51 protein-coding genes, 1 tRNA gene, 1 pseudogene and 1 riboswitch (1 of these 54 running past the window's edge) are annotated in these 57,671 nt (G+C 59.0%); of the genes and pseudogenes, 21 read left to right on the top strand and 32 right to left on the bottom strand.

The features are described from left to right. The 6 genes from phnH to U9R61_RS15070 all read left to right on the top strand — a co-directional run. Nucleotides 1-470: the 3' portion of a phosphonate C-P lyase system protein PhnH gene (phnH, locus tag U9R61_RS15095; RefSeq protein ID WP_322489635.1), read on the top strand. Its footprint begins 157 nt before the window's first position; only the last 470 of its 627 coding nucleotides appear in the window; the start codon falls outside the window, past its left edge; its stop codon occupies nt 468-470. 105 nt (nt 471-575) lie between these two features. After that, nucleotides 576-1,748 (top strand): carbon-phosphorus lyase complex subunit PhnI, encoded by a 1,173-nt coding sequence (locus tag U9R61_RS15090; protein WP_322489634.1) that lies wholly within the window; start codon nt 576-578, stop codon nt 1,746-1,748. A 68-nt stretch (nt 1,749-1,816) separates the two neighbouring features. Further along, complete coding sequence (locus U9R61_RS15085) at nt 1,817-2,683, top strand: alpha-D-ribose 1-methylphosphonate 5-phosphate C-P-lyase PhnJ (protein ID WP_322489633.1); 867 nt, start codon at nt 1,817-1,819, stop codon at nt 2,681-2,683. Further along, on the top strand, nt 2,680-3,519 hold the full coding sequence (locus U9R61_RS15080; protein WP_322489632.1) for an ATP-binding cassette domain-containing protein: 840 nt from the start codon (nt 2,680-2,682) through the stop codon (nt 3,517-3,519). Before U9R61_RS15085 ends, U9R61_RS15080 begins: the two co-directional genes overlap by 4 nt. A 15-nt stretch (nt 3,520-3,534) precedes the next feature. Then, nucleotides 3,535-4,221: a phosphonate C-P lyase system protein PhnL gene (locus U9R61_RS15075; RefSeq protein WP_322489631.1), complete on the top strand. Its 687-nt coding sequence runs from the start codon at nt 3,535-3,537 to the stop codon at nt 4,219-4,221. A gap of 348 nt (nt 4,222-4,569) precedes the next feature. Further along, nucleotides 4,570-5,790, top strand: a complete 1,221-nt coding sequence (locus U9R61_RS15070; protein ID WP_322489630.1) for an alpha-D-ribose 1-methylphosphonate 5-triphosphate diphosphatase — start codon at nt 4,570-4,572, stop codon at nt 5,788-5,790. Here the strand turns inward: U9R61_RS15070 and U9R61_RS15065 are convergent. Next, on the bottom strand, nt 5,728-6,240 hold the full coding sequence (locus tag U9R61_RS15065) for a hypothetical protein (protein ID WP_322489629.1): 513 nt from the start codon (nt 6,238-6,240) through the stop codon (nt 5,728-5,730). The genes U9R61_RS15070 and U9R61_RS15065 overlap by 63 nt on opposite strands. Before the next feature lie 225 nt (nt 6,241-6,465). Between U9R61_RS15065 and U9R61_RS15060 the strand changes: the two genes are divergently transcribed. Next, on the top strand, nt 6,466-6,894 hold the full coding sequence (locus tag U9R61_RS15060) for a hypothetical protein (protein ID WP_322489628.1): 429 nt from the start codon (nt 6,466-6,468) through the stop codon (nt 6,892-6,894). Nucleotides 6,895-7,050: 156 nt separating this feature from the next. Then, a complete protein-coding gene (locus U9R61_RS15055) occupies nt 7,051-10,356 on the top strand; it encodes an EAL and GGDEF domain-containing protein (RefSeq protein WP_322489627.1) in 3,306 nt (1,101 codons plus the stop codon). A gap of 504 nt (nt 10,357-10,860) precedes the next feature. On the opposite strand, the gene U9R61_RS15050 is transcribed toward U9R61_RS15055, so the two are convergent. From U9R61_RS15050 to U9R61_RS15040, 3 genes are all read right to left on the bottom strand, one after another. Then, a complete protein-coding gene (locus tag U9R61_RS15050) occupies nt 10,861-11,829 on the bottom strand; it encodes a MoxR family ATPase (protein WP_322489626.1) in 969 nt (322 codons plus the stop codon). Between the two features lie 232 nt (nt 11,830-12,061). Beyond that, complete coding sequence (locus U9R61_RS15045) at nt 12,062-13,453, bottom strand: hypothetical protein (protein ID WP_322489625.1); 1,392 nt, start codon at nt 13,451-13,453, stop codon at nt 12,062-12,064. Between the two features lie 321 nt (nt 13,454-13,774). Continuing rightward, complete coding sequence (locus U9R61_RS15040) at nt 13,775-15,139, bottom strand: CAP domain-containing protein (RefSeq protein ID WP_322489624.1); 1,365 nt, start codon at nt 15,137-15,139, stop codon at nt 13,775-13,777. A gap of 184 nt (nt 15,140-15,323) precedes the next feature. Between U9R61_RS15040 and dps the strand changes: the two genes are divergently transcribed. The 3 genes from dps to U9R61_RS15025 all read left to right on the top strand — a co-directional run bounded on the left by dps (nt 15,324) and on the right by U9R61_RS15025 (nt 17,854). Beyond that, on the top strand, nt 15,324-15,815 hold the full coding sequence (dps, locus tag U9R61_RS15035) for a DNA starvation/stationary phase protection protein Dps (protein ID WP_322489623.1): 492 nt from the start codon (nt 15,324-15,326) through the stop codon (nt 15,813-15,815). A gap of 4 nt (nt 15,816-15,819) precedes the next feature. Continuing rightward, on the top strand, nt 15,820-17,127 hold the full coding sequence (locus tag U9R61_RS15030; protein ID WP_322489622.1) for an extracellular solute-binding protein: 1,308 nt from the start codon (nt 15,820-15,822) through the stop codon (nt 17,125-17,127). Nucleotides 17,128-17,311: 184 nt separating this feature from the next. Beyond that, nucleotides 17,312-17,854, top strand: a complete 543-nt coding sequence (locus U9R61_RS15025; protein ID WP_322489621.1) for a zinc ribbon domain-containing protein — start codon at nt 17,312-17,314, stop codon at nt 17,852-17,854. Between the two features lie 258 nt (nt 17,855-18,112). On the opposite strand, the gene U9R61_RS15020 is transcribed toward U9R61_RS15025, so the two are convergent. The 10 genes and pseudogenes from U9R61_RS15020 to U9R61_RS14980 all read right to left on the bottom strand — a co-directional run bounded on the left by U9R61_RS15020 (nt 18,113) and on the right by U9R61_RS14980 (nt 23,383). After that, complete coding sequence (locus U9R61_RS15020; protein ID WP_322489620.1) at nt 18,113-18,307, bottom strand: hypothetical protein; 195 nt, start codon at nt 18,305-18,307, stop codon at nt 18,113-18,115. Then, on the bottom strand, nt 18,294-18,479 hold the full coding sequence (locus tag U9R61_RS15015) for a hypothetical protein (protein ID WP_322489619.1): 186 nt from the start codon (nt 18,477-18,479) through the stop codon (nt 18,294-18,296). The genes U9R61_RS15020 and U9R61_RS15015 overlap by 14 nt, the downstream gene beginning before the upstream one ends. Nucleotides 18,480-18,701: 222 nt before the next feature. Beyond that, nucleotides 18,702-18,959, bottom strand: coding sequence for a hypothetical protein (locus tag U9R61_RS15010; RefSeq protein WP_322489618.1), 258 nt, complete (start codon nt 18,957-18,959; stop codon nt 18,702-18,704). 18 nt (nt 18,960-18,977) lie between these two features. Beyond that, on the bottom strand, nt 18,978-19,727 hold the full coding sequence (locus tag U9R61_RS15005) for a PQQ-binding-like beta-propeller repeat protein (protein WP_322489617.1): 750 nt from the start codon (nt 19,725-19,727) through the stop codon (nt 18,978-18,980). Nucleotides 19,728-19,750: 23 nt separating this feature from the next. Then, a pseudogene (locus U9R61_RS19970) lies at nt 19,751-19,834 on the bottom strand (hypothetical protein); the annotation flags it as partial. A 6-nt stretch (nt 19,835-19,840) separates the two neighbouring features. Then, nucleotides 19,841-20,068: a hypothetical protein gene (locus U9R61_RS15000; protein WP_322489616.1), complete on the bottom strand. Its 228-nt coding sequence runs from the start codon at nt 20,066-20,068 to the stop codon at nt 19,841-19,843. A gap of 409 nt (nt 20,069-20,477) precedes the next feature. Then, complete coding sequence (locus U9R61_RS14995) at nt 20,478-20,882, bottom strand: acyl-CoA thioesterase (protein ID WP_322489615.1); 405 nt, start codon at nt 20,880-20,882, stop codon at nt 20,478-20,480. Continuing rightward, nucleotides 20,875-21,765: an ABC transporter substrate-binding protein gene (locus U9R61_RS14990; protein ID WP_322489614.1), complete on the bottom strand. Its 891-nt coding sequence runs from the start codon at nt 21,763-21,765 to the stop codon at nt 20,875-20,877. Before U9R61_RS14990 ends, U9R61_RS14995 begins: the two co-directional genes overlap by 8 nt. A 23-nt stretch (nt 21,766-21,788) precedes the next feature. Then, nucleotides 21,789-22,169: a hypothetical protein gene (locus U9R61_RS14985; RefSeq protein WP_322489613.1), complete on the bottom strand. Its 381-nt coding sequence runs from the start codon at nt 22,167-22,169 to the stop codon at nt 21,789-21,791. 255 nt (nt 22,170-22,424) lie between these two features. Further along, nucleotides 22,425-22,570, bottom strand: a riboswitch (cobalamin riboswitch). A gap of 246 nt (nt 22,571-22,816) precedes the next feature. Then, nucleotides 22,817-23,383: a hypothetical protein gene (locus U9R61_RS14980; protein WP_322489612.1), complete on the bottom strand. Its 567-nt coding sequence runs from the start codon at nt 23,381-23,383 to the stop codon at nt 22,817-22,819. 642 nt (nt 23,384-24,025) lie between these two features. On the opposite strand from U9R61_RS14980, the gene U9R61_RS14975 reads away from it, so the two are divergent. Both U9R61_RS14975 and U9R61_RS19965 read left to right on the top strand, forming a co-directional pair. After that, on the top strand, nt 24,026-24,370 hold the full coding sequence (locus U9R61_RS14975; RefSeq protein WP_416208861.1) for a hypothetical protein: 345 nt from the start codon (nt 24,026-24,028) through the stop codon (nt 24,368-24,370). Then, entirely contained in the window at nt 24,288-24,677 is a 390-nt protein-coding gene (locus U9R61_RS19965) for an RCC1 domain-containing protein (RefSeq protein WP_416208860.1), read from the top strand. The genes U9R61_RS14975 and U9R61_RS19965 overlap by 83 nt, the downstream gene beginning before the upstream one ends. A 179-nt stretch (nt 24,678-24,856) precedes the next feature. Here the strand turns inward: U9R61_RS19965 and U9R61_RS14965 are convergent, their stop codons facing one another. From U9R61_RS14965 to U9R61_RS14945, 5 genes are all read right to left on the bottom strand, one after another. Then, entirely contained in the window at nt 24,857-25,579 is a 723-nt protein-coding gene (locus U9R61_RS14965; protein ID WP_322489611.1) for a M23 family metallopeptidase, read from the bottom strand. Beyond that, nucleotides 25,576-26,031, bottom strand: a complete 456-nt coding sequence (locus U9R61_RS14960; protein WP_416208859.1) for a discoidin domain-containing protein — start codon at nt 26,029-26,031, stop codon at nt 25,576-25,578. Before U9R61_RS14960 ends, U9R61_RS14965 begins: the two co-directional genes overlap by 4 nt. 5 nt (nt 26,032-26,036) lie before the next feature. Beyond that, nucleotides 26,037-26,306: a hypothetical protein gene (locus U9R61_RS14955; protein ID WP_322489609.1), complete on the bottom strand. Its 270-nt coding sequence runs from the start codon at nt 26,304-26,306 to the stop codon at nt 26,037-26,039. Nucleotides 26,307-26,812: 506 nt separating this feature from the next. After that, nucleotides 26,813-27,352, bottom strand: coding sequence for a hypothetical protein (locus tag U9R61_RS14950; RefSeq protein ID WP_322489608.1), 540 nt, complete (start codon nt 27,350-27,352; stop codon nt 26,813-26,815). Nucleotides 27,353-28,444: 1,092 nt separating this feature from the next. Beyond that, nucleotides 28,445-29,116 (bottom strand): hypothetical protein, encoded by a 672-nt coding sequence (locus U9R61_RS14945; protein ID WP_322489607.1) that lies wholly within the window; start codon nt 29,114-29,116, stop codon nt 28,445-28,447. 629 nt (nt 29,117-29,745) lie between these two features. Here U9R61_RS14945 and U9R61_RS14940 point away from each other — a divergent pair. Beyond that, entirely contained in the window at nt 29,746-29,910 is a 165-nt protein-coding gene (locus tag U9R61_RS14940) for a hypothetical protein (RefSeq protein WP_322489606.1), read from the top strand. A gap of 1,098 nt (nt 29,911-31,008) precedes the next feature. Here the strand turns inward: U9R61_RS14940 and U9R61_RS14935 are convergent. The 3 genes from U9R61_RS14935 to U9R61_RS14925 all read right to left on the bottom strand — a co-directional run bounded on the left by U9R61_RS14935 (nt 31,009) and on the right by U9R61_RS14925 (nt 33,324). Beyond that, nucleotides 31,009-31,083, bottom strand: a tRNA-Lys gene (locus U9R61_RS14935). Nucleotides 31,084-31,542: 459 nt separating this feature from the next. Then, nucleotides 31,543-32,277, bottom strand: a complete 735-nt coding sequence (locus tag U9R61_RS14930) for a PIG-L deacetylase family protein (RefSeq protein ID WP_322489605.1) — start codon at nt 32,275-32,277, stop codon at nt 31,543-31,545. A 435-nt stretch (nt 32,278-32,712) separates the two neighbouring features. After that, nucleotides 32,713-33,324, bottom strand: a complete 612-nt coding sequence (locus U9R61_RS14925; protein ID WP_322489604.1) for a 2Fe-2S iron-sulfur cluster-binding protein — start codon at nt 33,322-33,324, stop codon at nt 32,713-32,715. A 129-nt stretch (nt 33,325-33,453) separates the two neighbouring features. On the opposite strand from U9R61_RS14925, the gene U9R61_RS14920 reads away from it, so the two are divergent. The 3 genes from U9R61_RS14920 to ribA all read left to right on the top strand — a co-directional run bounded on the left by U9R61_RS14920 (nt 33,454) and on the right by ribA (nt 36,287). Then, entirely contained in the window at nt 33,454-34,320 is an 867-nt protein-coding gene (locus U9R61_RS14920; protein ID WP_322489603.1) for a GNAT family N-acetyltransferase, read from the top strand. Nucleotides 34,321-34,452: 132 nt separating this feature from the next. Next, nucleotides 34,453-35,673 (top strand): MFS transporter, encoded by a 1,221-nt coding sequence (locus U9R61_RS14915; RefSeq protein WP_322489602.1) that lies wholly within the window; start codon nt 34,453-34,455, stop codon nt 35,671-35,673. Continuing rightward, nucleotides 35,670-36,287, top strand: a complete 618-nt coding sequence (ribA, locus tag U9R61_RS14910; protein WP_322489601.1) for a GTP cyclohydrolase II — start codon at nt 35,670-35,672, stop codon at nt 36,285-36,287. Before U9R61_RS14915 ends, ribA begins: the two co-directional genes overlap by 4 nt. Before the next feature lie 438 nt (nt 36,288-36,725). Here the strand turns inward: ribA and U9R61_RS14905 are convergent, their stop codons facing one another. From U9R61_RS14905 to U9R61_RS14890, 4 genes are all read right to left on the bottom strand, one after another. After that, complete coding sequence (locus tag U9R61_RS14905; RefSeq protein WP_322489600.1) at nt 36,726-37,499, bottom strand: hydroxypyruvate isomerase family protein; 774 nt, start codon at nt 37,497-37,499, stop codon at nt 36,726-36,728. 138 nt (nt 37,500-37,637) lie between these two features. After that, the gene (locus U9R61_RS14900; protein WP_322489599.1) at nt 37,638-40,808 is read right to left on the bottom strand and encodes a S41 family peptidase; all 3,171 of its coding nucleotides are present in this window, start codon (nt 40,806-40,808) and stop codon (nt 37,638-37,640) included. 92 nt (nt 40,809-40,900) lie between these two features. Beyond that, nucleotides 40,901-41,701: an SDR family NAD(P)-dependent oxidoreductase gene (locus tag U9R61_RS14895; RefSeq protein WP_322489598.1), complete on the bottom strand. Its 801-nt coding sequence runs from the start codon at nt 41,699-41,701 to the stop codon at nt 40,901-40,903. Nucleotides 41,702-41,959: 258 nt separating this feature from the next. Further along, nucleotides 41,960-42,904: a hydroxymethylglutaryl-CoA lyase gene (locus U9R61_RS14890; RefSeq protein ID WP_416208858.1), complete on the bottom strand. Its 945-nt coding sequence runs from the start codon at nt 42,902-42,904 to the stop codon at nt 41,960-41,962. A 294-nt stretch (nt 42,905-43,198) separates the two neighbouring features. On the opposite strand from U9R61_RS14890, the gene U9R61_RS14885 reads away from it, so the two are divergent. Continuing rightward, the gene (locus tag U9R61_RS14885) at nt 43,199-43,720 is read left to right on the top strand and encodes a hypothetical protein (RefSeq protein WP_322489596.1); all 522 of its coding nucleotides are present in this window, start codon (nt 43,199-43,201) and stop codon (nt 43,718-43,720) included. 382 nt (nt 43,721-44,102) lie between these two features. Here the strand turns inward: U9R61_RS14885 and U9R61_RS14880 are convergent, their stop codons facing one another. The 4 genes from U9R61_RS14880 to U9R61_RS14865 form a co-directional block, all read right to left on the bottom strand. Next, a complete protein-coding gene (locus U9R61_RS14880; protein ID WP_322489640.1) occupies nt 44,103-45,419 on the bottom strand; it encodes an RtcB family protein in 1,317 nt (438 codons plus the stop codon). A gap of 103 nt (nt 45,420-45,522) precedes the next feature. After that, a complete protein-coding gene (locus U9R61_RS14875) occupies nt 45,523-46,359 on the bottom strand; it encodes a PAS domain S-box protein (RefSeq protein ID WP_322489595.1) in 837 nt (278 codons plus the stop codon). Next, complete coding sequence (locus U9R61_RS14870; protein ID WP_322489594.1) at nt 46,349-47,146, bottom strand: PAS domain-containing protein; 798 nt, start codon at nt 47,144-47,146, stop codon at nt 46,349-46,351. The genes U9R61_RS14875 and U9R61_RS14870 overlap by 11 nt, the downstream gene beginning before the upstream one ends. A gap of 251 nt (nt 47,147-47,397) precedes the next feature. Beyond that, nucleotides 47,398-49,350 (bottom strand): alpha-amylase family glycosyl hydrolase, encoded by a 1,953-nt coding sequence (locus U9R61_RS14865; protein ID WP_322489593.1) that lies wholly within the window; start codon nt 49,348-49,350, stop codon nt 47,398-47,400. A 404-nt stretch (nt 49,351-49,754) separates the two neighbouring features. On the opposite strand from U9R61_RS14865, the gene U9R61_RS14860 reads away from it, so the two are divergent. Both U9R61_RS14860 and U9R61_RS14855 read left to right on the top strand, forming a co-directional pair. Further along, on the top strand, nt 49,755-50,528 hold the full coding sequence (locus U9R61_RS14860) for an ABC transporter permease (RefSeq protein WP_322489592.1): 774 nt from the start codon (nt 49,755-49,757) through the stop codon (nt 50,526-50,528). Nucleotides 50,529-50,566: 38 nt separating this feature from the next. Then, nucleotides 50,567-51,610: an ABC transporter substrate-binding protein gene (locus tag U9R61_RS14855; RefSeq protein WP_322489591.1), complete on the top strand. Its 1,044-nt coding sequence runs from the start codon at nt 50,567-50,569 to the stop codon at nt 51,608-51,610. A 49-nt stretch (nt 51,611-51,659) separates the two neighbouring features. On the opposite strand, the gene pepF is transcribed toward U9R61_RS14855, so the two are convergent. Next, nucleotides 51,660-53,468: an oligoendopeptidase F gene (gene pepF, locus U9R61_RS14850; protein WP_322489590.1), complete on the bottom strand. Its 1,809-nt coding sequence runs from the start codon at nt 53,466-53,468 to the stop codon at nt 51,660-51,662. Nucleotides 53,469-53,921: 453 nt separating this feature from the next. On the opposite strand from pepF, the gene U9R61_RS14845 reads away from it, so the two are divergent. Then, entirely contained in the window at nt 53,922-54,254 is a 333-nt protein-coding gene (locus U9R61_RS14845; protein ID WP_322489589.1) for a hypothetical protein, read from the top strand. Nucleotides 54,255-54,450: 196 nt separating this feature from the next. Here the strand turns inward: U9R61_RS14845 and U9R61_RS14840 are convergent, their stop codons facing one another. Next, nucleotides 54,451-57,321 carry a hypothetical protein gene (locus U9R61_RS14840; RefSeq protein ID WP_322489588.1) on the bottom strand — a complete coding sequence of 957 codons (2,871 nt, stop codon included), beginning with the start codon at nt 57,319-57,321 and terminating at the stop codon, nt 54,451-54,453. Between the last annotated feature and the right edge of the window lie 350 nt (nt 57,322-57,671).

Raw genomic sequence — 57,671 nt, 5'->3', positions numbered from 1 at the left:
ATGTAACCGCCGTTGCCGCCGGTATGAGCCTGCTCGACCAGACGGTAAGCTTCGTCCATGCCACCGGAGAAGAATGGTTGCCGGTCGATCATCCGCTGACGCGCTGGATCGCCCTGCGCACTAACGCTCGTCCGGCAGAGCCTTCTGCCGCTGATTTCGCACTCTTGCACGACCCAGCCGGGACGGCGCTGTTTGGTGAACTCGCGGCGGGATCGTTGCTCTACCCCGAACGCAGTTGCACCGTCTTTCTCAGCGTACCGGAGATTGTGCTCAACGGTGAAACGCTGTGTCTGCGCGGGCCAGGGATTGCTACGACGGCCACGGTTGGTTTGCGCGGCGTGGCTCCGACCGAGCTGGCCACTATTGCATCACGGCCAAGCCAGTTTCCGCTAGGGATCGAACTGTTTCTGATCGATCAGCAGGGGCGGTGCTTGGGGTTGCCGCGCACAACGCAGATTGAGGTCATCTGAGGTATTTTTACCGCAGAGGGCACGGAGGACACAGAGGATGGGGAGCGAAAGTGTGAGCCACGACCTCCAACCATTCATGTCATGCGATAGATATAAGGAGCCGGTATGGGATACGTTGCGGTGCGCGGGGGCAGTGAAGCCGTTGCCCGCGCCGAAGAGTTAGTCGAGTGTTTGCGCTTGCTTGGCGGCAGCACGCCGCTGCAATTGCCGCAGATCCGCGACCAACTGCGCCACGCCGTGAGCCGGGCCATGCACGAGGGTGCGCTCTATGCACCGTTGCTGGCGGCGCTGGCAGTCAAGCAGGCTGAAGGCGATAGTATTGAAGCAGCGTTTTTGCTGCGCGCCTACCGCACCACCTTGCCGCGGGTGATGGCCTCGTTACCGGTGTCGGGGCGCGAGATGTTCTGTCTGCGCCGGATTTCGGCTTCGTTCAAAGATATTCCCGGCGGCCAGATGCTGGGGCCGGCCACCGATTACCTAATCCGCTTGTTGCAGCCGGCGCTGGCCCACGAAGACGTGCGGGCTGTGATTGCTGCCGCCGAACGCTACGCGGCGCTGGTTGAGGCTGGCAAACCCCAACCTGGCGCGTGGGGCCGCTTCCCCAAAGTGACCGAGTATATGCGGCAAGAGCAGATGATTGTGGATATGCCTGCCGAACCGGCGCACGAAGAGCCGTTTGACATTACCCGCGAACCGCTTACCTTCCCTTGCCCGCGCAGCGCCCGTCTGCAAGCGATGGCCCAAGCCGATACCGGCAGCCTGATGAGTCTGGCCTATAGCAGCACACGTGGCTACGGCGATGCTCACCCGACACTGGTCGAGCTACGCTACGGCTACCTGCCGGTGCAAGTCGCGCACCCGCTCACCGGCGAACCGGTCACGATTGGCGAAATTGAAGCGACCGAGGCTGAAATCGCCTCGAAGGCGCATAGCGTGACGAGTCACGCCGAACCGCCGCGCTTCAACGTCGGCTATGGCTTCGCCTTCGGCCAGAGTGAGCTCAAGGTGATGAGTATGGCCATTCTCGACAGCGTGTTAACGCAGGCCCGCGCCGGCAGCCTCGCCGGTGAGTCGGGGCCGGCAGCGGATGAAGAGTTCGTCTTGCTGCACACTGACGGGATCGAGGCCAGCGGCTTCGTCGCCCATTATAAGTTGCCGCATTACGTCACCTTTGCCGCCGACCTCAGCGTGCTGGATCGGGCGCGTGAACATCACGCCCAGCACCAGAGCCGGCTCGGCCAGTTGGTTGATCAGGTGCTCACCAGTGATTCACGCTAGGGTTGGGTTGTAGACATCCAAGGGTAACAAACCGCCGTGTTCCATGCTAAACAAGGACAGAGCACGCCATGAGCGAAACTTCCGATCAGCTTTACAATTTCGCCCTGCTCGATGAAGATGCCAAACGCGAGATCCGGCGCAAGCTGTTGAAGGCGGTCGCCATTCCCGGCCACCTTGTGCCGTTTGCTAGCCGCGATCTGCCGATTGCCCGCGGCTGGGGTACCGGCGGGTTGCAGATTACGCTGTCGATCATCACCCCAGACGATACGCTCAAGGTGATCGATCAAGGCGACGACGAGAGCGTCAATGCGGTCAATTTGCGCCGGCTGATCACCCGCACTACCGGCGTCACTACCACCACCGACACCGCTGCAGCGACGATCATCCAAACCCGCCACCGCATCCCCGAAGAGCCAATGCGAGCCGATCAGATTCTGGTCTTGCAGGTGCCGATGGCTGATCCGCTGCGCTGGGTGGAACCGAACCTCGAACGGGCCACGATCATGCACAGCGAAGCCGACTACGGCAAGATGTGGGTCTATATGTACGAGAGCGTGGTGCGAGCCGGTGATCTGCGCATCGCCAGCCAGTATCCGGTGATCGTCAACCGGCGCTACCTGATGGACACCACCCCCATCCCACGCTGGGATGTGCCGAAGCTGCACATGGCTGAAACCCTTTACCTGTTTGGGGCCGGGCGCGAGAAGCGCATCTACGCGGTGCCGCCCTACACTGTGGTCGAGCCGCTCCAGTTTGAGGATTACCCCTTCCGCACCGAGTACCGGCCCGGCCAGCGCTGCGCGCGTTGCGGGGCCGAACGCACCTTTCTCACCGAGCATTTCGTCAGCGATAGCAGCGGCGGACGGTGGGAAACTACCTGTTCCGACGCAGCGTACTGCGCGAAGCGCGTGGCGCAGATGGAGGCGACGGCATGATCGACGATTGGATTTTACGGGTCGAGCAGCTCTCGAAGCACTTTGGGCCAACCTGCCCTGATTGCCACCGCCTGACCGGCCCCGACACCGGTCGCTCGCAGTGCCCGCGCTGTGGGACGGTCTGGGCCTGTGTTGAGGCGAACTTGCAATTGAACGTAGGTGAAGTATTGGGCATCGTCGGCGAGAGCGGCAGCGGCAAGAGTACCCTATTGCAGATGATCTATCTGGCCTTGCGCCCCGACAGCGGCCACATCTGGTACCGCGACAACGGCGGGCCGCCGCGCGACCTCACCACCCTCGACCGCTACGAAGCGCGACTGTTCCGCAACACCAAACTCGGCATCGTTTACCAGCGCCCCGAACTGGGCTTAAATATGCGCTTTTCGGTAGGAGGCAACGTCGCCGAAAAGCTACTGCTGGCCGAATGGCGGCACTTTGGCCGAATCCGCGCCCGCACCGCCGAATTGATGGTCAAAACCGAACTGCCGCCGGAACGGATCGACGACGAACCACCGACCTTCAGCGGCGGCATGTTGCAGCGCGTGCAGATCGCCAAAGCACTCGCCAGCCGGCCCAGCCTATTGCTGCTCGATGAAATCACCAGCGGGCTCGATGTCTCGGTGCAGGCCCGCGTGCTCGACCTGCTGCGCCGGATTCAATGGGAAGACCGGATCACCATGCTACTGGTGTCACACGATCTCGGCGTGGTGCGCCAACTGGCCCGCCGCACGATTGTGATGAAGAACGGCCATGTTGTCGAAGCAGGGTTGACCGACCAAATCCTCGAAGACCCGCAGCATCCGTACACCCAACTGCTGGTCTCGTCGGCATTGTAATCAAGGCTACGCACTATGAGCCACCCACTGCTTGAAATTCGTAACCTGCATAAATCCTTCACCCTGCACCTGATCGACGGGCACGAAATCACGCCGGTGCGCAACGTAAACCTCAGCGTCGCTGCCGGCGAACACCTGCTCATCTACGGGCGCAGCGGCATGGGCAAGACCAGCATCCTCAAGTGCATCCACCGCACCTACCTGCCGACTTCCGGCCAGATCTGGTTTGACTCGCACCAATTTGGCCGCATCGACCTCAGCCGCGCTGCCGAGAGCGTCATCCTCAGCCTGCGCGAGCGCGAGATCGGCTTCTGCTCGCAATTCCTGCGCGTCCTGCCTCGTGTTTCGGCGCTCGATACCCTCTGCGAACCGCTCTATCGGCAGGGGATGGATCGCGCAACCGCGCAAGAGATTGGCCGGGAATGGCTGCAACGGCTCGGCATCTCGCCTGCGCTCTGGCAAGCCAGCCCGCTCACCTTCAGCGGCGGCGAACAACAACGGATCAATCTTGGGCGAGCCTTTATCGCTTGCCCGCGCCTGTTGCTGCTCGACGAGCCAACCGCCAGCCTCGACGAAGCGACCAAGCAGGTGGTGATTGCGATGATCCGGACCGCCCAATCCGAAGGCACCGCGATCATCAGCGTCTCGCACGACTTGGCCGGGCTAGGGGCGCACGCCACCCGGCAATGGACGTTCGCGTAGGGTGCGAGTACGATTGCGAGGGGGTGCGTTTGTCATTGCGAGGGCGCGCCAGCGCCCGAAGCAATCTCCCGCTGCGGTGCCTACGAACGCTGTACGGGATGTGTTGCTGGCATTGCGAGGGCGCGTAGGCATCCTGTATTGCAGGATGCCTTCCCCCGCAGCAATCGCCTCCTTCGGCGGAAAGGGGCCGCTCCCGTGCTCGTGGAGGATTGCTTCGCCGCCTCCGGCGGCACGCAAGGACAGTAGGAGAGCGGCGGCGCGCAAGGACAACAGAGGAGCGGCCGCGCGCAATGGCCTGCCAACACCGGCAATTCCATTATTCACGAACACATGATTACGAGGCAACCTATGCAGTATCTCTTCACCAACGCGACTGTTGTCTTGCCCGATCGAGTCGTTGAAGAGGGTTGGGTGGTGATCAACCAAGGTCGGATCGGGACGATTGGACGCGGCGTGCACCCGTATGCGGCAACGATGCCGCAGTTTGATCTCGACGGAGCGTATTTGTTGCCCGGCCTGATCGATCTGCACTGCGATGCGATCGAAAAGCTGGTACAACCCCGCCCGGGCGTTGAGATCGAAGCCGGGATCGCCCTCCACGCTGCCGACCGGCTCTTGCTAGGGTGCGGCGTGACCTGCCAATTCCACGCCTTATCGCTCGACGACGCCGAATTCGGTGTGCGCAGCGATCGCTTTGTCAGCGACTTCCTTCACCGGCTCAGCGCCGAACGGCACTGCGGCGCGCGCCATCTCGTGCATGCCCGGGTCGAGGTTAGCAGTGAGCGCGGCCTTGAGGCGCTGAAGACAATGCTGGGCCATCCCTTATTGCGGCTGGTCTCAATCATGGATCACAGTCCGGGGCAGGGGCAATATACCACCGAAGCTGCGTTTCGCCATTACGTCGCCAAGACCACTGGGCGCAGCGATGCCGAGATCGACGAATTATTGGCCCGCAAGCGAGCGGCGCAGAGCGATGTGCCCAACCGGATCCGGCAAGTGATTGCATGGGCGACGAAGTATGGCTTACCGGTCGCCAGCCACGATGACGACACACCTGAACGGGTGGCGCAGTGGGTGGAGTTGGGGGTGAAAATTGCCGAATTCCCCACCACCTTAGCCGCGGCCCAAGCGGCGCATGCCGCCGGGATGACGGTGGGGATGGGAGCGCCGAACGTGCTGCGCGGCAAGTCAAGCGGCGGCAACCTGAGCGCATTAACCGCGATCGAGGCCGGCGTCGTTGACTGGCTGTGCGCCGACTACTATCCGGCCTCTCTATTGCCAGTCATCTTCCGCCTCGCCGACCGCGGCACCCTTAGCTTGCCCGCCGCAGTGGCGCTGGTCAGCCATCACCCGGCCCGCGCCGCCGGCATCGGCCATTTGATCGGCAGCATCCAGCCGGGACTGATCGCCGACCTGATCGTCGTGCGCCGCATACCCGATCCGGTGGTGCAGCAGGTCTTTGTTGGCGGTAAACCGGTCTACACCCTCCAAAAACAAGACACACCTTTACCCGTTACTGTCCACTACCGGACGAATGAAGAATTGCTGCCCCCACACGATTATTGTTAGCAACGACCGGCGGAACAGCCACTCGGGGCCAATGGCAAAGAGAACGGCCAGCGGCACGCCGCTCAGCCAGCGGCCCCATTCGGGTGGCGGCTGGCCATCAACGGCAAACATGCCGAAATAGCGAATACTGTAGCCGTTAAAAATCCCGATCGCTTCGAGCGCCGCCACCGCCAGCCAAAAGATCAACGCCGAAGCGCCCCACCGCCGGGTGAGTGTACCGGTGGGCCAGAAGATGATCTCAAGCAGACTAGCCAATACATACACGGTACCCAGCACAAGGATGGTGATGTAACCGCTGCTCTGTAACGTCGAGATCATCCAGATCACAAACCGTTGAAAACCCTCGCTATGACCCAGTAGCCACTCAGTGATGAAGACATTGCTCTGAAACCACCACCAACCGGCAAGGGGGAGCACAACAAGGGCCAGAAGCAATTTCAGATATCGCATAGTCGTTCATTCATAAAGAGTAAAAATCAACCCAATTATCATTATAGGGGCAAGTTGCAGATTGCGCGGATACGAGGGCTGGGTCTGGCATACCACAGCCAAGGTGCCACCTTTTACCCATCCTGACCCCAGCGTTGCTTAGAGCCTAACCGGATGCTGTTATAATATAAAGAGACGTTGCAATGTAACGTCTTTGTTTATTTTTCCATGAGGTGAGTGCTGCCTATGTCTGCTATCACCGAAACGCTCGATCGCGTGTTTGACCGGCTGCTTTTGTTGCCGCCGCAGCCGGCGCTACCGGCCCCGCTCACAGAAACGGTTGATGAAACGCACGAAGAAGAGCTTGACGACGCACCGCCGGCGACGCCGGGCGAGCGCGCCTTCAGCATCTCGCTCTTCATCTCGGCCACGCGCTGCACCCTGCAATACGTGCTCTTGCCCATCGCGCTGCCCCTGATCGGCCTCACCACCGACATCTCTTTGCCGTTGGTCATTCTGCTCGATCTCTTAGCAATCACAATGTTGGTGCGCAGTTTGCGTTACTTCTGGCAAACCCGGCACCCGCGCCGGTTCGATATGTTGCCGCTTTCGTTGGTCATCCTGTTTATTATCTTCTTCTCGTTAGGCTTTGATATTTGGCAATTACTCACGTAACCATATCCCCTCCGGCTGCACTGTCGCCTGTCGGCAGCCTTTTCCCGCAAAGGAATGCCGGCAGGTATTTCTTTCGCGGCTGCAACGGAATGTAGTAAACGCGGTATACTGGCCTGCAGCGGACTAGACAACACGGCATCCGAGTACACAACGCTTATGATTGACGATACCGCATCTGTACCATCTCCTTTTCTGAACAGTGATGTCGTAGCTGCGACTCTCAACACGCTGCTGGAATGTATCGCCGAAATAGTCATCATTCTCGCGCCTGATCAGACCATCCGCTTTGCCAGCCCGGCCCTGACCAACCTGCTCGGCCATCCGCAAGCCCTTGTGGTCAACCGATCCCTCTATGATTTTGTTCACGTCGATGACCACGACCTGTTGCAGCGCCATCTCGCCCAATTAGCCGATCGCCAATGCCAGCACCAACCAATCCGGGTACGTCTACAGCACGCCGAGGGCGGCTGGCGCATTTTCGAGCTGCGGTGCTGTAACCGCCAGCACCAACCCGAAATCGGCGGGATCACTCTCAGCGGCTATGATGTCACGGCGTTCCTCGCCGCCGATTATGCGCTGCGCAACAACGAATTTCGCTACCGCCAATTGCTTGAATTGGCCCCGCTGCTGATCATGATCAGCAACCTTCCCGAGGGAATTATCCGCTACTGTAACCCAGCCGGCGCACGCATCTTTGGCGTGGACGATCCAGCCGAGCTGGTCAACCAACCCCTGACCGAATTTCTCTCTGGCGAAGATCACGACCTGATGCACAAGCGCCGTCAGGCACTGCGCAACGGCCAACTCCTCCAACCGGCCCGGTACCACATTTATGCCCGCGATCAAATGGTGCGCGTGGTGGAGGTGCAAGGCACGTTGATCGAAGGCTCTGGCGAAATACAGGTCTTGACGATCGGTTACGATGTCACCGACCGAGTGGAAGCGGAACGGCAATTAAACTTGCGGGCGCGGGTGCTGTCGCAAATTAACGAGGCGGTGATCGTGACTGACCGCAGCGGCGCGATTGTCTATCTCAACGAGATGGCGGCGTACCTCTACGCCGTTCAACCGGAAGCGATCATCGGCCAGCCGCTGAGCCGTCTGTTTACTGCTGAACCGCTGCCGTACCAGCCGGTGCAACCTTCAGTGCAGAACTTCAGCACAGGCTGGCGCGGTGAATTAATCCATCGCCTGCCAGACGGGCGGGCTATGATGGTGGAGGTTAGCATCGATCCGCTCTACCACGACGAGTTAGCCAACGGCGGCGCGCTGATCGTGGTGCGCGATATTACTGCGCGCAAACAGACTGAAGAACGGTTGCGCCTGCTCGAATCGGTGGTGGTGCATACCAACGACGCCGTGATCATCCTCGACGCTGAACCGCTGCATGCACCCGGCCCATTTATTCGCTATGCCAACGCGGCCTGTAGCCAACTGACCGGCTATGCCACCAATGAGCTGATTGGCCGTAGCTTGCGCATCTTGCACGGCCCAGCTACCGATTTAGTGATGCTCAACCGGCTGTGGGAAGCGATAGAGCAACAGCAGCCAGCTCGCTTTGAATTGCTCTACTACACGCGCGCTGGCGAACCGATTTGGGTCGATCTCAGCTTGTCGCCAGTCACTGACGAATATGGCAAAGCCACGCATTTTATTGCCTTGCACCGCGACATCAGCGCGCAGAAGCTGGCGGCATTCCTCGAACATGACCGCTCGGCAATTTTGGCCTTGTTGCTCCAACACGCACCAGTCACCGCCGTGCTGAACCGGCTGGTAACGCTCATCGAACGGCAACGACCCAACTGGCTGGTGTGGGCTGAATTGGACGGGCACCCCGCTGCCGCTAGCAAACCATTGGACGGTGAAGCCGACCTGATTGGGCCGCGCCTGCGCCAGATTATCGCGCGGCATAACCAAAAAGCGCCTATCGTGCTGGATCTGCATACTCATTGGGATCAATTGCGTCATTTGAGAGCCAGCAGCGGCTGGATTTGGCCGCTGGCCAAAGCGCACGGCGCGCTCGCCATCTTCCACCAGCAAACCGATTGGTTAAGCGAGAGCGATCAAACGCTATTGCGCATCGCAACCGAGCTCTTCAACTTAATCGCTGAGCATGCTAACCTCAATGCGCAGCTCAACTATCAAGTGCGCTATGACACGCTGACCGGCTTGCCAAACCGCAATCTGTTGCAAGAGCGGATCGATCTCGCCCTGCGCGATGCGCGCGAGCGGCGCCATATTGTGGCGCTGCTCTTTATCGATCTCGATGGGTTTAAGCAGGTGAACGATTCGCTGGGCCACCCAATCGGTGATCGGTTCCTCAAACATGTGAGCAATGCCTTCTCTGCATGCGCCCGCCCCCAAGATACGCTGGGCCGCATGGGGGGCGATGAGTTTCTGTTGCTGATGCCTGATCTGCCTGATGCACGATTAGCCGATATTGCCGCTCAACGCTTGCTTGATGCGTTGCAAACGCCGCTCCTTCACGATGGGAATGAATTGCGCTTAACCGCCAGCATCGGGATCAGCCTCTTCCCGCGCGATGGCGTCGATGTGGTGACCCTGCTCAAGAATGCCGACAGCGCCATGCACCGCGCCAAGGAACTCAAACGCAGCGGTTTTCTGCATTACCGGCCCGAACATAGCCGGCGCGCCCATACTCGCCTTGCGCTGGAAGCCCAACTGCGCCGCGCGCTGGAACGGCACGAACTAGCGGTGTACTACCAACCGCAATACGATTTAGTCAGCGAAAGCATCACCAGCGTCGAGGCGCTGGTGCGCTGGCACCATCCGCAACGCGGCCCGATTGCTCCCGGCGAGTTTGTGCCGATTGCCGAAGAGAGTGGTCTGATTATCGAGATTGGTTCGTGGGTGCTGCGCGAAGCCTGCCGGCAAGCAATGGCATGGCAACAGGCTGGCTATCCGCTCTTGCGCATCAGCGTCAACGTCTCGGCCCGCCAACTATTGCGGCCTGAGTTTGTGGCCGAAGTGGCAGCGGTCTTGCACGCCACCGGTCTGCCGGCTCAGTATCTCGAACTAGAGATTACCGAAGGCGTGATGCTTGATGACCCGATCTACGCGGCGCGCCAGATCGACCAGTTGCGCCACATGGGGGTGCGGATTGCGCTCGACGATTTCGGCACCGGGTATTCGTCGCTCGCCTATTTGCGCCAGCTCCGCCTCGATGCGCTCAAGATTGACCAAGCGTTTGTGCGCGCAATCGATGAACAACAAAATGTTGTTACCAATAGCCGCGCTTTATTGCGCGCGATTATCAATTTGGCGCATAGCCTTGGACTGGCCGTCGTCGCTGAAGGGGTCGAAACTGATGAGCAGCGGGTCGCGTTGCTCAGTATGGGGTGCGATGTGTTGCAAGGCTACCTGATTGCGCACCCCATTCCCGCCGATGAGGTGTGGCCCTCGATTATGCGGTTGCAAGGGCGGCATACGTCAACTGATTGAAGACGCCAAGGGGGCAAATGCGCAGAGATATTTAACGCAAAGGCGCCACGAACGCAGAGGGCGCAAAGATGGTTGGGGATGGTGATCATCCTCCGCGACCTCTGCGCCCACTGCGGTGAACTATCCTCTCCCCTCCCTCAGCGGGTTGAGGGGCGGGCAGAACATGTGGCCGATCACAATCGTTGGTTGATCGCTGTGCAATGCCTCAAAGTTCAGCTCTCCGCTCCCCTCTCCCGCGCCAGTAGGAGAAGGGCTGGAGGTGAGGGCGAAACGGTGCATCGCAATACTATCAACTACTTTCAGAGCTCATACGTTCTGTCCGCCCTTGAACCATCCGGCGGAGGGGGTCAAACTCCTCCCCCCAGCGGGGGAGGCAGAGAGGGGCCAATCCAAAGCCGCAAAGATGTTCTACGCAAAGCCGCCAAGCCCGCAAAGGATCGCAGAGGTTCATCTATTCCCTCTGCGCCTTTGCGGTAAACCTTATTCTCCTCCGGAATATGAGGATCACACCCCCTCTACCGGCGCTGGGATTTGGGCGAGAATGCGTTCGAGAATCGCGGTCGCAGTCTGCCCGCGCAGCCGCGCTTCGGCAGTAAGGATAAGGCGGTGGTTAAGAGCCGGGACCACTATCGCTTTGACATCATCGGGTAAGACAAAACTCCGGCCGGTCATAGCCGCCCACGCCTGCGCCAGATGGGCCAACGCCAGCGAACCACGTGGGCTAGCGCCTAGCTCAATATCGGGATGATCGCGAGTGGCGCGGGCAATCGCCACCAGATACTGGCGCACCGGCGGGCTAATCGCGACGCTGCGCACCGCCGCTTGCAAGCTACGCACCGTCTCGGCGGCTACGACTGGCGGCTGTGCGGCAACTGCACTTGGCGCCAACGAGCGCTGCACAATCTCCTCTTCCTCAGCCGCGCTCGGATATCCCATCGCCACTTTGATCAAGAACCGGTCGAGTTGGGCCTCCGGCAAGGGAAAGGTGCCTTCTAGCTCAATTGGGTTCTGAGTGGCGATAACCAGAAACGGGCGCGGCAGCGGGCGCGTCTCGCCGTCGATCGAGACCGTCCGCTCTTGCATGGCTTCGAGCAGCGCGCTTTGGGTGCGTGGCGTCGCCCGGTTGATTTCGTCGGTCAATACGATCTGGGCAAAGATCGGGCCGGGACGAAACTGAAACTCGCCTAACTTTTGGTTATAAAACGAGAGACCAGTCACATCAGAGGGCAACAGGTCAGGGGTGAACTGGATGCGCTGGAAGGTGCAGCCGAGCGCGCCGGCCAACGCCCGCGCCAGCGTCGTCTTGCCAGTACCGGGCACGTCTTCGAGCAAGACATGCCCTTCGCAGAGCAGCGCTGCTAACAAAAGGTCAATAATCGCTTCCTTGCCGACAATGATCTGGCCAATCCGAGCGCGAATGGCGGTTGCGACCCGGTGAATCTCGGCAATGGCGGTTTCCGAAACGGTGGACACGATGCAACTCCTTGCCGGTCAAAGGCTCTCAATGGTATCGTACCACGATCCCAGCATCGCCGGTGCGCCGGTTGATATGGAGTGCGGCAGTGCAACTACCGCCCCGCTCCATGCCTTCACCCCCATGCTGGAGTGTGGCAGTACAACTGCCGCACTCCACATGTTCACTGCTGCCAGTGATTGCTGGAACACAAGGTGCAGTGAACCGCCAACCAACAACATTACCCCCATATCAAGGCCGCGCCATCAGCAGATAGTACCCCTCGCGCCCGCCATTGCTGGCCGCAAACACCGGATTGTCCACTGTCACCAAGGCGCGCGTATTGGCGGTGTTCGGCGTCACATTCACCACCAGCACCAGCCGGTCATTGGTAAGCGCCGCCGCGATTGCCGGTGAACTCCCCGCTGTCGCCCCCGGTGCAGCCAGCGCCGTCCACAGCTGGCGTTGGCCGAAGTCAGGACTAACCACTAATGCAAACGGCTCGCCCAATTCGTAATTGCCGAGGGTCTGGCCAAAGAGTTGCATCGTGCTGCGGCCTTGCAGACAGCAAGCGGTATCACCCACAACCAGCAGCGTCCCGTCAGCCGCCGCTGTCAACGCCCGGATCGTGATCGAATTGCCCTTGCCATCATTCAGGCGAGTGAGCAGCCACTGCCCGCGCAACAGCGCGCCGGTCGCCGGATCGAACCGGCCATACCAAGCCAGCGATTTTGCGCCGCTGAGATTGAACGGATTGTTGTACTGGTCGAACGTGATCAACTCGCTCGCGCTCAGCACGCGGCTCAGATCGGCAGGATCGCGGCCAAAGATGGAATTGCCGCCATCGGTGAAGCCAGCGAAATAGAGCAGACCATCCGCCCCTAGCGCCAGACGCCGTCCTTCGCTGTCGGCAGCCAGATTCGCACCCTTGACAGCCGCAGCGCTAAAGCCGTAGCGCTGCCATGCCACGCTGCCATCAGTGAGACGGTAGGCGCGCAAAAAGGCCACTTTCAGATCAGAAGCCGCTTGGGTGTAGCCAGTGGCAACCAGCAGCCCATTCGCCGTATCGAGCGCAATATCGGCGACCGCAGTGCCGGCCACGACAATCGCCAACGGCGAGCCGCCAGCCGGCGGATAGACCAGCACCGTTCGATCGGCGGCTCGCAACGCCGCCACCTGGCCATCAGCGCCAATCGCACAACGCGCGATCGCACCCGGCGTCGCCCGCCACCGCACCGCCGCCAGATCGGGTTCCAACACGATCACTCCGTCCGGCCCGCACGCGACGGCGCTGCCATCGACGGCTAACGCCGCGTGGTTGAGTGTCGCAGCGACTCGCACCACCCTGCCGATCGTCCGCCCATCGGCGGCAATCTGGATCAACGCGCCAGTCCCGCCGCCCGGCACGATCGTCTCTGGCGCGTCGGCCAGCGCCGGCACATTCCCCGCCAGCACCAATGCGCCGGCAGGGACAAACCCCACCGCGACCAGCGTATCATCTTGCGCACTCCCCAGATAACCGGCCACCGTAGGCGGCGGAGCCTGCACCAACGGCACCCACACCGTCACCGGGTTGGCTTGGGCTTGGACGGAAGCGAGTGTAACGACGAACAGCAAGGAGATAATGAGCAGAAATTGACGCATCCCAAACACCTTATGTTACGGCGAGAGCGCAGCAGGCGATCACGCCGCTGTATCTCGCCCCAAGCAAGCTGCTCCAAACGCGCAGTCCAACACACACCGGTTAGCAACCTCTTGCCCCAACGATACGTTCACGAATGCCCAGCATCGTCCCACGCTGGAGTGCGGCAGTGCAACTGCCGCCCACTCAGCGCCTTCACCTCCATGCTGAAGTACGGCAGTCTAACTGCCGCCCCGCTCAACACATCCATACCGCCCGATTATGGAGTGCGGCAGTGCAACTGCCGCATTCCACAGTTATCATTTCACATCAACCGGTAACGCTCACCACCCCGTCTGAAACTGCCACTGATAGGTAAACGGTCGTCCATCGTAGCTGCCGGCCACTATCACCTCAATCGTTGCCAACGCCGGCAGCGGCTGTGTGGGTATGATCACGATCCCCTTATGGCCAGCAGGCAAATCGGTCGAAACCGTATGCGGCAACGTCGCGCCGCCCACCACCCGCAGCTCGGTCGCCGTGACCACTGGAGCATTACCAAAGTAGCGCCAGTGCAGCGTGATCGGATAGATGGTCGCCGGCACCCCTTGTTGGTTGGCCCCCGGATAACGCACCGGCCAGCCGGGATAGTCAATCCCTTCGTTGAAATACGACAGTACATCGAGCGCTGCCGCACTCTGCCTGCCGCTTGCCGCCGTGTAGAACCCAAACCCTGTGCGCTGGAGCGTTGGATAAAGCATCCAGAGCCGGTGACCAACCGACCTCATCCAGCCATCAATCGGATCGGCCGGTTGCCACGAAACACCCCCTCCTATCCACGCATTCCCCTTCTGCGCGCAGATTTGCCCCGCCGGCGAGGCATACGGCAGCACCGGGTTTTGGTCATGGGTGAGGTGATTATTTTCCGCCATATAGCGGGCATGTTGCCAACAGTTATCGCTCAGCGCCGCCTCTTCCTGCACCGGAGCTAGGCCGGCGAAGGCCCGATAGGCATTGAGCCGATCCAGCCAATGGCGCGGCAACACCAGCGGAGGCGCAAATGCTTCGCGGCCAAGCAAGCCCAGCAACACCACATCTGGCCCAAGCTGCGTATGCAACTCAAACCGTGCCCGCTCAAACCACTGCGTTAGCACTGTATCACCCGACGAGTTTGTCTCCATCCGTGGTTCGGTCAGTGGCAAGCCAAACAGTGCCAAACTCTCCGCTTCACTCAACCCCGGTCGCCCATCAAACTCAAGCCCATGCGTTTGCCAATACCGCAGAAATGCATCACATACGAGATGTTGAGTTTCGGCAAAATAACGACAACCGAACTGTTGCGTCACCGGGGCTTTCGGTTCATTCTGCCACGGCATGCCGCGTCGTTGCAACAGATCGTCACCTAACCGACCGAGCAAGACATCATACGGACGCGCCAGCTCTGGGTGAAGTTCAAAGCGATTGCGTTCAAAGATTTGCACCTTGCGAACTCGGCCTTCAACCTCTTGCTCAAACACCGGCGTGATCGGAAAACCAAATACCGGTAAGCCGCCATGTTGCTGCCAGTACTCGGCAAACCGACCTTCAATACAATCGGGCACTTCAGCGAAACAGATGCGGGATTGGGCCTGTGCGGATTGCGCAGGCAACAACGCCAAGAGCATCACAACACTGGCGATCAGGTTGATCAAGCCTCGCCAACGCCACATTGCAGCCCCCGCACAACGCACTCAACCGGCAAGTATGCAGGCTATTGTACCAACCCGACATTGGCATAACCAGCCTGACTTTGGTATGATGTAAGTACTATGATGACGCCCTCACCTGCGATCATCGCTATTCCCAGCCGCATCGGAGCGGTTTGGCATGGATGGCACGACAAGGAGGGAACCAATGACTCAGACCACGGAATTTGCCACCCGGATCGATCTGCCGCTTGAGCGGCGGCGGTCGCTGATTACGATGCTCAACCAGCAACTGGCCGATACGTTCGATCTGATGAGTCAGACCAAACAGGCACATTGGAACGTCAAAGGGCCGCATTTCATGGAGTTGCACGAACTGTTTGACGAGTTGGCCGGGCATCTGAACGGGTTTGTCGATGCGATCGCCGAGCGGGTGACGGCGCTTGGCGGCACAGCCATGGGTACCGTGCGCCTCGCTGCGGCAGCGTCACGCTTGCCGGAATATCCCACCGACATCACTGACGGCATGGCCCATGTGGCAGCGTTGGCCGACCGCTTTACCGCCTACGGCAAGACCACGCGCCAAGCGATTGATTTCGCCGCCGAAATGGGTGATCAGGCGACCGCCGATCTGATGACTGAGGTTGCCCGCACCATTGACAAGGATCTCTGGTTCCTCGAAGCCCATTTGCAGGGATAGCACTGTGACCCTTCGTATTGCCCGCGCCGCGGCGCTGATCTGCGTCGCGGCGTTGATTTGCGCCGCCTGCGCTGCGCCAGCGCCAGCGCCAACCCCAGCGCCTACGGCGACCGCCGCGCCAACCGTGACCCCAGCGCCCACGGCAACTACAATGCCCACCGCAATGCCAGCCCCTACGGCAACCCCGGTGGCGCGCCAATTGACGATCTGGGTCGCCGAACCGGCTGAGGCCCAATCTGCGATTGCCGCCGAGTTGCAACAGGCTGCGCAAGCCGGCAACTTCCAACTCGCCATAATTCCCCGCGACCCCGACGGATTGCTGCTCAGCCTCGCCACCGATCGCCTGCTCGGCCTGCCGCCGCCCGACCTGATCTGGGCCGATCAAGAGGCGCTGGTAGGGTTGTTAGCCGATAACGCGCTAGCGCCGATTGGCATGGAGCTGCCGGCTGACCTCTTGCCCGGCCTGCGCACGCTTGCCAGCAATGATGACACGCTGTGGGGCGCGCCGATCACCGCCCAAGATATGCTGCTGCTGCTTTACCAGCTCGATCGCTCGCCGCCGGCGACGGCTGCCGATTTGGTGGCGGCAGCACAAGCGGCCCGCACATCCGAACGGGCCGGATTTGTGCAAGGCTGGGGGGCGGCGCGCTGGCTAGCGCCGTGGTTCTACGCTGCCGGCGGCGCCTTTACCACCCCCGACGGCGCTGAGCCAACCCTTGATACGCCAGCGATGACGGCCACCCTCACACTATTGCGCGATCTGTACCAAGCGGCGCCGCGCAACGGCGACAGCTATGCCCGCGGCCAACGGCTGCTGGCCCAAGGGTTTGCCGCGTATGCGATCGATGGCGACTGGGCATGGCCCACCTACCGCGCAATCAGCGACACCTTCCAGATCGGGATTGCGCCGTTGCCAGCGTTCAACGGCAATCCGGCTCAACCGTTGATCGGCGGCAGCCTCCTCATGCGCCACCGCGACGGTCAGGCCACACCAGCGGAAGTCGCGGCGCTGGCAGCAACACTTTACCAGCCAGAAGTCCAACTCCGGCTGAGCGCGGCGCTGGGCCGGTCGCCGGCCCGCCGTGAACTGTTAGCCGATCCCAGCATTCACGCTGACCCAACCCGCGCCGCCGCTGCGACGCAAGCCGCTACCGCTCCCGGTCTGCCGCCGACACCGGCAGCGCGCTGCGCCATCTTCGGGGTTGAATCGTACCTGTACAGCGCCACCACTGGCGATCCGCCTATCAAAGATGTGCCAGCGCGCATGCAACGCGAGGCGCTAGCATGCCTGCGCCAGTTTGCGCAACCCTAATCAGTAACGCAACGTCATATTGGCAAGGTTGCTATGCAGTACAGCAGTTGCACTGCCGCACTCCATAACCGAGACGGCAGATACTGTTTGATTGCATCCCAACGAAGAACCAGCGATGGTTCGCCTCAGCGCAATCATAGACGATACAAGGTATCGTTGCGTATTGGCTTAGAAAGGGGGCGCTATGCACTGCCCACACTGCAATACCACCCTCCCCGACGACGCCCGCTTCTGCATTGAATGCGGCGCAGCAGTGCGCGTTGCCACCGGTGAAACAGTTCAATTGCCGAGAGGCGATGCCTCGACCATCATCTGCCCGCACTGCCGCTTCGTCAATCCGGGTCACGCCCGTTTTTGCGTCTACTGCGGCGAGCCGGTGCAGGGCAGCAGGCAAGCGCGCACGGTGGCGGCCCCCCAACCCAAACCGGCCCGTGGCGACCACGAATTGGGCATCACCTTATTGTTGATCGGGGCCGCGTTATTGATCCCAGCCATCTTCCGGCTACCGCCGATGATCTGGCCAAACATCTTAATGGTACTCGGCATCATCCAACTCATCTTTCACTTCCAGCGCGGTACCACCACTGCCGGCATCCGCAATGCGATCTGGCTGTTTGGGTTAGGGGTCTTGTTCCTGATGCCGCGCCTCTTCTTCCCCGGCCTGCTCTTGCTGGTGGGATTGACCTTCCTGATGGAAAGTTGGCGGTGGAAGGGAAAGGCGCCATGATGCTTTTGGAATAGGACACGGATCGACTTCATCCGTTTCCTATTCCTGATCGCGGTAGCACCAACGGCATCTCGATTCGCGGCAGCAGATGCTCCTCATTGCGCGCCTGAATGGTCGCGACCAGCTTCTGGAGCTTCTGGATCGAGGAGCGATCACCGCGCCCCACGAACGGTCGAGCCAGCGGCGCAGACGGGGTACAACTCACGTTGGGCGCTGCGCGAAACCTATGCCCGCCCCGCTTCGCCGCCCCACGGCATATTATCCCGGCGAGTAGCGCGCGATGACGTTCGCGACATACTGGCGCACTCGTTCTTGCAACGTCGAATCGAGGTAGGGGTACGCCATCGCCAGCGTCAGCACCAATTCGCCCGAATCGTGCCAGATCGCGTTACCGCCGCTGTTATAGGCAATCATCGGCGGTTCATCGCCTTGGGTTGAATTATGCGGCCCCATCCGGGTTGCTCATACCCCGTTGCAGATAGTAGGGCATCTGGTAGGACGTCAGCGTGATCAAGTCCGCCACCTCAGCGCGCAGGCGCTGCACCTGATCGGGAGGCGGGTTGGCAACCGGCGTGGTGAGATCGAGGGTCACGTAATCGGTCAGCGGGCGGGTAGTGGTGACCACCGGTGACCACCGGTGGGGTAGGGTCGGGTGGCGGCGGCAAGGTGCGTGTGTAGACCAGCGGCGCCGGGCACGAGGTGCCAGTGCATCGGCCAATACCGGCCAAGCCGCCCTCAATTACCCGCCAGTAGATCATATTGTTAGCGATCACGGCCCCGACCCGGCTTACACCTTCGCCAACCCGCGGCGAGGGGAAGGGATACGCCCGATCAGCCGAGTTGCCGCTCAGCGGGAAGAAAGGGTTTGGCCCCTCTGGCCCACACCCGGAATTCGGGCCGCCGCCGCATTTCCGGCCAAATATTCGAGACCGTCCCGATATGCACCAGCGTCCCGCTTCAGCATTGCCGGTTCGTCGGAGGTCAAGCGAAACTCGTAGTTGAAGGTAGAAGCGGGATAATCGGGTGCGCGCAGACCGGTAATGCTGTTAAGATTCTGCACATTCAGCAAACCCAACTCAGCGTCATACTGCGACGAGACATGCACCGCGTAAGGGCTGGTGGTCTAGATGCCTTGGCGAGCGCGGTAGATGAGGTAGACGGTATCGGTCGCACCGGCGCGCACCACCGGCGGGCTTGGGATCTCGTTGTCGCCAAAGGTATAGAGCACCGGCGCCGTGCCCCGCACCGCGCCGATTGCAGCATCTAACACGAAAAAGGTCTGCTTGTGCGGATTCGCGTTGAGGTAAGCGGTAATGCGCGGGCCCACAGCAGCCCAATCAGCAGCCCAATCAGTGTTCACCGCACCGGCTTGGTTCATCGTCGCGCCGCCTTCACTGAGCAATTGCCACAGCGAATAGAGCGGTTGCGAACGGTAGATCACCGCATCGCCAACCACGACCGGATAGCGATCGGTGAGGCTCTGGCCATAGAGGCGCGTCTTCCAAACCAGCGCACCGGTCGTGGCGTTGACAGCGAAGGCATCAATCGCTTCGTTACCAGCGAAGATCAGCGTACCGTCACGGCTGAGAGCCGGCGTCGTCAAGATCGGTGCCTCCGACACGTGCTGCCACACTTGCGCACCATCACTGAGGCGAAGCGCGGTGAGCCGGCCATCGGTCGCCGCGACTACAACATGGCCACGTGCAGCATCGAGCAGCGGCGCAGTGGCGCTCGGGCCGGTAACACGCTGCCAGCGCAGAGCGCCGGTGGCCGCATCGAGGGCAAACGTGGTACCGCCGTGCGTGCTAAACACCACCGTATTGTTACTCCCGCCGAATGGCGGATCGGGCTGCCATCGCCGGCAAACGTCCACAATGACGCGCCGGTGCTCGCATTGCGCGCATAGAGCACGCCGTCCATCCCGCCGATAAACAGGCGACCGCTCGCCACCACCAGCTGGGCCCGCGAAGCAAAAGGCACCTCATATCACTTCCAGATATAGCAGTAGGGCGGATCAACGTGCAACGGGGTGTAGTTGCTGCGCTGGGCATCATAGGCGAGTTGCGGCCAATCGGCGGTAGCGATTTGGGAGACGGTCGCCACGCCATCATCACTCTTGTCATGTGAATAGACGGAAGCGGCGGCGCGCCAAGGCTGGCTCACACCGGCCAGTAACCTCGCCTGAAGCGCAACCATCACTATGACCAACATCATTCCGGCGCATCCTGATGATACCCTTTCGCGAGGCGCTTACGTTCCGAGATCAGAGGCGATAGCGTGGGTCATCGTTGCGCAGGGGTGCAGCGTGGCAGGCAGTCATATTGTAGACGATATGGCGGGCAGGGCAAAGAGGGAGCGCAACTTTTGCTAGTTACTGCTACCGCTCAAACCATAGCGCCGGCCATACTTGGCCGGCGCGCTAGCGATAGGTTGTGAGTGGAACGTTACTTCAGCTTTTCCAACTCGGCAACGTACCGCTCCAGATACCCGCACAAGGAAGTATGCCCGAACCCTTGAACAATGTACTGGATCGGTCTGCTCTGCTACTATCTCTACCGCTTCAACCAGTTCGGTTTGGCATTCGGGGCATGATGGCCTCCACCTGCAAGGATGATCCACCCTGTCACTGCCCGGCAGGCGCCGCCGGCTCTAGTTGCGGCACAGGAACCGGTTTCCCATCATCGCCAATCGCGACCAAGACACACTCGGCTTGGCAGGCCAGCACTCGCTTCTCATGATCCATCGGCTCCCACCACATCTCAACCGAGATATGCATCGAGCTGCGCCCGGTACGGACAAGACGCGCAATCAATTCGACGATCGACCCCTCACGCACCGGGTGGCGAAAGTTGACCTCGCTCAGGTGAACCGTTACCACTTTGTGCCGGCACCAGCGGGTGGCGCAGACAAAAGCGGCTTGATCGATCCAAGCCACCGCTTGCCCGCCGAAGAGCGTGCCATAGTGATTGGTATCGGCGGGAAAAATGGGGAAAACCATGCGCGTTTCGACGCAGTGTGACTTATGCATAGCACATCTCCGTCAATCGAGTTGGGTGCAAGAGCATTGCCAGCCGTTCGACCAGATCGACAATTCGCGGCGTAGGGCGAATACTGAGCGGGCGAGCGTCAAGCGCATAGACCCGCTGCTCGCGGATGGCCGGGATTGCACGCGCCTCACGCGGCAGATTGGCGGTCTGCCAACATCGCTCGGCGGCTGCGGACGTATGCCCGGCTAACAGCAACACGATCACATCGGGTTGGGCAGCATACATCTGCTTCCAGCTCACCGGAACCGAATGGCCATCTGCCCGGCCCAAAAACTCATTCCCGCCAGCCTTTCGCACGATCTCCGCTGCCCAATGACCGGCGGTAAACGGCGGGTCAAGCCACTCCAGCGCCACCACTTTCGGGCGCGGACGGCCAGTGTTAGCCATCTGCACCCGCGCCAACCGCGCCTGCATCTGGTCGCACAGCCGCCGGCCTCGCTCCGGATACCCTACAGCTTCCGCAATAACCATCACATCGTGATACAGGTCATCGAAATCAGACATCGCCAGCGAGACGATTTGGCTATCAGCCGGCAAGCGCTGGCGCAGCGAGCACACGTTATCAAACGAGGCCAGTCCGGGATCGCACAAGTCTTGGGTGATGATCAGATCCGGTGCAAGCGCAACAAGGGCCGCTTCATCAAGCGTAAAGAGATTCTCACCCCGGCGCAGTCGCGTCGCTAGCGCCCAATCGAGTTCGGCCACCGTGAGGCCGGTGGGGATCGCCGAGCGGGTCACACGCGGCAAGCCGACGACGACCTCAGCCGGGAAATCGCACAGATGGGAAACGCCAACCAGGAGATCGGCCAAACCGAGGCGGCAGATTATCTCGGTGGCTGGCGGCGTGAGTGAAACAATGCGCATAGCCTCATTCCTCTCGCTATTCGTTATTGGTGCAGGCGCGCGATCAAGCCATTGAGATCGGTCACATCAACCTGAATGGTCGCAAACAGATCTGACACCTCCCAAGCCGATCCGGCCCGGCGCACATACAGAGGCCGCCACCGGGAAAAACGGCAGAAACCGATCTGCTCCATCCGCTCATCCATCGACGCTTTGGCCCACTGCTCATAATCGGCGCCGAGACCGTGCATCAGCAAGGTGAGATGCAACACGCGCGCCCGATCGTGAGCGATTCGTTCCATATAACTCAGCGCAAGGCACGGCGACTGATGGATCAACTCGGCAAAATCACGGTACTGACGCACTAGCCGGCGCTCGATCCTACGAAACTCGGCGCAAATATCCCGCACATCACACTGCAACATCGGCCAGCTCCTTTCGGACTGCACCCACAACAGGCGCAGCGCTCACGGCCAATCAAACCAACAACCTACCCACCGGCACGCCACTGCCGGCAACGAATAAGCACAATCGATTAAGGGAAACAGGAATCAGCGCAACCTCGCGCTCTAAGCAAAAACCCCGATCTCCTTCCAGAGATCGGGGCAACATGATCCGGTGCAACGCGCGAGCGCGTTCAAGGCGCACGGGGCATGTCCGTCCTCCTTTGCTCGAGAAGGGCTGAACAAACGCATCGCGGCAGGCGTCCTGGCTTCCGGCTCATAAGAACCGGTTACAGTTGCGGCACAGCGCTGGACTTTCACCAGCTTCCACCTTTACGCCCTAGCATCCGGGCTAACGGGTCACCGCGACGGTATTTGGTTGGCGATGTACACAGATATAGAACTATAGTATAACGCGCCCGCCTTCAGCCTGCCCATCGTCAGCGTGAACACCTGACCACACTGCGTAGAAAAGAGATAACCGGGGGAGAGAAGTCGTGATACAACGTGCTCGCCGCAATTCCCGGCGACATGGCAAGCTATGCGGGAAACAATCGTAGACAAGTAAAGATGTTGCTACCATCCTCATCGTGGTACAATTTGACTGCCGCACTCTCGATCAACGAACCTTACCTCTCACCCCGGCTGCGATCATACTCCCAAATCGCCAGATCGACCTCTTGCACCAGCCACCCCAACTCAGCCGCCAACCGTTTCACCGCGCGCAGGTAGCGTTTGTAATCAGCCACTGAGAACGTTCGCTTCGCTTCACCAAAGATTTGCCGCCAGCCGCGAAAATCAATCACCGCATATGTTTCTGGAAACACCAGCGCCAATATCGCCGAAGCCACCGGTACGCCCACACCGCGTAAGCTGCCCAAGATGCCTAACCACAACTCAACTTCATCATCTTCATCAGGATGCGAGACTGACAACGCAGCGCCGGTCACGATCCGAATCACATCTTCGATGTTTGCTGGCCGGATCCCCGCCTGCCGTCCATACTGACCGTGCAGTTTCCACGAGAGAATGGCGTCAAACTCCGCCGCCGTCAAGTAGAACGGGCAGCGTTCACTGCGCAGACGAGTATATACCTCTTTGAGCCGATCGGTCTCGGTATAGTCAATGCTTGTCGTCCGGTATGGAATGAGCTGTTCGGCAGTTATCATTGCAGCGCCTAAGATAGGATCGCGCACCAGTCTCCTTGCGCGAGAGCGAGAAACGAGTGTCTTTATTGTACCTCGTTGACTAAACATTCGCCTACCCTCTCAGAGGCCAACTACCCCTGCCCAACCTACTCATAGTCTGGCGTAAATTGCCCTCTCCCTATCCCATCCGCGGCGCCTTACGTATGAGCGCAGATGCGGTTGATGGCCTTGCAATACGCCAGTTTGCTCTCATCCCTAGCCCCTTGCTCACGAGCGCGTTCAAGGGTGGACAGAACAGGTGAAGGACCGGACTAGGGGTACGAAGCCCGCTGCGCGGACTGAGACCCTCACCCCAGCCCTTCGCCCACTGACACGGGAGAGGGGAGTCGATCTCTTTAAGGCATCGCACAGCGATCAAATGTTCTGCCCACCCCTTAACCGTCATGCAGGCGGAAATACTCTGCCCTGCCCATGGTGATACCCACAGCGCCAAGCATCACACTCGCAGTCGCACATGAACAAGAGAAACATCCCTGCCTCATTGCGCAATAGATGCCGGCATGTTGCGCCGGTTTGGCAAACTAGCCGGCTGCCCTAGGGACAGGCGCTGAGTGACGCCGTCGAACAGCGCCTGCCGGTATAAGTCTCCGTTCGTTGTCCGGTCATGCGTTCCGAGAGAGGAGGTTCGCTATGCGTCGTCCAGTGGTATGTTCGGCTCCGCTGTCGATCGTGCTCGTCCTCGCCTCGTTCGCCGTACCATCCGCATTGCCCATCGGCGCACCGCGCGCGGCAGCGGCGACATTCAACGAACCGCCGGCGCCGCAGGGGATCGGATTTAGCCAAGTGGTTGCAGGCGCTGGTCACACCTGCGGGTTGGCGGATAACGGTATGGGTCTATTGCTGGGACAGGAATGCCTCCGGCCAACTCGGCGATGGCACCACGGAAGACCGTCTGACACCAATCGCGGTGAGCGGCCTGACCGGCGCAGTTGCGATTGCGGCAGGTTCTGCGCATACCTGTGCAGTCCTCGCTAACGGCTCAGCCCGCTGTTGGGGCAACAACGACAACGGCCAGCTTGGCAACGGTACCACAACCGATCGGCTGACGCCGGTGGCGGTCAGCGGTCTGACCGGCGCAATCGCCATCGCAGCGGGTTTGGAGCATACTTGCGCGCTGCTCAACGACGGTACCGCCCGCTGTTGGGGCGACAACTTCTCCAGCCAACTCGGCGATGGCACTGCCGGTTACAGCCCGACACCGGTACAGGTCGCAGGATCGGGCAGGGGCGAGGCGCCGCAGCCACTGATTTTTTATTCCGATGATCGTAAAGCTGGGGTCTAGCCCATAACCGGCATACCACAACGCCATCACACCGAAGCGGGCGGCTAAGGAATACTCATCCGTGCGAATCCGTGTCCTATTCAATACCTGAGGACACGGATTCACACCGGTGTTACCGGTGTTACGGGTTGGCACGGCTCGGTTGGCACATATCCCCTTCCAAACAACCTGCCCGCAGCCTACGGTTGCGGGCGCAGCGGCTCACCCCGCTCCCATGCTTGCAAGTACGCAAATGGCGGAATCTCGCCGCGCCGCACGGCCCAATCGTCCGGCGTCGTCGGGCGCGAGATGCCAAAATGCAGGTGCGGCGGCGTGCCGCGCGCATTGCCACTGTTACCGGTGTACCCCAACACCTGCCCCGCCTCGACCCGCACCCCCGGTTCGATCCCGTCAGCGACCGCCGATAAATGCGAGCCATAGTAGCGCCAGCCGTCATCACCGATGATTGCAACCGCCAAGCCGCCGCGATGCTCTGGCCGATTGGTGGCCGGATCCCAGCGATCGACCCGGCTGACAAAATCGACTACGCCGCTCGTCGGGGCCACAAATTCGCTCCCAACCGGGCAAAAGATATCGGCAGCCGGATAGTCATGATGGTAGGGGCCATACTCAATCCGTGCGCCGCGCACCGGGAAGACGTAGGTGAGGACGACCGGCGTTGGCGATGGCGGTACCGGCGTCGGCTCAGGCGTGGGTGTCACAGTAGGGGTAGGCAGTGGGCTAGGCCGCGGGGTGCGCGTCGGGGGGAGCGGCGTCGGGCTCACCACCACTGTCGCTGCTACCATCGTTGCCGTCACCGCCGGTGAAGCCTGCTGGCTCACCGGCCCAGCGTTCTCGCCACAACCGGCCAGCATGAGCACGAATGCTGCCACCACCAAGAACCTGACAGCATACATGCTCATCGCACCACTCCTATCACTTCCACCTCGCTAATCGGCGTAAAATCGCGCCCATCGTCCACCGCCGGCGGAACACTCTCCAGAATCACGATCCGGATCGCATCAGTCACAACGTTGTTCACCCGGATCGGCTGCAACATCGCTTGATCATCGAGCAGCGCCTCGATCCGCTCACCGGAGCGAAACTCCAGCCACACCCGGCGCACCCGCCGGTTCTGCCAAAACCGGTTCGTACCATCGACTGGATCAATCTTGGCATAACCCGGCAGAATTAGCACCTCACGCACCTCAACCGGGCCGGCAAACTCGAGCAGCAGCCACTGATTCACGCCATCACCCGCAACCCGCCACGCCGTATCGAACCGGCCATCAACCGCATTATCGGGGACAAACGTCGTCGTATTGCCTTGCGCATCGCGCGAATTCGGCGCATAATCGCTCGCGCTGACCCGCAGCGGCGTTATTTGGGCAACCGTCGCCGGACGGGTATGCGGGTGGGCGACGCCGGTGCAGTGCTACTCGCCGGCAACGTCGGTGTAGCGCTGGTCATAACAGGTCGCGGGGTGCGCGTCGGCAACGCCACTCGCGTCGCCGTCAGCGCCGCCGACGAACTAGCCAAGCCCGGTTGCACGCTCCGGTTCTGGGTCACGACAAACGCAACGCCCCCTATGATCGCAAGCAATGCCACGACCGCCACGGCGCCGATAATGAAGGTTGTCTGGCGTCCCATACACTCCTCCCCCAATCCGCATACCTCACCATGCAGCGGCGGAAGATGAATATAGCAGAATAGCTTCCGTCGCCAGCGCTCGCTAACCTGCTTTGATTGTAGCAACTGGTTGGGTAGCAACTGGTTGGGTAAGGTCAATGATGAATGTGGTAACAGAGGAGCATGGACCGGACGGTCGCGATCAAGCCGGTTCCGGGCAAGTGGTGGAGAGGTGCGGACAGAACGCATGAGCGTAGATACGGTTGAAGGCTTTGAGATGAGCCGGTTTCCCCTCACCCCAGCCCCTCTCCCACTGGCGCGAGAGAGGGGAGCAGAGCTACGCTTTGAGGCATTGCACAACGATCAACCGTTGTCTCGACCAAATGTCTGTCCGCCCTTGAAGCCAATGGTGGAGGAGGATGAGGTATGAGATGCGGCAGTATAACTGCTCATCACGCGGTGCTTACGTGCCGGCCTATCAAGCATTATTACCGCAATAACAGGCAAGAGGTGAGAGAGCGTTACCGTCAATCAAGCACCATCACCTGCCAACGACCTCCATACTTCTGACTGAGCCAGTGGCGCTGAATTTCCCCCACATCACGCGCAGTCACCGACAGAGTGCTTCCTTGCACACACAATCGACCCGACCAACCAGCAGGGTCAGGCGCAAACGCAAGTTCCCGCACTTTGGTAAACACAATCACCGTGTTGGTATACCCTGCCGCATTCCACGCAATGCCAAAACAACCGGCCGGATCGTAACGGCCAGATTGGTTGCCCCAAACAATAAAGTCCCACCACGGAATTTCGTTGCTGAGCTCATTCTCAGCGCCCTCAATAGTTTCCAGCAATGGAATGACGAAGGCGGAAACTGTGTCTGATGCTTGTCGTTGATCGCGCATCTGGTCATTCGGCGCAGAATGCTGGGCCAGAATGATTGACACCACGATTGCTAATACGGCAAGAGCTTGGTCAGTCGTAAATTTCTTCGTCTTGATCAGTTTATAAGCAATATAAAGGACGAGAAAGATGCAGATAGTATACAAGATCATTTGCCATGGCATACATATCTCGCAAGATGACATATCGTAGTTAATAACCAAACGCCTCTAACTGGTTCGTTGTCACTCTAAGGCAAGATAATGTTCAAAGAACATGCAATCAATAAGAACACATTTCTAGTCGTTTTAATTTACATTTATCCCTTCTGGCGAGACAATTGCAATAAATATTCGTCTTTCATAGAAGGTGATCAACCAAGCTGAAGTTATACTTGGCTCATTAAGCAGCTTAAATCTATATTTCACAATGTCTTCTTCACGGTGATCGTATTCCATCTCGGCAAGAAATTGCGCTGGAAACTCGTATCACAAGACATCCACCCAAATCTGCTCATCATACACTGGCATTGGCAATCCATGATGATAGCTCAAGCCACGCACAATCTTACGAATGACCCGAGTGATCCGCGCATCCTGACCCGGATAGACGATGTATCGTTGACCGGATGGCATCACAATTGGCCTCAGTTGAGCGACTTAATCCCGCGCTCTTTTTGCCCCGTCAATCGGTTCAAAACTTCGTGCTACTGTTGTTTGCCTCAATTCGGTCACTGCTACATTTGGTTCACTCACGATCACAAGCATATTAGCGTGAAACATGCTAATAATCATAACACGAACAAGAGACTACCTCATCCACAGTCGCCACACTCTACCCACTCGACAACACACGCATGATTGAGCAAAATGATGTTCACACCCATTCGCCCGCCAAAGCGTTACACCTACCAAACACACCACTATCCACACGATTGAATACGGGCAAGATCGCACCAAAGCGCTCGCCACGCTAGCACCACACCTCGCCGCACTCACTGCGCCACTGCGCTATCGTTGCTTAACAGAGACGTTGTCACTACTAGCGCGCTGGCCTCGCCCTGAGTTGCTCGCTAGCCTGCGCGCGCTACTGCCGCTGATCACAGCAAGCGGAGGCGCCAAAGCAGTGGGAGAAATGTTTCACGCGCTGCGCGATGTGACTCAGTGATGACCATAGTCAAACGGGGGTGATATTGTATCATCCCCGCTCTGTAAGTTTCATTGCTACCAACCTTGTTGGAGCGTAGCGCTATAGCTCACAGATTCATCAACCAGCCTTTAATTCTCTTCAAGCGGACTACGTACTCGATCACAAATCCAGATCGGCTTCCATCCCGGTACAACCAAACTGCGCAGTTGGCAACGAATCAACGCACCCTTCACGATGGATTGCTGCATCAGCAACTGCTTATCCACCAGAAAGGTGAAACTGTAATTATCAGCGCTAGCTAAAGCGCCAGTATGAATCGTTATCTGGACACATTCCGCTTTTGCAAGCGATCCAAGTATTGCGAGACTGAACCAATTATCACTAGTACCTAGGAGCTTAAAAACATTGACACCATCAATTAACTCTCGCACAATCCCAACCACGTCCTCACGAGCGTCGTGTACAGGATCGCGCCGGATGATATCCTTTTTGGGAGCCGGTTGCCAAACTTCCCGCTCATAAGCTTGTTGCACCTGTGTCGTATAAGTACGGTCAATACCCGGTGTCATCATCATCACTGCCATCCCGCGCTCAATGACCTCACGCCCATAGGTTTCGATTAAGGAATGAAGATAACCAAGGCATTGATGTTTCGGCCACGGCGCCCCTAGCTCATCAAAGAAGACTTTGCAACCGCAATCACAGGTGAAATAAAATACTCGTTGACCACAGTATTGGCAAAAGGTTGGCCATGTGCGTGAATTGCAGCGAGGGCCGTGCGAAGTGGTGTAGAAACGCATGTTGTTCTCCGGTAAGAGTGCAAGTGAAGATAGAACATCGCGATCATGTACGCAGCGCCGGAGGACTAGTTTCATCGAACGGTAAATCCTAAGCACTTCGTCAATGAATAGTGTTGCATTCTCGATGAAGCTTTCGTGCGTGTTCTTCCCCCCTTCCAACCTCGCTCGCCGATAGGTAGAATAGCTTCATCATCACAACACACCTAATATCCATAAGATCCCGATGCGCAGATGTGTGCCAATATGCCCTTCATCTCACCCTCTGAATGGATAGAAGCGCTCGTCGCTGCGCGCGCTATCACCGAGGCTCAACAACGCGCTCACGTGCTCAAAAACTGCACTGCCCACCGTTCGCCTCCATACCGAGCACCGCGCTCGCACTACAACGATCACCGCCCTTGCCCCGCAGCTCGCCGCAGCGCACCGCCACAACACTGCTCTCTTCGCCCAAACGCTGCACCGCCTTGCCCGCTATGACCGTCCACCCCTTTTGAAACCCGCTCCGCCAGCTTGATCCGGAGAAGGATAGGGATTGCCAAAAATCTGCGCAAAAACCGCGAATCTTTTTCCGATTTCGCGCGGTTTCTTATATGAATACTCTTTCATCTTGACTAGCAAGGAGCCCTGTGATGCCGCTGCTACCTCGCCTCTTGCGCGTCGCCCCGCCCGCCGTCCCGCCGGCACCACCCAATCCGCCTGACCAAAAGCCAGAGCGCGAGCCATCCAACCCGCCGCCCGCGCCGTTTTGGCATCCCAAGGCTCTCCGGCGCCCGATTAAGGTCAAGAGTGCGTGATACACGTGCAACACCTCCTCCAGCAGTGCCCTGCTTCCGCTGCGCGAGAGCAGGATTAGGGATGAGTGACATCTTTGCAATATCTGCTCCGCTGGCTCGATCTGGCGCAAACGCGCGCCCTTCACGCATCAACCCGCCCCATCCACAAAAGCAGCAGTATCCTGCTCCCGCTAAGCGGGAGCAGGGTTAGGGATGAGGGTCACCTCTGCAACGCTTCCTTCACAGACTCAATCCGGCACGAACGCGCCCCCTTAGCGCACAAGCCATCTCTATTCACACCACGCAGAAGTGCCCTGCTCCTACAGATCAGAAGAAGGAGGAGGGATGAGGGCTACAACCATCGCGCAATCTCAAATTAGTCTTACCCGCCAACCAATTCACACCTGAACGCGCAAGAAGATGTATTCGGATTCAGGGGAGAGGAAACAGATACCCTATCAAACGTATGCTCTCCTCATCGATGCGATCCGAGAAAGGCGATCACGCCTCCAACGTCTGCTACCTAACCAAACCCTAGACACCCATAAGCCTACTCCTATCGCAACTGAACCATCGTAGCGTCGTATCAAACTATAACTACCAAAATAATGAGTAACAACCGTTTAGGAGGGGGTAACAACCTACCAACCGGCCATAAAACACGGGGTATCATACGCGCTCTTACGAAATGCCGATCATCGTAACGAATATTACTTACCTTTTAACCTTTTACATAGCAACAAAATCGTATTATACTATTTCCAAAGCTCAGATACTGCCAAGTCAATCACAACCTAGTCTAAGCTAGTCCAGAGGAGAAAGATTACATAATCCATAAAGCATGTAAAACGAAACAAACACGAGAGAAGGCAGAAGACAATAATATTTTCACCTAAACAGAAAGCAAATAAAACAGCAAATAATATTATGCAAACCTATCTTTGTGGTCTAAAAACCACCGCACACTAGCACTACTTAGAACGTCAACATGTACCACAGCCTCATCCTAACCCGCTGGCCCTTACCGTCTAGCTGCACTCGCGCTAACAGCTTAAGGCAAAAAACATCGCCGCCGATCGCTGATGATCGACGGCGGCGATTGCATTTTACTCTGAGATATGGTGAGCCGGGTGGGGATCGAACCCACGACCCTCTGATTAAAAGTCAGGTGCTCTACCGCTGAGCTACCGGCCCGCCGTTGGTAGTATAGCCGAGTCTGCGATTGGCGTCAACTGAGTAGCCTCAGTCTGCGTATGCTGCACAAAGGCCATGAAGAGGCATTTGTGGTATCGACAGAGTGCTTATGGAGCTGGCCGGTTATACAGTGCGGCAGTTAAACTGGCGCACTCCATGGAGAAGCAGCTTCGTTGTTGTCATTACGAGGGTTCGCCACCCAGTTGTCATTGCGAGGGGGCGTAAGCCCCCGCAGCAATCCCCCGCTGCGGCGGCACCCATGCCTGAGTGCATGACTCCCGCTCTTGGGGGAGATTGCTTCGCCGCCTCCGACGGCGGGCAAGGACAAGAGGGGAGCGGGGCTTGCATCGCCCCCGCCGGCGGCCGGCAAGGACACGGACGAACAGCGAAGCATGCGACAGTTGCCCTACCGCACTCCATGCGAGAACACCTTGCAGCGCGGGCCACCAGCCCGCAGCCTTAATTCTCCACCCGGTGAAATACTTCAGCCAGCGCTAAGCCGAATGCTTGCCCTCGTTCGACAGCCCATTGCCGAACCATTGCAGCTAGCTCAGTTTGATCAGTCCCCAATTGGGAAACATGGCAACGCAACGCAGCCAGCTTTTGCTCGATCGTGGCGCTGATGTCGATCGCATAGTTCAACACCGGCGCGCCGGTGATGTAGAGTTCGCGCACTTTGCTCGGCGGATAACCCTCATCCAGCAGTTCGGGAAAGTCCCAGCCGTTTTGTGCCGCCGGATAGACAGCGGCAATGGTCGCGTTCGCCGCCGCGAGGTGGTCGGGGTGGAAGCGGGGGATCGAGTATTGCGGCGTCCACACCCGATCGGGCGATTGGCATACGACGCGCTGGGCGCGGATGCGGCGGATCTGGCGCACAATATCGCGCCGCAGTTCGATGCTCGGTTGCAGCATGCCGTCGGGGTAATCTAGGAAGACCACCTCCTTCAGGCCGAGGATCTCTGCGGCAGCGCGCTGCTCGGCTTTGCGAATCTCGCTGATCCGGCGGCGCGCGTCGGGGCCGACATCGGTGGCATCATCGGGGCCGCCGGCGCTGCCGTCGGTGCAGATGACGAGGGTGATTTCCCAGCCTTCGGCGGCCCACGCTGCGAGGGTGCCGCCGCAGCCAAATTCAGCATCGTCGGGGTGGGCGACCACGACTAAGACGGTACGAGGTTCAGATGGTGTGTTGTGCATGGTTGCTCCTTGAACTGTTAGGTGCTGGTAGGTAGCATACCATGACTTTCGGTTGAGTCGGTGTGCTGCGTCGCCCCTCACACGGCTTTCGCAAGCGATGACCTCTCTCCTTACGAACCGGATGCAAGGGCGGACAGCAAGGAACCCGGCCCATAAAGGGCCGGGTTCCCATTACGAAGTCCGTTACACGGGCTACTGGCCTTCACCCCTCGGCCTCGGCGAGCGAGGGGAAGCCGCTTGCTAGCGGGCACGGCAGTGCTAGCGCAGGACACAGCAGCACCTCGCTCTCTGCGAGGGAAGGGGAATGGTCGCGTACCGCTGAGGACGCAGCGGACGCGGAGGATGATCGCCATCCCCAAAACTGCTGCGATCTTCGTGTTCTTTGCGCCTTTGCGTTTAGAACCTCTGCGTCTTTGCTCGCTTTGCGCCGCGCTATTATTCACTTGCCCGCCGCACCTCGGCTGCTGCATCACGCACACTCTCAAGCGAGGCGCTCTTCGGGGCCGGCGCCGGTGAATTGAGCGTCTTCTCAAACACCTTGCCGAAATCGGTCAGCCACTGGCTGAACCGCTCCATCGATTGCCATGGGTTCAAGAGCCGGCCTAGCCCGATCTTGGTCACCGCGTTGAGCATGTTAAATGGGTAGCCAATGACTTGATCAATGTTTTGCTGGTTGACGTTGGCAAGGAGTACGCCGACATTTGACACCACATTCGTGCCGGGAGGCGGGTTGATCACGGCAAAGGTTTGCCGGCGCAACTCTTCGGCAGCCGTTAACACCTCAACTAGCCCTTTGCCGCGAATGGCTGTTTGGCAACCAAGCCGCCATCCCTCTGCCAACCGCTGCTCAGGAACCCAGTTCTTCTCGAGCTCGGTCGGCGGGCTGAGCGATTCACTACCGGCCAGTACTCTGACTTTGCACGTTTGGCAAAAACCAGTACCGTCACAGACAAAACCGATATGGGCGCCGTTGCGCCGGGCAATATCGAGAATCCGTTCACCGGGCCGAGCTTCCATCTCGACATCGTTAATCGTGACCGTGGTCATAGCCATACTCCTTTGCTGGCAAGGGTCTGTGAGTTCATTGTACCGCGATTCTGGGGCAAATAGTGGTATGATACCAATACAACGTTGATACCTGACAACCAAACTTGGAAGATCTTGAGTATGTAGGCTGTGTTACCGGTTTATTATCAGACGCCTGTACCCATATCTACCGATCCGCTCGCTGACCTGATCTGGCTCAATACTGCCGATATGCTGCGGGGGTTTGGCATTACCCGCCCGCCATGGCTGCGCGGGATCGCGACGGTGCTGGCCCACCCGCCGGCCCAGCGCTTTGCCCGCCAGTTGCGGACGTTCGATGAGCTAGTTGGCAGAGCAGGGTTGCCGGCAGGCGCGCAATGGATCTGTGCGCGCTTTGCGCCCGGTATGCGGATCGATGGCCCGTCGCCGCCGTGCCATGGGCCGTTATTGATTGTTGCCAACCATCCCGGTTTGCTCGATGCGGCAGCGTTGATTGCGGCAATAGGTCGCACCGATCTGAAGATTATCGCGATCGCGCGCCCACTGATCCGGGCGCTGCCACATACTGCCGCAACAATCATTCCGGTCGGTACGACGCCGCTCAGCCGGATGGCAGCCTTGCGCAGCGCGGTGCGCCATCTGCAACGAGGCGGCGCGGTGTTGACCTTTCCCGCCGGACGGATTGAACCCGATCCGGCGCGTGATCCGGCGGCGATCACCGGCTTGGCCAAGTGGTCGGCCAGTCTCGATCTGTTTGGCCGGCTGGCCACCAGCATGCCAGTGGTGACGGCCATCGTCAGCGATGTACAAGCGCCAGCGGCGTTGCGCCATCCGCTGACCCGCCTGCGCCGCGATCCGGCTGAACGGCAGTGGCTGGCGGCAATTGTGCAGGTGTTGTGGCCGCATCTTGCCACCGAGCCGGTGCGGGTGCAGTTTAGCCCGCCATTGGTTGCCGATAACCATCTGCGTCCGGCAGTATTGGCGATGGCACGCCAATTGATGCAGCGCACCGGATGAACTGGTCAGAATGGCAATCAACCGTTTAGTCGATACTCTTTCAGATGCAGCTTCCGTTTGCGCTGGAGAATGCTTCAGGTGCGTGACTCCTACGCAATAACACCGGGGTACACAATTCAAGGAGACTCTCTATTGAATCGCCATCGTATCATCGTCGCCGGTTCGGTATTGGTTGATATGCTGGGCTATGGCCTCATCATGCCGTTGTTGCCCTTTATGGCGCGAGCATGGTCTGATGATGCGCTAGTCGTTGGCATGCTCGGCTCACTGTACGCGGTGATGCAGTTGCTGGTTGCGCCAATGTTGGGCGCTGTCTCTGACCGGATCGGACGCCGGCCAGTGATCCTGCTCTGTCTGTTCGGTTCGGCATTGGCCTATCTAGGCTTGGCGTTAGCTGATTCCCTGTGGTTCTTGGCCGCAGCCATCGCCCTCGGCGGTGCGGCGGGATCGAGTATGCCGGTGGCGCAGGCCTATATTGCCGACGTGACAACGCCAGCCGAACGCGCGCGCGGGTTAGGCTTGCTTGGCGCAGCGTTTGGGATCGGCTTGATCGGCGGGGCGGCCATAGGTGGCGCCCTGAGCCAGTATGGGCTGGCCGTTCCGCCGTTGCTGGCCGGCGCCATTGCGCTGCTCAATGCGCTCTACGCCACCGTTGCCTTGCCTGAGTCGTTACCGGTTGAGCGCCCCCGTCCGCAACCGCTGCGACCGCACAATCTGCTCGCACCGGCCCTGAGCGCATTGCATATGCCGGCGGTTCGCCCATTACTGATCGCGGTGGCACTGCTCAATGTCGCGTTTGCCGGGTTGCAAAGCAATATTGCCTTGTTTACACTGACCCGGTTTGGCTGGGGGCCTGAACAAAATGCCGTGCTGTTTGTCTTCGTCGGTCTGTGCGCGGCGTGTACCCAAGGGGTGTTGCTCGGTCGCCTCCAACCGCATCTTGGTGAAGCGCGCTTAGCCAGTGGCGGATTAGGGCTGATGGCTACCGCCTTTGCGCTCGTCGGATTAGCGTCACAGTCTGGTTGGCTGCTGTTCGCACCGGCAGCAATGCTCGCGATCGGGATGGGGTTGGCAGTGCCGGCGATCACCAGCCTCGTCTCGCTGCGCGCTGGCACTGGCCGGCAAGGGGCTGTGCTTGGCGGGATGCAGGCCCTGATTAGTTTTGCGCTGTTAATCGGCCCCATCAGCTTTGGCCTAATCTTCGATTCGTTCGACCCTAATACGCCGTATCTCGTGAGTGGCGCGCTCCTTGCCGGCGCTTGGGCCATCACGACTCTTGCCTTAGCCCGGCCAAACTTGGCCGGCGTTTCCCGTTCTTTTCGCCCTTCTGAAGACCCCGAGGCTCAGGTATGACGATGCTTCCTTCTTCTGCGACTATCACCCGCGCGGCGATGGCTGATTTACCGACCAAGTTTGGCCAGTTTCAGATTGTGGTCTACCTCGACACCGAGCAGAAAGAGCAGGTGGCGCTGACGTGCGGCGCGCTGACAGGGCCAGAGCCGGTGCTGGCACGACTCCACTCCGAATGCTTGACCGGCGATATCTTCGGTTCGCACCGATGCGATTGCGGTGAGCAACTCGCCACAGCGCTCAGTGCGATCCAACAAGCCGGGCGTGGGGTGTTGCTCTACCTGCGCCAAGAGGGGCGCGGCATCGGGTTGGTCAACAAAATCCGCGCCTATGCGCTCCAGCAACAGGGCCTTGATACGGTTGACGCCAATCGCGCCTTGGGCTTGCCCGACGATATGCGTGATTACGGCATCGCTGCCGCAATCTTGCGCGATCTAGGCATCGAATCGGTGCGATTGCTGACCAACAACCCCGCCAAGATTGCGAGCCTCGAACAGTATGGCATCACGGTGCGCGAGCGCGTGCCCCTGCAAGCGCCGGCCAATGCATACAGCGCACCATATTTGCTAACGAAGCAGTTGCGGATGGGGCACTTGTTGGATGGGCGGATGTTGTAAGAGTGACGTATAGCCACGTGATACCCATGCATGCACCTCTTCGGCCAAGGCGAAGAGGTGCATGGTTTGTTGAAGCGGATTGCACTCATTGGCCCTGAAATGTGATATCGGATCGTTACCGTCACCAATGTCGCTTGCCGGGATCGCAACCGTCAGTTGCGTACTCGACCCGAACGTCGCCTGAAGACGCAGACGAGATATGCTTTACTAGCCAACCAACGCCCGATCCGTCCATCCCATCACCCGATAAACCCAGCGCCTAACCTAGGTTTAACTTTCCTATAGCCTAGCCTAGCAAAGTGAACACGCGATGAATACGACATTGCAGTGGAGCTAACAATAGAATGCAAACCATACCGGTCCGCTAGCTTTCTGCAAAGAGAATACGCACCGCTGTGAGCGGTGCGCATCGTGTACGCAAGCGCGAGAGAAGACACGTTACTGGCCCATCATCCGCACCGCGCGCAGACTGGCGGCCGCGTCGATCCGGGGCGTGTATTCAAGCCCGACGTAACCTTGATAGTTATGTTCCCGCAAGATGCCGAAGATATGCTCGTAGTTAATTTCACCGGTGCCGGGTTCGTGGCGGCCGGGCACATCAGCTACGTGAATGTGCCCGATCTGGTTGAGGTTTGCGAGAATCCGCTGCGTCAGGTTGCCTTCACTAATTTGTTGGTGATAACAATCAAAGAGTAACTTCACATGGGGCAAGCCCAACTCACGCACAATCGCAAACCCTTCATCAGACGACCAGAGAAAACTGCCCGGATGATCGATCGGGTTGCGCGGTTCGAGCAGCAGATTAAGACCAGCGTCAGACGCTGTCTCTGCCGCTTCGCGTAATGCCTCAAGCAAATGAGCGCGCTGGGTCGGGCGATCAAGATCAGCGCGGACCATCCCGCCATGCACGATCAAATTGTCGCAGGCCAGATCGACCGCCAGCGCCGCGCTCCGGCTAATCTCATCACGGAATTGCGCCCGTTGGTCGGGATCGTTTGGCGACGCTTCCCAGTTGCCGGCAATCGCCACGCAGTGCAACCGCAGCGCCGTCTGCAAGGCGATGGTGATATTCATATCCTTGCCCCGCCGCGTCCAGAATTCATAGGCGCGAAAACCAAGATCGGCAATATGTTCGAGCCGCTGTTCAAACGGGCGATCGGTGAAGATCATATCGAGACAGACTGAAAAGCGGAGGGGTGCGAGGGTCGACATCTTCAACCTCACTTTTCTGCGCCACCACCGGTCTGGCGCCAGCGCCGCCGGGTCATCTGACAAAGGGTATCACCTTGCCAAGCTGCGAGTTTGCTCTTTTGTATGTCCCATTATACCGTTGATCAGCAATCGTGGCGGCTACTTGCGCCGCCGCACGGCCTTGAGCAGCGTTGCCACAGCAGCATCGAGCTGCCGGTCACGCCCGCTGGCCCACTCACCCAATGGACGAGCAATTTCTACATCCACCGGTCGCCCACTGCCTTCGAGATCTTCGCCTTCTGGCGTGACGACATATAACCGCGGCAAACTCAGCCATGCCCCATCGAGCAATTGAATGGTGTACGTCCAGATCACCGCACCGGCTGTCGGGCGTCCGACCACTTTCCCCAGCCGCAACCGCCGGTAGCTTTCACTCAGCATCTCGGTGTTGCTGGCCGACCGCTCATTCGTCACCAAAACGGTGGGCCGGTCGAGCACCCGATTGCCGGCGAGATGGCTGGCATCGGTTGCGCCCAGATCACGGAACCCGCTGCGCAACGCCGATCGCCGCATTAAAACATCGAGCACAAAGGTCGCCGTGTGCCCGCCGCTATTGTACCGCACATCGATGATCACGCCTGCTTTACTGTGGGTTTCGGCGTCAAGATCAACCAGAAATTGCTGGTACGCATCATAGCTCATCTCTTCAATATGCACATAGCCCAGCCGTCCGCGGCTGATGGTGTGAACATATTGCTCGTTGACCGCCACCCAATCGCGGTACCGCAACCGCTGGTAAGCCTTGGCATCGATCGGACGCACCACGATCTCACGCTCGGTCGCATCAGCAGCGCGCAACGTGAGCCGCACCCGTCTGCCGGCGCTGCGGAGCAAGAGTTTGTGCAGCGAGAGGGTGGCCGTTACGCGCGTTCCATCCACCGCAACCAGTTCTTCACCGGAACGCGGCGGCTCGCTTGCTAACGCCGCCGGACCATCGGGCAAGACTCGTTCTAGCACCAACCGGCCCTCACGCAGCAGTGGTTCAGCCGCAAAGAGGATGCCGATAAAGCCATCGTCACTCTCCCAGCCGTAGAAGCCGCTGCCGAGGTGCGAGGCGCGCAATTCGCCTACCATCAGATTGATCAGGGTATGCAGCTCTTCGGTGGTTTGCACCGCGCCAATCAAAGGCGCGAAGCGCGCGCGAACCTGTTGCCAATCTTGGCCGCGGAAGGTCGGGTCGTAGAAGCTGTCGCGCAACTCGCGCCACACCTCGGTAAAAATTTGCTCTTTTTCGCGATGAAAATCCACTTCGACTTCGGCCCGCAACGATAACCGGCTCGGCTCATTGCCGCTGGGGAAGCGCCGCACCACCACTTGCCCGTCTTCGAGGTAGTAGAAGCTCCGCCCGTCGGGCGCAAACTGCAAAAAGCTCTTCCGTGTATCGCTGGCGGTAAGCTGACGCGGCGGCTGGCCAGCGCGCGGCTCGTCGAGCGGCATCGTCCAAACATCTACTTTGCCAGCCACCGACGCCAAGAAGAGCAGGTCTTTTCCATCAGGACTGATCGGGCCGGCGACCGCATTCATTTGCGGCGGCGTCAGCAAGCGCAGCCGCCGCTCAATGCCTTCGTAGACAATCGGCTCAGGCGGCGGTTTCGCTGCTCTTGCCTCATTATTGCTCGGTTCGCCGCCATCAGCGGATGCCTCTTCCTTCTTTTCCTTATCGCGTTCAAATAACCGTTCAAACGCCGCTTCGCGGAAGACCAGCTGCGGCGGGCGCAGATCGACGCGCGCGATCTGCGATTCGAGCCGGTATTGTTCGGTGGTGAAGATGATGAAGCTGCCGTCAGGCGACCAGCACAAATCGCCGCCGCCAATATTGCTCAGAAAGGTGATTTGGCGCGGCTCGCCGCCGGTAACCGGCACAATGTAGACATTGCTAAACAGGTGATCGTCTTGGGCGATAAAGGCAAGGTAGCGCGAGTCGGGCGACCAGCACAGATCGGCAGCGACCGTGAATCGTGCCCGGCACAGCTCGCGCGGTTGGCCGCTAAGCTCTTCCAGCAGATCGATCGCCATCCGATCACGGATATAAGCGACCGCTTGGCCATTCGGAGCAATCCGCGGCAACAGCTTGGGCCAGCCATCGTTGGTTAATTGCATTTCGGCGCCGGTTTCAAAATCGTAGCCAAAGAGTTCGATCTCGCCGTGCCGATCAGAGAGGTAGGCGAGACTTTGCGAGTCGGGCGTCCACGCAATCGACCATTCACGGGCCGGGGTATTCGTAATACGGAAGGCCGGCCCCTGCCGCAGATCGCGTTCGGTCTCTTTATCGGCAAAGTCGGCAAAGACATCACCCCGCGCCACCAGCGCCAGCTTCTTGCCGTCAGGGCTCAGCCGCACCTCGCTAAACCCGCTCATCCAGCGTTCGACCCGCACCGGCGTGCGTTTCGTATCCACCCGCACCCGGATCGGGATAGGAGCCGCCTCGCCGCTGGCCGGATCGATCCGCCACAACTGGCCATCGCCCCGCTCGCAGACGATCACGCCGCTGCGCCGGGCGATGGTCGGGAAGAGCAAACGACCATCGCGAAAGCTGGTAATCTGGCGCGGCGCGCCATCGGCGAGCGGGATGTACCAGAGGTTCTCGTAGCCATCGCAATCACAGACGACGTACAACCCTTGGCCATCAGGTTCCCAGAGGGGCCAGCCGAGCTTGCCGGCATACTTGAACCGTTCGCCAAACGGGCCGGCCAATTGGCGCAGCGCGCCGTAATCAGGTTGGGCCGGCCCGATCCAGATTTCGTTGGGTGAAAAGGGATGCGGGCCGCGCCGCCACCACCGCTCGCGCCGGTTGGTAAACGCCAACGTCTGGCCATCGGGCGAAACCGCCACTTGGTCGAGCTGTTCATACGGTTCGAGATAGATCGGCGCCGGCGTACCACCCTGCACACCCACCCGGTAGATCGCATAGCCCATCTGCTCGATGTCACAGGAAAAAAAGACCGCTTCGCCGTCGCTCGCCCACGCTTCGGGATAGCACGGCTCATCCTGAAAGGTAAGCTGGCGCGGCGCGCCGCCGGCAAGATCAAGAATGTATAAATCGCCGGTGCCGTCGCGTCCGGCGGCAAAGAGCAGGCACTGGCCGTCGGGACTAAAGCGGGGCAAATAATGGCGGGCCGGATGGGCGGTGAGCCGTTCGGCGGTGCCGCCATCAATCGACACGAGCCAGACATCGCCGGCTGTTACGAAGGCCAATTGCCGGCCATCAGGATCGAGGGCCGGCTGGCGTAAGAGGGCTTGCGGTGCATTCAACGTGATGACTCCATTCATATCCTAGACAGCGCGATCGTTCATTCCGGCTCAGGCATACTGCGCCAGCCGTACCCTCTTAGACCTTCTCACTTCGACACAGCGCCCCATACTCATTGGTTGTTCTCTGGTGACTGCTGCTCTTCCCAGCCAAACGCACGCGCCAACACCGCCTCGACCAACCCCGGTGCCAAACGCCCGACCAGCAACGCCAACCGGTCGGCCCAGCTCACATAAGCAAGGCGCGGCTCGGTGCGGGCCGCGCGCAAGATCGCGCGCGCCACCGCTTCGGGCGGCACGCCGGGGGGCGCAATCCGCCGTCGCTCGCGACCACTGCCCAGCCGGCGCTGATTGAAGCCGGTGCGGGTCGTGCCGGGGCGCACTACCGTCACCGCAATGCCGCTGCCATGCAATTCGATGCGCAGCGCATTGCTGATCTGCTCGAGCGCCGCTTTCGCCGCAGCATAGCCGCCTAGGTACGGCAACGGCTGCACTGCCAGCACTGACGAGACGTTGATGATCTGGCCGCGACCGGCGGCGCGCATCACCGGCACAACCGCTTGGGTCAGCCAGATCGGGCCGAGCAGATCGACGGCTAACACCCGTTCGAGATCGGCGCGGGCAAGGCTGGTCACCGGCCCGGTGAGACCAATGCCGGCGTTGTTGATCAAGATATCAACCTGACCATACGCCGCCACCGCCTGTTCGACCAGCCGGTGGCAGACTGCCGGATCGGCCACATCAGCGGGCACGGCGATCGCCTGCGGCAGCGCAGCGGCCACCTGCGCCAACGCCTCGGCAGAACGGGCGGCCAACACGAGCCGCGAGCCGGCAGCGGCGAAACAACGGGCAGTGGCGGCGCCGATGCCGCTCGACGCGCCGGTGATGATGACAACGCGATTGCGTGGATCCATAACGGTGATTTCCTTGGGCACACTGCCAGACACGAACCGCCGGGCCTTGAGGGATGGACAGAACACTTGGTTGAGTGCAACTATTTATCGCTATACGACGCCTCAACACTCGGTTCTCCACTTCCCTCACCCGCGCCAGTGAGAGAGGGGCTGGGGGTGAGGGCACACCGGCCCATCGCAACGCCATGAACCACACCTGCGCTCATAGGTTCTGTCCGCCCTTGAAACACCGTACCGGGGGCACACTGCCGGGTGCCCCTACAGGGCGGGTTCGCGATCACGGAGGTGTTTGCAAATGCCGGCCTTGATCGTTTGGCCGGGCACCTCGTGCCCCAACATCCGCTCTAACTCGCGGGCCGTCGCCATCAACGCCGGCAGGTTCAAGCCGGTGTTAATGCCCATCTCATGCAACAGATGCACCACATCTTCGGTACACAAATTGCCCGGCGCACCGGGGGCAAAGGGACAGCCGCCGATCCCGCCGATGCTCGAGTCAAACAGATCAACCCCCAACTGCAAGCCGGCCAGTAGATTGGCCAAACCGGCCCCGCGCGCACTGTGCAGGTGTAACCGCAACGGCTGGCGCGGGAAGCGGGCCCGAAACGCACGCACCACCTCTTGCACCAGCAACGGATGCGCCATCCCGGTCGTGTCGCCGAGCGTCAACTGCTCGGTGCCTAAATCCAGCAAGCGTTGGCAGAGATCAAGCACCCGCTCGACCGGCACGTCACCCTCGAACGGGCAACCAAACGCGACCGACAACACCGCATCGAACGGCTTGCCGGCCCCATGCACGATCGCAGCCATCTCGGCCACTTGCGCCAGCGACTGTTCGATGCTCATATTGACATTACTGCGGTTATGGCTCTCGCTGGCGCTCAGAAAGACCTGTACCACATCAGCGCCAGCGGCAATGGCTCGCCGCGCCCCGATCACGTTGGGCGCAATTGCACTGTAAACCACTCCCGGACGCCGCGTAATGCCGGCAAACACCGCCTCGGTATCGGCCATCTGCGGCACCTGTTGCGGGCGCACGAACGCCCCTACTTCAATCGCCCGCAAGCCGGTCACCGAAAGCAGATCGATCAGCTTGACTTTCTGCGCCGTACTGAGGATGACCGGCTCATTCTGCAACCCGTCACGCGGCCCCACTTCGCGAATGTGAACGACAGCCGGCAGTGCGGCAATCTCCATAACGGTCATCATCGACCTCCCAAACGGTTGGCGGGAAGACACAAAGGTTTGAGTGATGTGACAGTATGGTAGATAGACGCTCGCGTTCTGTCAAATGCACGCATGCGTATATCTAGGTTCACCCTGCTTCCCTGTAACTCAGTCGCCTGTCAAATCGTTGCACTGAAACACATTAGTAACTCTAGTGTAACCTATTCCTCTACGCTGACAACAGACCCGCACAACGCGAGGCACAAGAAACGGGAAGACAGCGGACAACGCTGAATGGAGGTTCCAATGAGCTGGGAGAAGCAGGTAAACGACATGATCAAGATGTGGACCGGCACGCAGCAGAAGGTGTGGGATAGCTGGATGGCATCGATGCAATACATGTCAGCCCCCCAAAACCCCGAGGCATGGCAGAAGACGGTGGATAGCTGGCGCGGCACGGTCAAGCAGGCGCTTGAGGCCCAAGTCGAGTTGACCCGGCTGTGGGCCGAGACGGTTGCCGCCAATAGCGTTAATATGCCGACGATGCCGACGGCGCCGGGGATGCCGGCAATACCCGGCATTAATCCCGTCTCGCCGACTGCGGTGATCGAGTGGAGCCGGCAGGTGCTGGAGATGACCCGCAACTTCAACGAGAGCCAAGCCCGCTTTATCGAGGGTTGGTTCGATATGCTGAAGAAGTCGGATCCGACCAATGTGATGCGGGGTTGGAACAGCACGCAGGTTCAGAAGGTGATGCAAAGCTGGCAAGAGGCGATGCAGCGCGTGATTGAGGCGCAGGCCGAGCTGGGCAAGGTGATGATGGGCGTTGTCAATGGGGCGCTGGATAAGAAGTAAGGGTTGCCCTCACCCCCTAGCCCCCTCTCCCATCCGATGGGAGAGGGGGTCGTTTTTTGCCCACCATACCGCAAGCGGTGAGGTGCATTTGTAAGCCGCAAAGTAAGCAACGGCGCAGAGGAATGCAAACGCAAAGGTGCAAAGGACGCAGAGGGGTTTTTGGATCCCTCACCCCCGTCCCCTCACCCGCGCGAGCGGGCGAGGGGCGCTACCGCCTTCCGCGAGAGCAATGGCTGTGCCACCCACCGAGCGGCTCCCCACTGCGTCCTCTGCGCTCTCTGCGGTAAAAAACGCTCCCCCGCTCCCGCCTGACGGCGGGAGCGGGGGTTGGAGAGTGAGGGCATCAGCCCACACAGCGGGGCCGCACTGCCGTGCGGCGCTACTAGTCTTCGCCGGGGGCACCGGACATGACGACGACTAATGGACGCATGCGGGCGACAGGGCGAATTAAGCCAGCGGCGATTTGCACCTCCATCACCGCTTCGATATCTTTGTAGGCCAAGGGTGACTCATCGACGGCCAAGCCGCGCACCAACACCCCTGCCTCACGCACGACTGCCGCCACCATTGCCGGCGTAATCGTCCGCCGCGCTTCCGAACGGCTAAAGCGTCTTCCAGCCCCATGCGCCGCGCTAGCGAGCGTGGCCTGATCACCGAGCCCTTCCACAATATAGCTCGCCGTCGCCATCGAACCGGGGATAATCCCCAGTACCCCAGCTTCGGCGGGTGTAGCGCCCTTGCGGTGGATCACCAGACCATTCCGTTCTTCCCACGCAAAATTGTGATGGTTCTCGATCACCCGTTCCACCGGCACACCCAACGCCTTGGCAAACCGCTCGTGGATCACCTCGTGGTTGGCGCGGGCAAAATCACCGGCCAACCGCATTGACAACAGATACTCTTGCCCAGCTTCCGAGTCGGTACTGAGCCAACCATACGTGCGCGGAATCCCCTGCGCGATCGCCGCCGTCTCGCGGTCAGCCAATTCGGCGTAGTAGTTGGCAATCTTCGCACCGACGCCACGACTCCCGCTGTGAGTCAACAAGCCAACAAACGGTTTGCCGGTATCGAGCCATTCGCCAACCACAATCTCGGCAAAATGGTTGCCGCCGCCTGAGGTGCCAATTTGCAATTTCGCCAACTCATACAGCTCGCGCAACAGTTTGGTCGCTCGCCAGCGCGGATCGGAAAGGATCGGGTGAGTCGCCACCGGCTTCTTGGGCGAACCGATTCCAAACACTGTCACTTTGGTGATCGTATCGAGCAAGTGTTGCCGTTCGCGCTGCGCATCGGCTGGCGTCATCCCGGCCAAGATCGATAAGTGCATGCGGCAGCCAATATCAACCCCAACTTGATACGGCGCCACAGCGCGGTCGTACGCAATCACACCGCCAACCGGCAGCGCATAGCCTTGGTGAGCATCGGGCATCAACGCACCGCGGATCGCCGGCGGCAAGCGCAAGGCGGTGCGGATCTGCTCGATCGCTCCCGGCTCGACAAGATGCTCGCCGATAATCTTCAGCGGCTGCGGCTTTTCACGCAACTTCAGCGCTTCCGGCGGTGCGCCATAGCGAGCGGCAACCTCTTGCCGCACGGCAGCCGATTCCATCCCGTCGCGCAACATCTGGTTAGCTGCGCGGCAGATCTGGCGAAATGCCGGATGATCGGCATAATCAGCTAGCAGTTGGGCCGCTTTCATCGAACTCACCTCCTTTCTCGTTCACGTTCCTCGACAAAGACGCTCAGTGCGGCAGCGTTGCTGCCGCACTGAGCGAGAAAGTTCTGCACCAACGCCAATCCAATTATACGCCAACCATCGCCCGATCACCCTTGCGCTGGTGCAGCGCAAACGCAATCCCCTCTTGCAGGTTGGGCTTGGCGATCATACTGGTCAATTCAGCGCCAATATGCATCAACGTCTGCGCCACTTCGGGGCCGATCCCGGTAATCACCACCTGCGCCCCGAGCAACCGCGCCGCCTGCGCCACCCGCATCAACGCGCCGGCCACCTGCGTATCCACTACCCGCACACCGGTAATATCGAGGATCGCGATCCGCGCCCGATAGCACGCTACCCCTTCGAGTAATGTTTCCATAATCTGCGCAGCGCGATGACTGTCAATGGCACCGATAACCGGCATCGCCACCACCTGCTCGGCAATTGGCAACAGCGGCGTGCTCAGCTCGCGCAACATCGCCTGTTGCGCCGCAATCACCTGCTCTTGCATTCGACGGCGCTCTTCTTCCAACCGCAACTGTTCGCTGATGTCACGATTGATGGTGGCAAAGCCGATAAGCTGGCCGCTTTCGTTAAAGACCGCTAACCCAGCCGCATTCACCGTAATAATGGCGCCATCCCGGCGTAAATAATCAATTTGGACATTCGCTTTACCGCCAGCCAACGCAAGCCGGGTCAACTCTGGCATCTGCTGCAATGTGTGGGGCGGTAAGATGGCTGATGCCGGCATCCCAACCAGTGATTGGTATCCCAACATGTCAAGCATCGCTGCGTTGGCGTAGGTAATCACTTGATTGGTGTCAGCGACAATGATCCCATCCGGCGCATTATCAACCAACGCTTTAAAGGTACGTAACTCATTGGCCTGCCGCCGCGCTTCGGTGACATCTTCATACATCATACATCGCCAGCACACCGATCACCTCGCCATCGCGCACGAGCGGCAATTTGTTGGTGCGAAGCCAGATCTGCGTCCCATCGGCGCGGGTCCACGGCTCTTCGATATTCAGCTTTGGCCCGTGTTCCATCACCGCCAGATCGTCAGCCCAGTACAAGGGCGCTTGTTCCACCCACGGCATATCGGTGTCAGCCTTGCCAATGATGTCAGCGAGGTCGGCAATCCCGGCATCTTCCAGCAAGCGCCGGTTAGCGCCCAAATAGCGCGAATCGCGATCCTTCCAGAAGATCGCCTGCAGCAGACTGTCAATCACCAACTGCAACATCGCCCGACTTGCTTCCGCCTCGCGCCGCGCCTGCTCGATCGGGCCGACATCGTAGGCAGTGGCCGCTGCGCCACTATAGTTCCCCGCGTCATCGTACCGCAGCGACACTGTCCATAACCCGTGAAATTCACCGATCTGCGGCGATTGCACCCGGCATTGAAACATCAAGCTCGGCGCACGCGCTTGGATGGCTTCGAGAAACACCTGCTGCGCCCGCGCGCGATCCTCAGCCGCGAGAAAACTCAACAGCGAACGGCCTGCCCAGCCATCGCGCGTGATCTGAAAAACCTGTTCGGCAGCCAGGTTGAGGTAGCGAATGGTTCCATCAGCGTTGAGATCGACTACCAAGACGTTCGCCGTCTCGATCAGGTTTTGCCAACGAGAGAGCTGTTCTTGCAAAGCGGCGACTTGCGCGCGTAAGTGTTCGACCTCGCCAGTGGAAGAAGGGAGAAGGTTGTCGACCATATCAATCCTTGGCGCTAAATATGCTGAATGGTGCAATCGTCGCGATATAAATCAATTATAGTATATCCAACAATATTTATTTAGACAAGCGATGCATTTGTTAAAAAACTAACAAAAAAGATTATCCTTAATAATATAGTTACACATATTTGCCAAAAAATTGGCCGCTTCGATATTTCCCACCGTATATCGTAGAGACGTCGCCGGGCAACGTCTCTACGATACGCTATGCAGTATCTCCTTGCAGCGACTCACCGCACCGGCGTGAGCCAAACAAACTGGTACGGTTGCAAGACCAACGTCTCGTTGGCCGAAATCGCGCGCTCTGCTACCACATCGAACAATTCGACGCCGGGGCCATACATGCGCAAGAGGTTGCCGGCAATCGGCTGCGGGTATTCCGAGAAGTTGGCCAACACCAACACCCGCTGCGATCCCGCTTGCCGTACATACGCCAGCACGTGGCGATTGTCGCTGCGCACGACTTCCATCGCGCCGTCGCGCAGAGCGGGCAACGACATACGCAGCCGGATGAGCCGCACCAACTCGCCAAAAATGCGTCCGGGTACGGTCGCGGGATCGTGACGTTGATCCATGCCGGCCTGATTGCGGGCGGGCCGGTGAACCCAACGGCTGTCAATGGCTTTGGCCGGATCGGTCACGTAGCTGTAGTCGTTGACCGTCCCCACTTCATCGCCAAGGTAGAGCAACGGAATGCCGCCGATGCTCAAGATAACGCTGTGCAAAAGCACGATCCGCCGGATTGCGGTATCGATCATCTGCGGATCACCGCTGCCCAACGCCTGTTCCAACCCGGCCAGCGAAGCCAGCGTGCCCGACACCCGCGCATCGCCGGTATCGGGATTTTCTTGAAACGGCAAGCCGCAGGCAAACGAACCGGCGAAACGGCCCGTATAAAAGGCATTGAGAAACTGGCGATGGCCCCACGGATCGATCCCGACGGCGCGCGCATCATTGTCGTCAAACGTCCAGCCAATGTCGTCGTGCGAACGCAAATAATTGATCCACGCGCACCCTGCCGGCAAACGGAAGCGATGGCTGAGCGAATGGGCCAGTAACTTGACCTCGCGCGTCGCCAACGACTCCCAGAGCAGCGCCATCAGCAGCGGATTGTACGAAAGCTGGCACTCGTGCGGGCTAATGTAGCTCAGCACATCGTCAGGATGGACAATCGCCTCTGATTTGAAGAGCAGCGCCGGCGCGGCCACTCTGGCGATCGCGTTGAAGGCCTGAATAATCTGGTGCGCTTCCGGTTGGTTCTCGCAATTGGTACCCAACCGCTTCCAGATAAACGGCACCGCATCGAGGCGCAGCACCGCCACCCCCAAATTGGCGAGGAAGAGCATCTCGGCAGCCATCGCCCGAAACACCGCCGGGTTAGCGTAATTGAGATCCCACTGAAAACTGTTGAAGGTGGTCCACACCCAGCGCTGCATATCGGGCCGCCACGTGAAGCTGCCACGGCGCACAGTAGGGAAGATTTCGCGCAGCGTGCGCTCGTAAGCGTCGGGCATCGTGCGATCGGGAAAGAGGAAATAGAACTCCTGATAGTCGGGATCGCCGGCCTGCACCCGCCGCGCCCATTCGTGTTCGTCAGAAGTATGGTTAAAAACAAAATCCAGCACCAAACTCATCCCGGCCCGATCGAGCTCGTGAGCGAGTGCGGCCAACTCTGCCGTCGTGCCGATTTGCGGATTCACCTTGCGGTAGCTGCTCACCGCATAACCGCCGTCGTTGTTGCCTTCCGGCGCGGCAAACAACGGCATGAGGTGCAAGTAGGTCAAGCCCAACTCATTGAAATAAGGAATAAACTCGCGCAGCCGGCTCAGCGTACCGCAAAAGCGATCGACATAGAGCACCCCTCCCATCATCCGTTCCGACTGGAACCACTCGCTATCAGCTTCGCGGACGGCATCGCGCTGCTTGAGCCATTGTGGCCGTTCGCGCCAGCTCTGTGCCATCGCGATCAACAGTTGTTCGAGGTGATAGAAGAAGTCGTATTGGGTACCGTACAAGCCAAGTAACAACTCAAACAGACGCGGCCATTCCCGGCGCAATCGCTGCTCGAATGCGGCCCAATCAGCGGCATTGCCGCCGGCTGCCTCAAATGCCTGCTCGATCCGTGGCAGCAACCGGGCCAACGACCGCGCCGCTTCGCGTGGTATACGTTCCCACTCGTGCATACGCAAACCTCACCACTCCACTGCCCGCTCTGGCAGTTGTTTCCGGCGCAAGTATCGCCGAAAACAGGGAAACTGGCAATCGCTGCCGACATTCCCAGTTGTCCTTGCGCGCCGCCGCAGGCGGCGAAGCAATCCCCCGCGAGTACGGAGCGAATCCCCTCAGGCATGTATTCCGCTGAAGCAGGAGATTGCTTCGGGCGCTGCGCGCCCTCGCAATGACAGATAGCCCATATCTTTGCGCGCCGCCGCAGGCGGCGAAGCAATCCCCCCGCGAGTACGGAAGCGGAGCCTGCCCGCCGAAGGGAGAGAGTGCTTTGGGCGCTACGCGCCCTCGCAATGAAAGACAGGCTGGTCATCACGCACGGCGGTGACACCTGCACCGCTTCATGGTAAGATAAAGCGCTATGGAAACGATGACTACGCCACCCAACCTGTTTCGCCGTTTCGTTCCGGCGCTGGCGCTCGGCATCGCGCTCTTGGCGGCGCTCGAATGGGGACTGCCCGCCGCCGGCATTCCAGCGTACCTCTTGCCGCCACCCTCGCGGGTGGTCGCTGCCGCCCTCCAACCCGAAGTGCGGCTGCTCGACCATACCCTTGCCACCGCCAATGCAGCCTTGATCGGCCTTACGGTTGGCACGCTGATCGCCTTCACCCTCGCCATCGCCTTCCTCTTTGTGCGCCCGCTCGAAGACGCCCTCTACCCGTGGGTCTTGCTCGGCCAGAGTTTGCCCTCAGTCGCCTTGGCGCCGCTGCTTACCATTTGGCTAGGTGAAGGGCTTGCGCCCCGCGCAGCAATGGCCGCTCTTTTCGCCTGCTTTCCCCTGCTCATCGCCACCATCAGCGGTCTCCGCCGGCCCGCGCCCGAACAATTGGCGATGATGCAAGCGTATGGCGCGTCACAATGGCAAATCCTGCGCATGCTGCGCTTACCGGCGGCGCTGCCGTTTATCTTCAGCGGGATGCGCGTCGCTGGCGCGTTGGCCGTGATCGGCGCATTGGTCAGCGAGCTTTCTGGCGCTGGGCGTGGCCTTGGCTACCTGATCACCACCTCGACCTACCGGCTGGCAACCGACCGGGCCTTTGCTGCGATCGCTGCCGCCGCCGGGTTGGCGCTGGCACTCCACGGCCTGTTTCTACTGCTCGAACGCACGATTGTCTATTGGGAACGAGAACGGTAATCGCGGCGTAGTTGTATCAGACGGAGTGAGGATTTGTTATGTCGCACCGTTACCGCTTATCATTGGCTCTTTTTCTACTACTATTGATCGTATCAGGTTGTGCTAGCCCGAATCCGGCTAGCAATGCCATTTCGTCAACGAATGCCCCGGAAGTCACCGATGTATCAATGCGTCTGCAATGGCTGCCCCAATTCCAGTTTGCCGGCTATTTGGTAGCCGACGCGCGCGGTTATTACCGTGAGGCGGGACTCAACGTGACCATCTTGCCCGGCGGGCCTGACGCCGTGCCACTGCCGCTGGTTGCAACCGGCGCTAATACCTTTGGCAGCACTGGCGCTGATACGATCTTGATCAGCCGCGAACAGGGGATCGAGGTCGTCGCACTGGCGACATGGTTCCAAGCCAGTCCGGTCGCGTTTATGGTGCATCGCGACAGCGGCATCCGTTCGCCGCAAGACTTTGTCGGCCGGCGGGTAGCGATGTTCTACGGCGACAACGTGGAGACTGAATACCGGGCGCTGCTAGCTGCCACCGGCGTTGATCCGGCCAGCATCAACGAGATTCCCGGCGACTACAGCCTTGCTCCCTTCCTTGAGCGGCGGGCCGATGTGTGGCCGGTCTACGCCACCGACCAACCCTACACCGCCCGCGCCGCCGGCGCCGAGATCGATCTGATCGTTGCCCGCGATTACGGCGTCGAACTGATGGGTGATGTGCTCTTCACCACCGCCGAATTCGCCCGTAAGAACCCCAACACCGTGCGCGCGTTCGTCCAAGCCACGCTGCGTGGTTGGCAAGACGCGATCACCGACCCGGCAGCGGCGATCGACATTATTCTCGCTCGCAGTCCTGACTTCGACCGCGGCCATCTTGAGTTTGAAGCGACGGAAACGATTAAATTGCTGCGCTACGGCATTGGCACGCGATGTGTCGGAGCCAGCGACCGGCAGGCATGGGCCAAAGAGGCCGAACTGCTGCAATCGCTGGGGGTGCTGAAAACGGCGGTTGATCCGGCGACGGTGTTGGTCACTGATGCGGTTGACGACGATTACCACGCACGCGGCATTGAATGCCGGCGGTAAATACGAATGGGGGACGCACCGCCGTGCGTCCCCGCGCCCGTCGATCACGTTACGGCGCCAACTGTTCCAATTGACTGACCAATTCGGCAAACGTATCCATTGCCACTTGAATCGGAGCCGGTGAAGTCATATCAACACCGGCATCACGCAACAGATCAATCGACGCGCGTGACGAACCGCTACGCAAAAACCGCAGATACCGTTCAACCGCCGGCTGACCCTCGTTGATAATCTGACGGCTCAGCGCCAGTGCCGCCGACAAGCCGGTTGCATACTGATACACGTAGAACTGATAGTAGAAATGCGGAATGCGCAGCCACTCATATACCAGCTCATCATCGATCACCAGCACAGGTCCGTGATACCGAACAACCAACTCACGGTAATGCTGACTCAGCGCATCAGCCGTGAGTGGTTGTCCACGCTCGGCCTGCTCGTGCATCCACAACTCGAAGGCGGCAAACATCGTCTGGCGGAAAATGGTCCCACGGATCGTTTCGATCTGTTGCGCAAGCAACTGCCGCCGCAACGCCTCATCGGCCCTATGCTGTAACAAATAGTGGGTCAACAACGCCTCATTCAGCGTCGAAGCGACTTCGGCAACGAAGATCGTGTACTCGCCATACACAAACGGCTGCGTGGTGCGGGTGAAGTATGAATGGAGGGAATGACCCAACTCGTGCGCAAGGGTAAAGACATCGCGCAACCGATCTTGATAGTTGAGCAAGATGTAGGGCGGCGTACCATACGAACCGCCGCTATAGGCCCCGCTCCGCTTGCCCACATTCTCATACACATCGATCCAACGCCGCGTAAACATCTGCTCGAGCGCCGCACCATACTCAGGGCCGAGCGGACGGAACGCCTCACGCATCAGATCACACGCTTCTTGATAGGGGAACGGGCGCTCGACAGCAGGTACCGGCTGCACATAGAGATCGTAGAAATGCAATTCATCTAAACCCATCAGCCGCCGCCGCACGGCCAAATAGCGATGAAACCGCGGCAGATTGGCTTCGACGGTCGCGATCAGGTTATGGTACACCTCAACAGGGATTTCATTCGGAGCGAGCGCCGCCTCGAGCGCCGAGCCGTAATTGCGCAACCGGGCCTCGATCACGTGCGAGCGGATCGCCGCGCCGAGAGTGGTGGCAAGCGTGTTGCGGAAGGGCAAAAACGCGCTGTAGTACCCCTTGAACGCATCACGACGCACCCGCCGGTCAGGACTTTCGAGCAAGCGGCCATAGCGCGCATGCGATAACTTCACCGGCTGGCCCTGCTCATCCTCAATCGTCGGAAACTGCAAATCCGAGTCGGCCAGCATCGAGAAGGTCGCGTATGGCGCACGGACAATATCGCTAAACGCCGCCATCACCTGCTCAACCTCCGCCGAGCGGATATGCGCGCGCTGGCGGTTCAGCTTCTCTAAGGCATAGCGATACACTTGCAGGCCGGGGGTAGCCGCCAACCACTCGTCCAGCGTTTCCGCCGGGATCGTCAAAATCTCTGGCTCAATAAACGCCAGCACCGCTTGTATCCGGGCCGCAAAACTGCTCGCCCGCTCGGCCAACCCCTGCCCTACCGGATCGGTACCATCGCTATCCTTGCGATGCATGGCATAGACATACAATGCATACAACCTGCGCGCCACCTCGTCGCGCAGGTTCAGCGCCGCCAACAACTGCGCCGGCCCCTGCGCTAGCGTCCCTTGCAAGGTGGCTAACTCGTGCGCGCGCGCCTCAACTGCGCTGAGTTCTTGTTCCCACGCCGACACATCGGCAAAGATTTGCGACAAATCCCATGTATATTCGACCGGTATATCAGATCGCGATGGGACTTGGTTGGCGGTAAGGGTCATGTGTACTTCCTTTCATCTTAGGCACGGCACTGTACCATTGCGTTTGCCCTGTTTGCCATTATACCTGACTCGGCAAGGAATTGCGTGGGGAATGCAGCCGAAACGACCTCCTTATAAAGGTTGTAAAGATGCAGTAGAGCCGGATGGCTGTCCGGCTCCGCAAAGGCGCAGCGACGTTGAACGCAAAGCCGCAAAGCGAGCCAAGGCGCAGAGACGTTCAATGCAAAGGCGCTAAGAACGCAGAGGGCGCAGAGGTTTTGGATGCGGATCAGAGAGATAGGGAGTATCTTTCCTTCTCCCTATTCCCCACGCTCTATCTCCCGCGCTTGTGGGAGAATAGTGCGGCTGACTTCCGATAGATCACAACGTTTCTACCTTCAATAAATAGCCACTCTACATATTATTAATGCATCTGAACAAAAGAAGATGGTGCTATCGTTAGCGGAGTAGACGATGAGTGTGCTTCTCCCTGACGAACGGCTGTGGGCAACGAATCGGTGGATAGCTCGCCAGCTTTCCGCTGATGCGATCCCCTGGATTGATGCAGCGTCGGCATTAGCGGGCGAGATCAGGTTTTGCCTTGAGACGAAAGTTGACACGTTGGATCTGCGCCAGGCTGATCGGGCCATGTTGCAAGCATTTGCCGCACTGATCAAAAAGGTGGTTGATTATCGTACAACCATGGGTGCGAGCAACGTTGCTGAACACAACGATGTTCTCGTATACATGTCGAAACTGATGGAACTGAATCAATTGGTTCAAGCAACGCTCGATACATGTTCATAAGCGTATTTTTAGTTGATGAATAACCGCTCGCGATGCACTGGAAGCACATAACGCAACGTTACAGCAATCATATACGCCAGTAGCGCGCTCAGAGCTATATTCTGTTTCCATCCATATGATATCATCCTCAACCCCGCCTCTCTCCCGCCGTTAGGTGGGAGAGAGGGTCGGGGGGTAAGGGCTACCTTCGCGCCAGCTACCGCACAATGTGCGGCACATACATCCGATATTGACCAGCGCTGATAATGACCGGCCCCTGCAACCATGGTTGGTATTTAACAAAATTGCTAACTTTATCACCGCTGCCATTATTGACGAAACCATCGGCATTTGAGGCATCATTCGGACCGTTCACGTTTCCCCACCAGTTATTCAGGGCTGAAATCCAGTGATTGGGGGTGTCGTTTTGGATACCGGCAGTCGTATTGCCCACAATGTTGCAGTACTCAACCACTGGATTGGCGGCAGTACCAGAACTGCGCAACCCATACCGATTGTTCGCCAACATGCAATAGCGCAACACCGGCGAGGCGTTGTCAACGTGGATTGCACCGTAAGAACCGAAGAAACTATCACCACCGTAGCGAAGAACAATGTGCGAGAGTGTGCCGCTACTGCCACTACGAAACAAGATGCGCCCCCATTGACCAGGAGCCGGTGGGGTGGTTGAGCTGATCGTCACGCCACCAACGGTTGAGTCATAGATCGACGTAACGTAGATCGGTTGACTCTGCGTACCATTAGCACTGAGGATACCATCGATCAAAAACTCCACCGAGAAATCCTTTGGCTTAATCACAACGCCCGGCCCCCATGTCAACGTGACACCGGCAGTAACCGTAATATCTCCTTGCGGCACATACGGCGCTTCGGTTTCATCCCATGTCGTGTTGGCCGAAATTCCGCCACCTTGCACACAGATGCCATTCGTGCCATTGCCGCTAAAGTTCGCTACAGTCATGTTGGTCAACGTCACATCCGTTTGCGGATGGATTGCCACTGCACAACCGCTGCCATATCTAAAGGTGCTGGCATTGATGGTCACTTGTGCGTCAAGGGCTTGCTCTACCATAGGAAGGTTAAACCAGAACCGTCCGCCATAGCGCAATTCGACCATATTGAACGTCGCGCTACCGGTGCCACGCACCAAGATACGCCCCCAATCACCACGTGCAGGTGGGTTGGTCGTGTTGTCAGTAGCGCCGCCAATCGTGTCGTCGCGGATCGAAGTCAGCGTAACGGGTTGGCCGGCAACACCGTTGACATTGAGTATGCCATCGATGAAAAAATCCGTTTCGGAATCAGACGGTTTCACCACAATCCCTGGCCCCCACGTCAGGGTAGCCCCGAACGCAACCGTTATATCACCCTGCGGCACGTAGGGTATCTCTGTCTCGTCCCAGATAGTATTGGCTGAAATATCACCACTTCGCACGCACACACCATTGGTTTCGTTGCCGATCACGCTCGTGGAGGCTAGATTGATCATGGTGAAATCATTCTGCGGATGAGTCGCCAATGCACAGCTACTGCTATACTTGAAAGCGCCGCCATTAATGGTCACACTCGCGCCAACATCTTGTTCCAACATGCCCAGTGCTACCCACCCTTGGCCCCCATACCGCAATTCAAGCTGGTTCAACTCGCCCGTGCCGGTACTGCGGAAGAGGATACGCCCCCAATCACCGCGTGCAGGTGGGTTGGTCGTGTTGTCAGTAGCGCCGCCAATCGTATCGTCGCGGATCGAAGTCAGCGTAACGGGTTGGCCGGCAACACCGTTGACATTGAGTATGCCATCGATGAAGAAATCGGTGTTGAAATCACGCGGCTTCACCACAATCCCCGGTCCCCACGTCAGGGTAGCCCCGAACGCAACCGTTATATCACTCTGCGGCACGTAAGGCGCTTCTGTCTCATCCCACGTGGTATGAGCTGACACTCCGCCGCTATCGACGCAAATTCCGTTGAATTCATTGCCGGCAAAGCTAGCCGGACTCATATTGCTCAGGGTAAAATCGCTCTGCGGCGGCATACTCAACGGGCAGCTCCTGCCATTGACAAAGCGCCCGGCATTGATCGACACATCAGCGCCAACCTCTTGGCGCAAGATCGCGTCTTTGGCATTTTTGCCGCCGTAGCGCATCTCAACATGGTCAAGCACACCGCTACTGCCGGTGCGAAACAGCACCCATCCCCAATTACCGGGCGACGGTGTTGTTGTCGTATTACCACTGGCACCGCCGATGGTACTATCATAGATCGAGGTGAAATAAATAGGTTGATCGGTAGTGCCCTGCGCCAGCAGCGTTCCATTGACCAAGAGGTTCGCCCCAAGAAAGACATCAGCAAACTTTATGACTACCCCCGCCCCTAGCGTGAGCGTCGTGCCGAAGGCTACTCTCACATCGCCGGTGAGAATGTAGACCGCTTCGGTTTCATCCCACGTTGTATGCGCGCTAATATCACCGCTATCGACACAAAGGCCATTATAGACATTCCCGGTAAAGTTCACGAAACTCATATCCTCCAGCGTGACATCATTCTGCGGTTTCATACTGATGGCGCACTGAGCACCAGACTTAAAGACACTTGCTCGAATGGTGACATTCGCATTCACATCCACCTGCACCATAGCAGTAGAGATGTTTCCGCCGTAACGGAACTCCGTATGCTGTAACATTCCCGTACTGCTGGTTTGAAAATGCAGGGATTGCCAATTCCCCGGTTGGGGTACATTTACTTCATTATCGGTGTCACCATCAATCGTATCATCACGAATTGAAGTAAAGTAGACCGGATTACCGGAAACACCGTTGGTAATCAGTGTTCCCTGTATCGTCAGACCGGCGTATAGGTTGAATTTCACTACTGTGCCGGATTCGATAGTCAGCGTTACCCCGGCTGGAACCGTCACATTGCTATACACAACATAGACCTTATCCGCCGTCCACACCTCATCACTGCTCAGTGTGCCGCTTTTACATACTAACGCCGGGTTACTGCAATTCACCGCAGCTTGAACTGGTTGCGGCCACAGGATGATTGCCACCACGAACGCAACGATCATAAAAGATGTGAGTGTAGTGCGAAAATGATGGTACATTGCTTCAACTCCGTTACAAAAAATTTATGTTAATTATGCCATGTTAATGCGTTGATTCGTCACACTATTATTCTACGAATTCATAATTACCATCATGTCAAAAATGAAATCAGCACGAACTCTTGTTTCATCAATGAGCAGGAACTATTTACACTCACACACAACAACACCAAAGAATTGCTGTGCAATGTATCCGCACACGAGGAGAAGTCTGTTGGCAACCGTTGTTCGTTTCGGGGTCAGGATGCACAAACATCCCCTTCTTTGGAAGAAGGGGATGGGAGAGAAGCAAAGCGTTGGGAACTAACAAGTGA

It is taken from the genome of Chloroflexus sp. (assembly GCF_034431535.1).
Lineage (GTDB): Bacteria > Chloroflexota > Chloroflexia > Chloroflexales > Chloroflexaceae > Chloroflexus.
The sequence above is the reverse complement of the archived record's forward strand: the minus strand, read 5'-3'. Positions and strand labels throughout refer to the sequence as shown.

Bases quoted from the DNA above. Each gene is read 5' to 3' on its own strand.
- U9R61_RS14880 (WP_322489640.1), bottom strand. From the start codon at position 45,419: ATGAAAGCGGCCCAACTGCTAGCTGATTATGCCGATCATCCGGCATTT.
- pepF (WP_322489590.1), bottom strand. From the start codon at position 53,468: ATGACCCTTACCGCCAACCAAGTCCCATCGCGATCTGATATACCGGTC.
- U9R61_RS15085 (WP_322489633.1), top strand. From the start codon at position 1,817: ATGAGCGAAACTTCCGATCAGCTTTACAATTTCGCCCTGCTCGATGAA.
- U9R61_RS14875 (WP_322489595.1), bottom strand. From the start codon at position 46,359: ATGATGTATGAAGATGTCACCGAAGCGCGGCGGCAGGCCAATGAGTTA.
- U9R61_RS14860 (WP_322489592.1), top strand. From the start codon at position 49,755: ATGGAAACGATGACTACGCCACCCAACCTGTTTCGCCGTTTCGTTCCG.
- dps (WP_322489623.1), top strand. From the start codon at position 15,324: ATGACTCAGACCACGGAATTTGCCACCCGGATCGATCTGCCGCTTGAG.
- U9R61_RS14995 (WP_322489615.1), bottom strand. From the start codon at position 20,882: ATGCATAAGTCACACTGCGTCGAAACGCGCATGGTTTTCCCCATTTTT.
- U9R61_RS15055 (WP_322489627.1), top strand. From the start codon at position 7,051: ATGATTGACGATACCGCATCTGTACCATCTCCTTTTCTGAACAGTGAT.
- U9R61_RS14885 (WP_322489596.1), top strand. From the start codon at position 43,199: ATGATCAAGATGTGGACCGGCACGCAGCAGAAGGTGTGGGATAGCTGG.
- U9R61_RS14925 (WP_322489604.1), bottom strand. From the start codon at position 33,324: ATGACCACGGTCACGATTAACGATGTCGAGATGGAAGCTCGGCCCGGT.
- U9R61_RS14985 (WP_322489613.1), bottom strand. From the start codon at position 22,169: ATGTTGCAGTGTGATGTGCGGGATATTTGCGCCGAGTTTCGTAGGATC.
- U9R61_RS14870 (WP_322489594.1), bottom strand. From the start codon at position 47,146: ATGGTCGACAACCTTCTCCCTTCTTCCACTGGCGAGGTCGAACACTTA.
- U9R61_RS14950 (WP_322489608.1), bottom strand. From the start codon at position 27,352: ATGCCATGGCAAATGATCTTGTATACTATCTGCATCTTTCTCGTCCTT.
- U9R61_RS14895 (WP_322489598.1), bottom strand. From the start codon at position 41,701: ATGGATCCACGCAATCGCGTTGTCATCATCACCGGCGCGTCGAGCGGC.
- U9R61_RS14840 (WP_322489588.1), bottom strand. From the start codon at position 57,321: ATGATCGTTGCGTTCGTGGTGGCAATCATCCTGTGGCCGCAACCAGTT.
- U9R61_RS15075 (WP_322489631.1), top strand. From the start codon at position 3,535: ATGAGCCACCCACTGCTTGAAATTCGTAACCTGCATAAATCCTTCACC.
- U9R61_RS15020 (WP_322489620.1), bottom strand. From the start codon at position 18,307: ATGGGGCCGCATAATTCAACCCAAGGCGATGAACCGCCGATGATTGCC.
- U9R61_RS15080 (WP_322489632.1), top strand. From the start codon at position 2,680: ATGATCGACGATTGGATTTTACGGGTCGAGCAGCTCTCGAAGCACTTT.
- U9R61_RS14930 (WP_322489605.1), bottom strand. From the start codon at position 32,277: ATGCACAACACACCATCTGAACCTCGTACCGTCTTAGTCGTGGTCGCC.
- U9R61_RS14965 (WP_322489611.1), bottom strand. From the start codon at position 25,579: ATGAGCATGTATGCTGTCAGGTTCTTGGTGGTGGCAGCATTCGTGCTC.
- U9R61_RS14890 (WP_416208858.1), bottom strand. From the start codon at position 42,904: ATGACCGTTATGGAGATTGCCGCACTGCCGGCTGTCGTTCACATTCGC.
- ribA (WP_322489601.1), top strand. From the start codon at position 35,670: ATGACGATGCTTCCTTCTTCTGCGACTATCACCCGCGCGGCGATGGCT.
- U9R61_RS15065 (WP_322489629.1), bottom strand. From the start codon at position 6,240: ATGCGATATCTGAAATTGCTTCTGGCCCTTGTTGTGCTCCCCCTTGCC.
- U9R61_RS14990 (WP_322489614.1), bottom strand. From the start codon at position 21,765: ATGCGCATTGTTTCACTCACGCCGCCAGCCACCGAGATAATCTGCCGC.
- U9R61_RS14940 (WP_322489606.1), top strand. From the start codon at position 29,746: ATGCCGCTGCTACCTCGCCTCTTGCGCGTCGCCCCGCCCGCCGTCCCG.
- U9R61_RS15025 (WP_322489621.1), top strand. From the start codon at position 17,312: ATGCACTGCCCACACTGCAATACCACCCTCCCCGACGACGCCCGCTTC.
- U9R61_RS15070 (WP_322489630.1), top strand. From the start codon at position 4,570: ATGCAGTATCTCTTCACCAACGCGACTGTTGTCTTGCCCGATCGAGTC.
- U9R61_RS14855 (WP_322489591.1), top strand. From the start codon at position 50,567: ATGTCGCACCGTTACCGCTTATCATTGGCTCTTTTTCTACTACTATTG.
- U9R61_RS15045 (WP_322489625.1), bottom strand. From the start codon at position 13,453: ATGCGTCAATTTCTGCTCATTATCTCCTTGCTGTTCGTCGTTACACTC.
- U9R61_RS15060 (WP_322489628.1), top strand. From the start codon at position 6,466: ATGTCTGCTATCACCGAAACGCTCGATCGCGTGTTTGACCGGCTGCTT.
- U9R61_RS14845 (WP_322489589.1), top strand. From the start codon at position 53,922: ATGAGTGTGCTTCTCCCTGACGAACGGCTGTGGGCAACGAATCGGTGG.
- U9R61_RS14975 (WP_416208861.1), top strand. From the start codon at position 24,026: ATGCGTCGTCCAGTGGTATGTTCGGCTCCGCTGTCGATCGTGCTCGTC.
- U9R61_RS15040 (WP_322489624.1), bottom strand. From the start codon at position 15,139: ATGTGGCGTTGGCGAGGCTTGATCAACCTGATCGCCAGTGTTGTGATG.
- U9R61_RS15090 (WP_322489634.1), top strand. From the start codon at position 576: ATGGGATACGTTGCGGTGCGCGGGGGCAGTGAAGCCGTTGCCCGCGCC.
- U9R61_RS14865 (WP_322489593.1), bottom strand. From the start codon at position 49,350: ATGCACGAGTGGGAACGTATACCACGCGAAGCGGCGCGGTCGTTGGCC.
- U9R61_RS15000 (WP_322489616.1), bottom strand. From the start codon at position 20,068: ATGATGTTGGTCATAGTGATGGTTGCGCTTCAGGCGAGGTTACTGGCC.
- U9R61_RS14955 (WP_322489609.1), bottom strand. From the start codon at position 26,306: ATGGGACGCCAGACAACCTTCATTATCGGCGCCGTGGCGGTCGTGGCA.
- U9R61_RS14900 (WP_322489599.1), bottom strand. From the start codon at position 40,808: ATGAATGGAGTCATCACGTTGAATGCACCGCAAGCCCTCTTACGCCAG.
- U9R61_RS14945 (WP_322489607.1), bottom strand. From the start codon at position 29,116: ATGCGTTTCTACACCACTTCGCACGGCCCTCGCTGCAATTCACGCACA.
- U9R61_RS14905 (WP_322489600.1), bottom strand. From the start codon at position 37,499: ATGTCGACCCTCGCACCCCTCCGCTTTTCAGTCTGTCTCGATATGATC.